General features: G+C 58.5%; 47 protein-coding genes, 1 tRNA gene and 1 pseudogene (1 of these 49 cut by a window edge). 24 read left to right on the top strand and 25 right to left on the bottom strand.

What is annotated here, in order from left to right; translation table 11 throughout:
- A protein-coding gene (locus RHM59_RS06195; protein ID WP_322286204.1) for a lipase family protein crosses the window boundary here: on the top strand, nucleotides 1-743 show its 3' portion. It extends 1438 nt beyond the left edge of the window; only the last 743 of its 2181 coding nucleotides appear in the window; its start codon lies off the left edge, out of view; it ends in the stop codon at nucleotides 741-743.
- Nucleotides 744-1037: 294 nt separating this feature from the next.
- Here the strand turns inward: RHM59_RS06195 and RHM59_RS06190 are convergent, their stop codons facing one another.
- A complete protein-coding gene (locus RHM59_RS06190; protein ID WP_322169494.1) occupies nucleotides 1038-1313 on the bottom strand; it encodes a peptidylprolyl isomerase in 276 nt (91 codons plus the stop codon).
- Between the two features lie 206 nt (nucleotides 1314-1519).
- Here RHM59_RS06190 and RHM59_RS06185 point away from each other — a divergent pair, with 206 nt between their 5' ends.
- Entirely contained in the window at nucleotides 1520-2698 is a 1179-nt protein-coding gene (locus RHM59_RS06185; protein ID WP_322169497.1) for a PilT/PilU family type 4a pilus ATPase, read from the top strand.
- Between the two features lie 12 nt (nucleotides 2699-2710).
- Here RHM59_RS06185 and RHM59_RS06180 read toward each other — a convergent pair whose 3' ends face one another.
- From RHM59_RS06180 to RHM59_RS06135, 10 genes are all read right to left on the bottom strand, one after another.
- Nucleotides 2711-4666: an acetoacetate--CoA ligase gene (locus RHM59_RS06180; protein ID WP_322286203.1), complete on the bottom strand. Its 1956-nt coding sequence runs from the start codon at nucleotides 4664-4666 to the stop codon at nucleotides 2711-2713.
- Between the two features lie 12 nt (nucleotides 4667-4678).
- Complete coding sequence (locus RHM59_RS06175; RefSeq protein ID WP_322286202.1) at nucleotides 4679-5461, bottom strand: 3-hydroxybutyrate dehydrogenase; 783 nt, start codon at nucleotides 5459-5461, stop codon at nucleotides 4679-4681.
- 10 nt (nucleotides 5462-5471) lie between these two features.
- Nucleotides 5472-6863 carry a GntP family permease gene (locus tag RHM59_RS06170; protein WP_322286201.1) on the bottom strand — a complete coding sequence of 464 codons (1392 nt, stop codon included), beginning with the start codon at nucleotides 6861-6863 and terminating at the stop codon, nucleotides 5472-5474.
- Between the two features lie 268 nt (nucleotides 6864-7131).
- The gene (locus tag RHM59_RS06165; protein WP_322286200.1) at nucleotides 7132-8547 is read right to left on the bottom strand and encodes a sigma-54 interaction domain-containing protein; all 1416 of its coding nucleotides are present in this window, start codon (nucleotides 8545-8547) and stop codon (nucleotides 7132-7134) included.
- A 128-nt stretch (nucleotides 8548-8675) separates the two neighbouring features.
- Nucleotides 8676-10259, bottom strand: a complete 1584-nt coding sequence (locus RHM59_RS06160; protein WP_322286675.1) for an ABC transporter ATP-binding protein — start codon at nucleotides 10257-10259, stop codon at nucleotides 8676-8678.
- 1 nt (nucleotide 10260) lies between these two features.
- Nucleotides 10261-11283, bottom strand: coding sequence for an ABC transporter permease (locus RHM59_RS06155; RefSeq protein WP_322169516.1), 1023 nt, complete (start codon nucleotides 11281-11283; stop codon nucleotides 10261-10263).
- The gene (locus RHM59_RS06150) at nucleotides 11283-12353 is read right to left on the bottom strand and encodes a microcin C ABC transporter permease YejB (protein ID WP_322169519.1); all 1071 of its coding nucleotides are present in this window, start codon (nucleotides 12351-12353) and stop codon (nucleotides 11283-11285) included. Before RHM59_RS06150 ends, RHM59_RS06155 begins: the two co-directional genes overlap by 1 nt.
- A complete protein-coding gene (locus tag RHM59_RS06145) occupies nucleotides 12354-14222 on the bottom strand; it encodes an extracellular solute-binding protein (protein ID WP_322286199.1) in 1869 nt (622 codons plus the stop codon).
- A 287-nt stretch (nucleotides 14223-14509) separates the two neighbouring features.
- On the bottom strand, nucleotides 14510-14791 hold the full coding sequence (locus RHM59_RS06140; RefSeq protein ID WP_322169525.1) for a peptidylprolyl isomerase: 282 nt from the start codon (nucleotides 14789-14791) through the stop codon (nucleotides 14510-14512).
- A gap of 111 nt (nucleotides 14792-14902) precedes the next feature.
- Nucleotides 14903-15991: a 3-deoxy-7-phosphoheptulonate synthase gene (locus tag RHM59_RS06135; protein ID WP_322286198.1), complete on the bottom strand. Its 1089-nt coding sequence runs from the start codon at nucleotides 15989-15991 to the stop codon at nucleotides 14903-14905.
- Nucleotides 15992-16661: 670 nt separating this feature from the next.
- Here RHM59_RS06135 and RHM59_RS06130 point away from each other — a divergent pair.
- On the top strand, nucleotides 16662-17417 hold the full coding sequence (locus tag RHM59_RS06130) for a carbon-nitrogen hydrolase family protein (protein ID WP_322286197.1): 756 nt from the start codon (nucleotides 16662-16664) through the stop codon (nucleotides 17415-17417).
- Nucleotides 17418-17439: 22 nt separating this feature from the next.
- Nucleotides 17440-17874 carry a GNAT family N-acetyltransferase gene (locus RHM59_RS06125; RefSeq protein WP_322286196.1) on the top strand — a complete coding sequence of 145 codons (435 nt, stop codon included), beginning with the start codon at nucleotides 17440-17442 and terminating at the stop codon, nucleotides 17872-17874.
- Between the two features lie 156 nt (nucleotides 17875-18030).
- Here the strand turns inward: RHM59_RS06125 and RHM59_RS06120 are convergent, their stop codons facing one another.
- A complete protein-coding gene (locus tag RHM59_RS06120; protein ID WP_322286195.1) occupies nucleotides 18031-18264 on the bottom strand; it encodes a DNA-binding protein in 234 nt (77 codons plus the stop codon).
- Between the two features lie 81 nt (nucleotides 18265-18345).
- On the opposite strand from RHM59_RS06120, the gene RHM59_RS06115 reads away from it, so the two are divergent.
- The 5 genes from RHM59_RS06115 (at nucleotide 18346) to RHM59_RS06095 (ending at nucleotide 22099) form a co-directional block, all read left to right on the top strand.
- The gene (locus RHM59_RS06115; RefSeq protein WP_322286194.1) at nucleotides 18346-18699 is read left to right on the top strand and encodes a helix-turn-helix domain-containing protein; all 354 of its coding nucleotides are present in this window, start codon (nucleotides 18346-18348) and stop codon (nucleotides 18697-18699) included.
- Nucleotides 18700-18896: 197 nt separating this feature from the next.
- Nucleotides 18897-19541, top strand: a complete 645-nt coding sequence (gene uvrY / locus RHM59_RS06110; protein WP_322183950.1) for a UvrY/SirA/GacA family response regulator transcription factor — start codon at nucleotides 18897-18899, stop codon at nucleotides 19539-19541.
- Nucleotide 19542: 1 nt separating this feature from the next.
- Nucleotides 19543-21366: an excinuclease ABC subunit UvrC gene (gene uvrC / locus RHM59_RS06105; RefSeq protein WP_322286674.1), complete on the top strand. Its 1824-nt coding sequence runs from the start codon at nucleotides 19543-19545 to the stop codon at nucleotides 21364-21366.
- A gap of 32 nt (nucleotides 21367-21398) precedes the next feature.
- Entirely contained in the window at nucleotides 21399-21959 is a 561-nt protein-coding gene (pgsA, locus tag RHM59_RS06100; protein WP_322169546.1) for a CDP-diacylglycerol--glycerol-3-phosphate 3-phosphatidyltransferase, read from the top strand.
- A 64-nt stretch (nucleotides 21960-22023) separates the two neighbouring features.
- Nucleotides 22024-22099 (top strand) — tRNA-Gly (locus RHM59_RS06095).
- A gap of 168 nt (nucleotides 22100-22267) precedes the next feature.
- Here RHM59_RS06095 and RHM59_RS06090 read toward each other — a convergent pair.
- The 3 genes from RHM59_RS06090 to RHM59_RS06080 all read right to left on the bottom strand — a co-directional run bounded on the left by RHM59_RS06090 (nucleotide 22268) and on the right by RHM59_RS06080 (nucleotide 25923).
- Nucleotides 22268-23317, bottom strand: coding sequence for an amidohydrolase family protein (locus tag RHM59_RS06090; protein ID WP_322286193.1), 1050 nt, complete (start codon nucleotides 23315-23317; stop codon nucleotides 22268-22270).
- 414 nt (nucleotides 23318-23731) lie between these two features.
- Complete coding sequence (locus RHM59_RS06085; RefSeq protein WP_322286192.1) at nucleotides 23732-24505, bottom strand: L-iditol 2-dehydrogenase; 774 nt, start codon at nucleotides 24503-24505, stop codon at nucleotides 23732-23734.
- A gap of 107 nt (nucleotides 24506-24612) precedes the next feature.
- On the bottom strand, nucleotides 24613-25923 hold the full coding sequence (locus RHM59_RS06080; protein WP_322169554.1) for a sugar ABC transporter substrate-binding protein: 1311 nt from the start codon (nucleotides 25921-25923) through the stop codon (nucleotides 24613-24615).
- 290 nt (nucleotides 25924-26213) lie between these two features.
- Between RHM59_RS06080 and RHM59_RS06075 the strand changes: the two genes are divergently transcribed.
- A complete protein-coding gene (locus RHM59_RS06075) occupies nucleotides 26214-27203 on the top strand; it encodes an AraC family transcriptional regulator (RefSeq protein ID WP_322169557.1) in 990 nt (329 codons plus the stop codon).
- A gap of 221 nt (nucleotides 27204-27424) precedes the next feature.
- On the opposite strand, the gene RHM59_RS06070 is transcribed toward RHM59_RS06075, so the two are convergent.
- The 9 genes and pseudogenes from RHM59_RS06070 to RHM59_RS06030 all read right to left on the bottom strand — a co-directional run bounded on the left by RHM59_RS06070 (nucleotide 27425) and on the right by RHM59_RS06030 (nucleotide 39759).
- Nucleotides 27425-27910 carry a hypothetical protein gene (locus tag RHM59_RS06070; RefSeq protein WP_322286191.1) on the bottom strand — a complete coding sequence of 162 codons (486 nt, stop codon included), beginning with the start codon at nucleotides 27908-27910 and terminating at the stop codon, nucleotides 27425-27427.
- 110 nt (nucleotides 27911-28020) lie between these two features.
- Entirely contained in the window at nucleotides 28021-28920 is a 900-nt protein-coding gene (locus RHM59_RS06065) for a DUF2515 family protein (RefSeq protein ID WP_322170894.1), read from the bottom strand.
- Nucleotides 28921-29181: a hypothetical protein gene (locus tag RHM59_RS06060; RefSeq protein ID WP_322183948.1), complete on the bottom strand. Its 261-nt coding sequence runs from the start codon at nucleotides 29179-29181 to the stop codon at nucleotides 28921-28923.
- Between the two features lie 242 nt (nucleotides 29182-29423).
- A pseudogene (locus RHM59_RS06055) lies at nucleotides 29424-29978 on the bottom strand (acyl-CoA dehydrogenase family protein); the annotation flags it as partial.
- A 268-nt stretch (nucleotides 29979-30246) separates the two neighbouring features.
- Nucleotides 30247-31404, bottom strand: coding sequence for an FMNH2-dependent alkanesulfonate monooxygenase (gene ssuD, locus RHM59_RS06050; RefSeq protein ID WP_322286190.1), 1158 nt, complete (start codon nucleotides 31402-31404; stop codon nucleotides 30247-30249).
- 265 nt (nucleotides 31405-31669) lie between these two features.
- Complete coding sequence (locus RHM59_RS06045) at nucleotides 31670-33097, bottom strand: bifunctional enoyl-CoA hydratase/phosphate acetyltransferase (RefSeq protein ID WP_322286189.1); 1428 nt, start codon at nucleotides 33095-33097, stop codon at nucleotides 31670-31672.
- Nucleotides 33098-33219: 122 nt separating this feature from the next.
- A complete protein-coding gene (gene nifJ / locus RHM59_RS06040; RefSeq protein WP_322286188.1) occupies nucleotides 33220-36801 on the bottom strand; it encodes a pyruvate:ferredoxin (flavodoxin) oxidoreductase in 3582 nt (1193 codons plus the stop codon).
- Nucleotides 36798-38444, bottom strand: a complete 1647-nt coding sequence (locus tag RHM59_RS06035; protein ID WP_322286187.1) for an NAD(P)-binding protein — start codon at nucleotides 38442-38444, stop codon at nucleotides 36798-36800. The genes nifJ and RHM59_RS06035 overlap by 4 nt, the downstream gene beginning before the upstream one ends.
- A gap of 46 nt (nucleotides 38445-38490) precedes the next feature.
- Nucleotides 38491-39759, bottom strand: coding sequence for an MFS transporter (locus RHM59_RS06030; RefSeq protein ID WP_322286186.1), 1269 nt, complete (start codon nucleotides 39757-39759; stop codon nucleotides 38491-38493).
- A 305-nt stretch (nucleotides 39760-40064) separates the two neighbouring features.
- Here RHM59_RS06030 and RHM59_RS06025 point away from each other — a divergent pair, with 305 nt between their 5' ends.
- The 7 genes from RHM59_RS06025 to RHM59_RS05995 all read left to right on the top strand — a co-directional run bounded on the left by RHM59_RS06025 (nucleotide 40065) and on the right by RHM59_RS05995 (nucleotide 46845).
- Entirely contained in the window at nucleotides 40065-41255 is a 1191-nt protein-coding gene (locus RHM59_RS06025) for an NnrS family protein (RefSeq protein ID WP_322286185.1), read from the top strand.
- Between the two features lie 159 nt (nucleotides 41256-41414).
- The gene (gene ubiU, locus RHM59_RS06020) at nucleotides 41415-42410 is read left to right on the top strand and encodes a ubiquinone anaerobic biosynthesis protein UbiU (protein WP_322286184.1); all 996 of its coding nucleotides are present in this window, start codon (nucleotides 41415-41417) and stop codon (nucleotides 42408-42410) included.
- Nucleotides 42411-42420: 10 nt separating this feature from the next.
- A complete protein-coding gene (locus RHM59_RS06015; protein ID WP_322286183.1) occupies nucleotides 42421-43311 on the top strand; it encodes a U32 family peptidase in 891 nt (296 codons plus the stop codon).
- Nucleotides 43305-43775: a ubiquinone anaerobic biosynthesis accessory factor UbiT gene (gene ubiT / locus RHM59_RS06010; protein WP_322286182.1), complete on the top strand. Its 471-nt coding sequence runs from the start codon at nucleotides 43305-43307 to the stop codon at nucleotides 43773-43775. The genes RHM59_RS06015 and ubiT overlap by 7 nt, the downstream gene beginning before the upstream one ends.
- A gap of 159 nt (nucleotides 43776-43934) precedes the next feature.
- Complete coding sequence (locus RHM59_RS06005) at nucleotides 43935-45953, top strand: ribonucleoside triphosphate reductase (RefSeq protein ID WP_322286181.1); 2019 nt, start codon at nucleotides 43935-43937, stop codon at nucleotides 45951-45953.
- A gap of 32 nt (nucleotides 45954-45985) precedes the next feature.
- Nucleotides 45986-46153: an anaerobic ribonucleoside-triphosphate reductase gene (nrdD, locus tag RHM59_RS06000; RefSeq protein ID WP_322169595.1), complete on the top strand. Its 168-nt coding sequence runs from the start codon at nucleotides 45986-45988 to the stop codon at nucleotides 46151-46153.
- A gap of 23 nt (nucleotides 46154-46176) precedes the next feature.
- Nucleotides 46177-46845 carry an anaerobic ribonucleoside-triphosphate reductase activating protein gene (locus RHM59_RS05995; protein ID WP_322286673.1) on the top strand — a complete coding sequence of 223 codons (669 nt, stop codon included), beginning with the start codon at nucleotides 46177-46179 and terminating at the stop codon, nucleotides 46843-46845.
- Nucleotides 46846-47060: 215 nt separating this feature from the next.
- On the opposite strand, the gene yegQ is transcribed toward RHM59_RS05995, so the two are convergent.
- On the bottom strand, nucleotides 47061-48386 hold the full coding sequence (gene yegQ / locus RHM59_RS05990; RefSeq protein WP_322286180.1) for a tRNA 5-hydroxyuridine modification protein YegQ: 1326 nt from the start codon (nucleotides 48384-48386) through the stop codon (nucleotides 47061-47063).
- A gap of 138 nt (nucleotides 48387-48524) precedes the next feature.
- Between yegQ and RHM59_RS05985 the strand changes: the two genes are divergently transcribed.
- The 7 genes from RHM59_RS05985 to RHM59_RS05955 all read left to right on the top strand — a co-directional run bounded on the left by RHM59_RS05985 (nucleotide 48525) and on the right by RHM59_RS05955 (nucleotide 57636).
- A complete protein-coding gene (locus RHM59_RS05985) occupies nucleotides 48525-49424 on the top strand; it encodes a polysaccharide deacetylase family protein (protein ID WP_322286179.1) in 900 nt (299 codons plus the stop codon).
- Nucleotides 49425-49582: 158 nt separating this feature from the next.
- Nucleotides 49583-49672, top strand: a complete 90-nt coding sequence (gene kdpF / locus RHM59_RS05980) for a K(+)-transporting ATPase subunit F (RefSeq protein ID WP_297835929.1) — start codon at nucleotides 49583-49585, stop codon at nucleotides 49670-49672.
- Nucleotides 49673-49680: 8 nt separating this feature from the next.
- Nucleotides 49681-51375: a potassium-transporting ATPase subunit KdpA gene (gene kdpA / locus RHM59_RS05975; protein WP_322169605.1), complete on the top strand. Its 1695-nt coding sequence runs from the start codon at nucleotides 49681-49683 to the stop codon at nucleotides 51373-51375.
- Nucleotides 51376-51385: 10 nt separating this feature from the next.
- The gene (gene kdpB, locus RHM59_RS05970) at nucleotides 51386-53467 is read left to right on the top strand and encodes a potassium-transporting ATPase subunit KdpB (protein ID WP_322169608.1); all 2082 of its coding nucleotides are present in this window, start codon (nucleotides 51386-51388) and stop codon (nucleotides 53465-53467) included.
- A 61-nt stretch (nucleotides 53468-53528) separates the two neighbouring features.
- Nucleotides 53529-54089 (top strand): potassium-transporting ATPase subunit KdpC, encoded by a 561-nt coding sequence (gene kdpC / locus RHM59_RS05965; RefSeq protein WP_322169611.1) that lies wholly within the window; start codon nucleotides 53529-53531, stop codon nucleotides 54087-54089.
- Between the two features lie 138 nt (nucleotides 54090-54227).
- Entirely contained in the window at nucleotides 54228-56885 is a 2658-nt protein-coding gene (locus RHM59_RS05960; protein WP_322286178.1) for a sensor histidine kinase KdpD, read from the top strand.
- A gap of 49 nt (nucleotides 56886-56934) precedes the next feature.
- A complete protein-coding gene (locus tag RHM59_RS05955) occupies nucleotides 56935-57636 on the top strand; it encodes a response regulator (protein WP_322169618.1) in 702 nt (233 codons plus the stop codon).
- Nucleotides 57637-57671: the final 35 nt, after the last annotated feature.

The raw sequence follows: 57671 nt of genomic DNA, 5'->3' as shown, positions 1-57671 counted from the left end.
CCGGCTGGGTGGGGATACCTACTGCGATGGTGCGAACCAGCGGTGACCCTTATGAGCACCATGGCAAGCAGCAGCATTTCATGCCGATAAAGCTAAATGACGGTGAGAAGTCGTCGGTGCTATGGGATCCCGGTTGTAACTCCATTGAGGGCGCAGCGATTTGCACGTATTTGCAGAGCCAGCAAACCCGTCAGTACGACGGTGGTGATATGCCAAAGCGAGACGGGCTTATCCAGCAATTACTAGAGAGTAGCGATCACCGGATGGTCGTGAGCTATATACCCTTTACCTGGGCTACTTTACGTCGCTGGCAAGAGACGCAGTTGGCCGGTCAAACGGTTGTCACCGACAGAGAATACCGCGTAATCGAAAAGGCTATAACGCAGCTGGGAGATGCGCTCAAACAAAAAGAAACTCATTCCTATGACTTGCCTCGCGGTTTGCGCTCAATGGCAGAAATTGCCAGCCTGAGGGACGAGATTTACCGTTTGAACACGACCCTTGAGCGTTTGAAAAAATTGAATGCGTCCACGCTCAAACTAGCCGATGTGTACGGAACTGCGGCGCAGTCGGAAAATATTGAAGGCAGTTTAAAGCGCTGGACTGCTCATAAAGAAAACGTCGCACGCGTGCAGTTGGCAATGATCCCTTCACGACCTGACGATGTATATATCGCCGGGGTTTATCAGGATCGTGATTTAGATTCGAGGGGGGTAGGGTCATCTGTGGAAGACAATTCATAAACAGCCTGTAGAAGCTGCCGAAGGCTGCAAAGCCGCTACGACTCTAAGATTTAATTGACAGGGGTGATAGCAAGCAGCCGTAGATGCCGTGGGAGCGGGCTTGCCTGCGAAGAGGCCGGTCATCAGCGCCGCTGATGTCGACCTGAAATGTGGGTCGCCTGCATTGGCACTTTCGTTGGCAAGCCAACTCCCACAGAGACTTCGGTAGACACGACAGGGTCGGTGCCGAAAACTTTTATCGCAGCCTTCGGCAGCTCCTACAAAACCGCGTGTTTGCTGCGCCACAGACGACGTTCAGTCCCGATAAAACACCTGCACCAAGTGATACCCAAACTTGCTCTTGATCGGCCCGTGAATCACCCGTACCGGTTTTTTGAATATCACCGAATCAATTGCGCCGACCAGTTGCCCCGGCCGAACTTCGCCCAGGTCGCCGCCGCGTTTGCCGGAGGGGCAGGTGGAGTATTTTTTGGCCAATACGTCGAATGCCTCGCCCTTGGCAATACGTTGCTTGAGCTGTTCGGCCTCTTCGGCGGTTTTCACCAGGATATGGCGGGCGAGTGCTTTCATGGGGGCGGACAGTCCTGAAAAAAACGGTGACTATTATGCCTGTCCTTGACCTGGATTGATTGTTTCCGCTGACAGGTGTGCAAGATCTGCAATATCGGTTTGCGCCCGGCCCTTTATCCATCCAAGCTACAGGCCTTCGTCGGCGACCACATCTTCATCTATTGGCCGGCCATTCGTTATTTTTCGCTTTTGTGTGGATGTTGCTCATGGATTTCCAAGCGCTGTTGAAAATTCTGGCCAGCCAGGACGGATCCGACCTTTTCTTGTCCACCGGCGCGCCGCCCTGCGCAAAGTTCAATGGGGTGCTTAAGCCGCTGAGCACCGAGGCGTTGAAGCCCGGCGACGTGGCGAGCGTTGCCGACAGCATCATGGATGCCGAACAGCGGCTGGAATTCGAACGCGAGCTGGAGATGAACCTGGCGGTGTCACTGGCAGGCATCGGTCGATTTCGGATCAATATTTTCAAGCAGCGCAACGAAGTCTCGATAGTGGCGCGCAACATCAAGCTGGAGATACCGCGTTTCGAGGATTTGAAGTTACCGCCGGTGCTGCTCGAAGTGGTCATGGAAAAGCGCGGCTTGGTGCTGGTCATTGGCGCCACCGGTTCGGGTAAGTCGACGTCGCTGGCGGCGATGATCGATTACCGAAATCGCAACAGTGGCGGCCACATCATCACCATTGAAGACCCGGTGGAGTATATCCATAGGCACAAGAAGTCGATCATCAATCAGCGTGAAGTGGGCGTAGACACCCGCAGTTTTCACGCCGCACTGAAGAACACCTTACGTCAGGCGCCGGATGTGATTTTGATCGGCGAGATTCGTGACCGCGAAACCATGGAACACGCGTTGGCGTTTGCCGACACCGGCCACTTGGCTATTTCGACCTTGCACGCCAACAACGCCAACCAGGCCCTGGACCGGATCATTAACTTTTTCCCGGAAGACCGGCGCCAGCAGTTGCTGCATGACTTGGGCAACAACTTGAAGGCATTTGTGTCCCAGCGGCTGGTCAAGACTCTGGACGGTAAACGCCGCGCGGCGGTGGAAGTCATGCTGGGCACACCAACCATTCTTGATTTTATTCAGCGCAATGAACTGACTGAACTCAAGGGCATCATGGAGAAGTCCACCAACCTTGGGATGCAGACCTTCGACGGCGCGCTGTTTGACTTAGTGGTCGAGGGCGCGATCAGTGAAGAGGAAGCCCTGAAGAACGCCGACTCCAAGAACAACGTACGTCTGCGCCTCAAGCTGTTCCGCGAGAAAGGCTTGCCGACTCAAATCACTTCCGCACCAGCCGCCCCCGAGCCCGCCGTAGAGTCGACCATGGCGAACTGGGGGCTGGTGGACGAGATGGAAGAACCATCTCGGTTCAAGCCTTGATGAGTGCAGGGCTTAGAACGCCAGTTCCTCCCGGTCACGAAATTGCTCCAACGCGGCCGGATTGGCCAGGGCATCGGTATTTTTTACCGATTCCCCATGAACCATGTTTCGGACAGCCAGCTCGACGATCTTACCGCTGATGGTGCGAGGGATGTCCGAGACCGCGACAATTTTGGCAGGCACATGCCGTGGGGTGGTACTAGCGCGGATCACGTCACGGATGTGCTGTTCCAGATCAGGGGTCAGTGTCAGCTCGTCATGCAGGCGTACGAACAGCACCACGCGCACGTCGTCTTTCCAGCGCTGGCCGATGGCGACGCTTTCCATCACCTCGGCAACCTTCTCCACTTGGCGATAAATCTCTGCCGTTCCGATCCGCACGCCACCCGGATTGAGCACTGCATCTGAGCGGCCGTGGATAATCAAGCTGCCACGGGCGGTTTCTTCGGCGTAGTCGCCTTGCGCCCAAACCCCTGGAAACTGCGTGAAATACGCAGCCTTGAGCCGCGCTTGCTGGGGGTCATTCCAGAGGCCTATGGGAATCGCCGGAAAGTGCCGGGTACAGACCAGCTCGCCTTTTTCCGCAATCACCGCTTGGCCTTGGTCGTTCCAGACTTCCACGGCCATGCCCAAGCCCTTGGACTGCATTTCGCCTCGGTACACCGGCAATACCGGATTGCCGACAGCGAAGCAGGACACGATGTCAGTGCCCCCGGAAATCGACGACAGGCACAGCTCGCTTTTGATCTCGCGGTACACGTAGTCGTAGCTGCTTTGCGCCAGCGGCGAGCCGGTGGACAGGATGGCCTTGAGGCGTGTGAAGTGATGGTTCAGCCGAGGCTTGATCGAGTGTTTTTCCAGTTCGGCGAGGTATTTGGCGCTGGTACCAAACACGCTGATGCCTTCCTCGTCGATCATGTCCATCAAGCGCTGGGAGCGTGGAAAGAACGGTGAGCCGTCGTACAGCACCACGGTCGCGCCCACCGCCAGGCCCGACACCAGCCAGTTCCACATCATCCAGCCGCAGGTGGTGTAGTAGAACAGACAGTCCTCAGGTCCCAGATCGGAATGCAGGCCCAGTTCTTTAACGTGTTGCAACAACACACCGCCGGTGCTGTGGATGATGCATTTCGGCACCCCGGTGGTGCCGCTGGAATACAGGATGTACAGCGGATGGGCGAACGGCACGGCGACAAAGGTCGGTTCGCCGCCTGCGGTATAAAAATCGTCCCACAACGTGACCTTGGCCGAGGTCTGAAAGTCTTCGGCGCGGGCTTGGGGTCGGGAAAAAGGAACGATGATCAACTGCTGCAAACCCGGCAGGCGTTCGAGGATTTCATTGACCTTGGCGGTTTGGTCGATGAGTTTTCCGGCGTAACGGTAACCGGCACAGGTCAGCAGTATTTTCGGTTCGATCTGGCCAAAACGGTCGATCACCCCTTGGGTGCCGAAGTCCGGTGACGAGCAGGACCAGATCGCTCCGAGACTGGTGGTGGCGAGCATCGCCACCAGTGTTTGCCAGGTATTGGGCATGCACGCCGCAACACGGTCACCGACGCCGATCCCCGCGTTGCGCAAGCTGTGCTGCAAACCGGCAACTTGCCGGGCCAGTTCGGCGTAGGTCAACTGGGTGCGCTGGCGGTCTTCGCTGATGGAAATAATCGCCGGGTAGTCGTCACGGCGCCGCAACAGGTGCTCGGCAAAGTTCAGCGTCGCGCCCGGAAACCACTGGGCGCTGGGCATCTGCGGGCCTTCGATGAGCACCGTGTCGGGCGGCGCATGGAAGGTGATGCCAAAGGTGTCGACGATGGCCTGCCAAAAATCCTCGCGTTGATCGATGCTCCACTGATGCAGCGCCGGGTAATCGTTTATGTGCAGGCCGTAGCGTTGATTGACCCCGCGCCGAAAAGCGTCCATGCGGGTCGCATTGATGCGTTCCGCGCTGGGGGTCCACAGTGCTTGTGTCATGAATCGCTCCGTTTATTGCGCCAACCAGCCGCCATCAATGTTCCAGGCCGCACCGCGCACTTGGCTGCCCGCTTCGCTGCACAAAAACAACACCAGCTCGCCCAGTTGCGGGGGCGTGACGAACTCCAGTGAAGGTTGTTTCTCTGCCAGCAAATCGTGCTTGGCTTTTTCAATGTCGCCATCAGCCGCGCCGCGGGTGTCAATTTGTTGCTGCACCAGCGGGGTCAGCACCCAGCCTGGGCAAATGGCATTGCACGTGACGTTGCTGGTGGCGGTTTCCAGCCCCACGACTTTGGTCAAGCCGATTACGCCGTGCTTGGCCGCAACATAGGCGGCTTTGCCCGTCGAGCCCACCAGGCCGTGAACCGACGCAATGTTGACGATTCGGCCCCAGCCCTTAGCGCGCATGCCTGGCAAGCATAGGCGGGTGCTGTGGAAGACCGAGGACAGGTTAATCGCGATGATTGAGTCCCAGCGCTCCACCGCGAAATCCTCTACCGGCGAGACATGCTGAATCCCTGCGTTGTTGACCAGAATGTCGATGCCGCCAAACTCGCGTTCGCCGTAAGCAACCATCTCGGCGATTTGCGTCGGGTTGCTGACATCGGCCGGGTGGTGGCCGATTTTGCCGCCGTTCTTGCCCGCTGCCGCAACCACCTCGGCCAAGACCGCCGAGGCGTCGCCGAAGCCATTGAGAATTACGTTGGCCCCAGACTTGGCCAAACTCAGGGCGATGCCCAGGCCGATGCCGCTGGTGGAACCGGTAACCAGTGCGGTTTTACCTTGCAGACTCATACCTAACTCCTCAAACAATGCCGGTGGCGTAGAACGTGCCGATCACAACAAAGACCGCCAGTGTTTTGATAATCGTGATGCTGAATATATCCCGGTAGGCCTCTCGGTGGGTTAAACCGGTGACGGCCAACAAAGTGATCACTGCGCCGTTGTGCGGCAGGGTGTCCATGCCGCCGCTGGCCATGGCGGCCACCCGGTGCAGGACTTCCATCGGAATATTGGCCGCATGGGCCGCCGCGATGAACCGGTCGGACATGGCTGCCAAGGCAATGCTCATACCGCCTGACGCCGAACCGGTGATGCCGGCGAGCAAGGTAACGGTGATGGATTCATTGACCAGCGGATTGGGAATGGTTTTTAGCTTATCGGCCAACACCAGAAATCCCGGCAGCGAAGCGATCACTGCACCGAAGCCGTATTCCGACGCCGTGTTCATCGCCGCGAGCAATGCGCCGTTTACCGCGCTTTTGCTGCCTTCGGCCAGCTTGCCGCGAATCGCCCCGAAGCCGAATACCAGTACCGTTAGAATGCCGATCAGCAGCGCTGCTTCCACGGCCCAAATGGCGGTCAACTTGGCGATTTCAGTTTGTATCGGGGTCGCCATGCCGGGCAGGCTCAAGGTATTAATCTTGCCGTACCACTGCGGGATCCACTGGGTGAACAGCAGGTTCATGATGCCAACCAACAGCAGCGGTGACAGGGCTATCCAGGCGTTAGGTAGGTTGACGTCTTCGGCAGTTTCAGGTTCGTTGCGCAACACGGTGCCGTAACCTTCGCCGGCTCGTTGGGCTTTATTGCGTTGGCGTTGCAGGTACAGCATGCCGGTGCAAAACACGAACAATGTGCCGATCAGCCCCAGCCACGGCGCTGCCCAGGCGGTGGTGTTGAAGAATGTCGTGGGAATGATGTTCTGGATTTGCGGGGTGCCGGGCAGCGCGTCCATGGTGAAGGAAAAAGCACCGAGGGCGATGGTGGCTGGAATCAGTCGCTTGGGAATATCGCTTTGGCGAAACATCTCGGCGGCGAAGGGGTACACCGCGAACACCACTACAAACAGCGAAACGCCGCCGTAGGTGAGCAGCGCACAGACCAGCACGATCACCAGCATGGCTTGGCGCGTGCCCAGCAAACGAATGGCTGCTGCGACGATGGCGCGGGAGAAACCGGACAGCTCGATCAGCTTGCCGAACACGGCGCCGAGCAGAAACACGGGGAAGTAGAGCTTGACGAAGCCGACCATCTTTTCCATGAACACGCCGCTAAATGCAGGGGCGACGGCTGACGGGTCGGTCAACAACACTGCACCAAGGGCAGCGATGGGGGCAAACAGAATGACGCTATAGCCACGGTACGCAGCGAGCATCAATAGCCCAAGGGCCGCTAACGCGATGATCACACTCATAGAGTGTCTCCTGAATTGTTATTATTTTTTTTTGCGGCTAGACCGCTGACGGAACACTGCGGGTTTCGTGCCATGTAGCTAACTAATTGAATTTGTTGGTTATTTATAGAATCGCCGATGTGCCTGGTGTCTCGGTTTCAAGACTCACACCATCCCTGTCGGGGCCAACGCGTTGGCGAGAGGGCGTGCAAGGCTAACCCAATAGGGCGGTTCGCCAAGACGTTGGCTCCTACAGGGGGTCTGTCTTTAAATTGAGACTCATATCTCGTTATTGAGACTCTGATATTCCCAGCGCGATCATCTTTTTGTACAGCGTGGAGCGTCCGAGCCCAAGGCACTTGGCCGTTTCGATAACGTTTCCCTTACAGCGGGCCAACGTCGACTGAATCAATTGCCGATCAAATCGCTCGCGAGCGGCACCGAAGGTTTCGGTTTCAACCGTTGTCGTCTGTGGCATCGCCGATACGCTCAGCGGAATCAACGTGCCAATGGCTGAGCGAATTTCACTGGCGTCCAGCATCAGATCGTCAGTGAGCAATGCCGCGCGTTCCAACACGTTTCTCAGTTCGCGGATATTGCCGGGCCAGGCGTGTTGGCCAAGCAAGGCGAGGGCGCCATGATCCAGTTCGTGCTGGCTGCGTAACTCTTCAAGAATCGCATCGCACAGGGCGGGCAGGTCGTCCAGCCGCTCGCGCAACGGCGGCACTTGAATCGGCAGCACGCTGAGTCGGTAATACAGGTCGGCGCGAAATTCGCCGCGCTTGATCGCCGCTTCCAGGTCGGTGGACGTAGCGGCAATAAGTCGAACATCGCTCTGAATCACCTGGTTGGAGCCGACCGGTTCGTACTCCTTTTCCTGCAGCACCCGCAGTAACTTGCTTTGCAGCGCCAGCGGCATGTCACCGATCTCATCGAGAAACAGCGTGCCGCCCTGGGCAATTTTCAGTTTGCCGGGACGGCCCTTGCGGTCGGCGCCGGTGAACGCACCGGGCGCTGTGCCGAAAAATTCGGCTTCAAGCAGGGCTTCCGGGATTGCGGCGCTGTTGATGCTGACAAACGCTTTGTGCGCCCGTGGCGATGCATTGTGGATGGCATGGGCCAGTAACTCTTTGCCGGTGCCGGTTTCGCCGAGCAATAGCACAGGCGAATCAGCACTCGCACTGCGTCGCGCTCGGCGTTTCACCTCAAGGCTAGCGACGCTGGTGCCGATAAAGTGGGCAAAACTGTACTTGGCCTGTCGAGCGCGCAACAGGGAGCGGGTCGAGGCCAGCTCTTCCTGCATGCGCAAGTAGCGTTTGAGTAACGGCGACAGCGCGTGCAGTTCATCGAACAAGGCGAAGCCAATGGCGCCGATCACTGATCCTTCGTCGTCGTTGATCGGCAAACGCATGACCACCAGCGGGTCTTTGGCGGTGTCCATCATGTCCAGCAATATCGGTCGACCGCTGTTCACCACGTCACGCAACAAACTGCCTGGAATCACACTTTCACAGGGTTGACCCACGGCCATGCTTGCGTCATGCAATCCGAAGCGGCGCGCATAGCGTTCATTGATCCACACAATGCGCGCGTCTTTGTCGACGATCACCGTACCTTCGCTGGACTGCTCGATGATTTCGAACAACGAGCGAATCGCCAGCCGCCGGACACGCTGATAATCCTTGAGGCTGTCGCTGTCTTTCATGAAGGTCTCAATGTGGCAGGGTTCTGGCGTCTGATGCGCCCCGTTCGTTGGCAAGCCACACAGGATCTATGTCAATGCTGTGGGAGCAGGCTTGCCTGCGAAAGCGGCATAAGTGAAATGACTCTAAATCAAGCAAACCCTGGATGCGCCGCCGCCAGTAGTTCTTTGGTGTACGGATGCTGGGGCGACTCAAACACATCGTGGCTGGCGCCGCGTTCAACAACCTTGCCGTCCTTGACCACGATCAGGTCATGGGCCAGGGCTTTGACCACGGCCAGGTCATGACTGATAAACAGGTAGGTCAGGCCATGTTTTTCCTGAAGCTGACGGAGCAGGGCGACCACTTGTTTTTGCACAGTGCGGTCCAGCGCCGAGGTAGGTTCGTCGAGCAGGATCAGCGCCGGCTTGAGCACCAGGGCCCGGGCGATGGCGATACGTTGGCGTTGCCCGCCGGAAAACTCATGGGGGTAGCGATGCCGACTGGACGGGTCGAGACCCACTTCCTGCAGCACGCGGATCACTTCGATTTCGCACTGTGCCGGCGTAAGGTCGCTGTGAACCTCCAGGCCCTCGCTGATGATCTGCTCCACCGACATTCGCGGGCTGAGGCTGCCATAAGGGTCTTGAAAGACCACCTGCATCTGCTTGCGCCACGGACGCATTTCTTTCTGGCTCAGGCAATCCAGCGACTGGCCTTGAAATTTGATGCTGCCGCGAGACTCCAGCAACCGCAGGATCGCCTGACCCAAGGTCGACTTGCCTGAACCGGACTCTCCGACGATACCCAGCGTCTTGCCGCGCTCGATGCTCAGGCTGATGTCATCCACCGCTTTAAGGTATTCGTGGTGCCGACGAAAAATCCCGCCGCCCATGGAAAACCATACGCGCAGGTTATCGACTTCCAACACTTTTTCGCGGCTGTCACGGGGCAGAGGTTCCCCCACCGGCTCTGCATCCAGCAGCAAGCGGCTATACGGATGCTGAGGGTTTTTGAACAGCAGGTGGCAGTTGGACTGCTCGACGATTTCACCGGCGCGCATCACGCACACCCGCTGAGCGATGCTGTGCACCAGATTCAGGTCGTGACTGATCAGCAGCAGCGACATGTTCAAACGTTCTTGCAGCTCTTTAAGCAGCAGCAGAATCTTGCGTTGGACGGTGACGTCGAGGGCAGTCGTGGGTTCATCGGCGATCAACAAATCCGGTTCGCAGGCCAAGGCCATGGCGATCATCACCCGTTGCCGTTGCCCACCAGACAGTTGGTGCGGATAGGCTTTGAGGCGCTTCTGCGGGTTCTGAATGCCCACCAGTTCCAGCAGCTCGATAATCCGCCGTTGCGCCGCTTTGCCACTCAAGCCGCGATGCACCAACAAGGTCTCGCCAATCTGCTTGGCCAAGGTGTGCAGCGGGTTGAGCGAGGTCATCGGCTCTTGAAAGATCATCGCGATACGGTTACCGCGAATCTCGCGCAGCGTCGAGCCCTTGGCGTCGACCAATTGTTGTCCCCGGTAACGAATGCTGCCGGTGGTCAGCGTGCCGGCCTTGGGCAGCAGTTGCAGAATCGAATGCGCGGTGACCGATTTGCCTGACCCGGACTCACCGACTAACGCCAGGCATTCGCCGGCCGGGATGTCCAGGCTCACTTTATTGACCACTGTGTGCCCGTTGAAGGCCACCGACAGGTCGCGAATTTCAATCAGGTTTTCGGACATATCAAGACCTCGGGTCGAAAGCATCGCGCAGCGCCTCACCAATGAATACCAGCAGCGACAGGATCAATGCCAAGGTAAAAAACGCCGTCAACCCCAGCCATGGCGCCTGTAGATTCTGCTTGCCCTGGCCGATCAGTTCGCCCAATGAGGCGCTGCCCGCGGGCATGCCGAAACCGAGGAAGTCCAACGCGGTCAGGGTCGAAATGGCGCCGGTCAAAATGAACGGCAAGTAACTCAAGGTCGCGTTCATGGCGTTGGGCAAAATGTGCCGCATGATCACCTTACGGTCACTGAGGCCCAAGGCTCGGGCGGCTTTGACGTACTCCAGGTTACGCCCACGTAAGAACTCGGCGCGCACCACGTCCACCAGCGCGAGCCATGAAAACAGCGCCATGATCCCCAGCAGCCACCAGAAATTCGGCTCGACGAAGCCCGACAGGATGATCAGCAGGTACAGCACCGGCAACCCGGACCAGACCTCCAGCAAACGCTGGCCAATCAAGTCAACCCAGCCGCCGTAATAGCCTTGCAGCGCGCCAGCCGCGATGCCGATCAGCGCACTGATGAACGTCAAGGCCAGGGCAAACAGAATCGATACCCGTGCGCCGAAAATCACCCGTGCCAGTACATCGCGGGCCTGATCGTCGGTGCCGAGCCAATTGGTCGTAGTGGGCGGGCTGGGTGAGGGTTTCGCCAAGTCGTAGTTCGGCGTGTCATCGCTGAACGGAATGGGTGGAAACAGCATCCAGCCGCCGTCGTGAGTAATCAGTTTGCGCACGTAGTCGCTGCGGTAGTCGGGTTGGAAAGGCAGTTGACCGCCAAATTCCTGCTCGGTGTAGCGCTTGAACGCTGGGAAGTACAACGAGTGCTGATAACTCAGCACCAGCGGTTTGTCGTTAGCGATCAGTTCGCCGCCCAGGCTTAACAAGAACAGGGCGCAAAACAGCCACAGCGACCACCAGCCGCGGCGGTTATCTCGGAAGCGTTCGAAGCGCCGACGACCTAACGGAGAAAGTCTGAACATCAGGCGTTCCTCGCGCTGAAATCAATTCGAGGATCGACCAGCGTGTAGCACACGTCGCCGACCAGTTTTATCAGCAGGCCAAAGAGCGTGAAAATGAACAGCGAGCCAAACACCACCGGATAGTCCCGGGAAACTGCCGCTTCGTAGCTCATGCGACCGAGGCCATCCAGGGAGAAAATCACTTCGATCAACAGCGAGCCAGCGAAGAACACGCTGATGAACGCCTGTGGAATCCCGGCCACCACCAGCAACATGGCATTGCGAAACACATGGCCGTACAGCACGCGTTTTTCGCTGACGCCTTTGGCTCTGGCCGTCACCACGTACTGGCGAGTAATTTCATTGAGGAATGAGTTTTTGGTCAGGATGGTCAGCGTCGCGAACCCGCCAATCACCAATGACAGCACCGGCAGCACCAGGTGCCAGAAGTAGTCGGCAATTTTGCCCACGGTCGACAGTTGTTCAAAGTTCTCTGACACCAGCCCGCGCACTGGGAACCAGTTCAGCGATGTGCCGCCGGCAAAAACCACCACCAGTAACATCGCGAACAGAAAGGCCGGCATGGCGTAACCAATGATGATCGCCGTGCTGCTCCAGATGTCGAAATGGCTGCCGTGTTTGACGGCTTTGCGTATCCCAAGGGGGATCGAGATCAGGTAGGTAATCAGCGTCGCCCACAGGCCAAGGGAAATTGACACCGGCATTTTTTGCAGGATCAAGTCGGTGACTTTTGCCCCGCGAAAGAAGCTATTGCCGAAATCCAGTTGCGCGTAATTTTTCAGCATCAGCCAAAGGCGCTCGTGCAGCGGTTTGTCGAAGCCGTATTGGTGTTCGATTTCCTTGAGCAGCTTTGGATCGAGACCCCGGCTGGCACGGGAAACGGTGCTGCCGCTATGGGATTCAGCCGGCGCGCCGCCCACCGTGCTGGCTGAGCCGATGCCTTGCAGGCGGGCAATCGCTTGCTCAACCGGCCCTCCCGGCGCGGCTTGGACGATGAAAAAGTTAACCAGCAGGATGCAAATCAGCGTGGGGATAATCAGCAGCAGTCTTCGCAGTAGATAACCGAGCATTCAATGCACCTCTGCGGGATTGGCCGATGCACCGCGTTTTTCAGCGAACTGCTCGTTGGTCAATGGAGTGGGGCTGATTTCCCACCAAGTTTCGATGGCTTCACCGTTGGCGGCCTGGACTTTCGGAATACCGAAGCGGTTCCACCACACCGTGGACGAGCCGGGCGGGTAGAAATTGGGAATCCAGTAGTAACCCCATTGCAGCACCCGATCCAACGCGTGGGCGTAGTTGACCATGGTCGCTTTGTCGCCGGCTTTTACCAGTCCGGTGATCAAGCTGTCGACGGCCGGATCCTGCAACACCATGTAGTTGTTCGAGCCGGGGTCTTTGGCGCTTTTGGAGCCAAAACAGTTGTACAGCTCTAGCCCTGGGGAGGTTGATACCGGGTAGCCGGTAACGATCATGTCGTAGTCCCGCGCCATCACCCGATTGAGGTACTGGGCGGCATCGATGCGGCGAATGTCGAAGGTGATGCCGATTTGCGCCAGGTTACGTTTGTAAGGCAGCAGTAGCCGTTCGATGCCCGCTTGAGCATTGAGGAACGTGAAGGTCAACGGCTCGCCTGCGGCATTCACCAAATGGTCGCCTTTAGGCATCCAGCCTGCCTCCTCAAGCAAGTGCAGGGCCTGCAATTGTTTGTTGCGAATGAAGCCGGTGCCATCGGTTTTTGGCGTATGAAACACTTGGGTAAACACTTGCGGCGCAACCTCTCCGCGCAGCGGCTCGAGGATTTTCAGCTCATCTTCAGTGGGCGGTTGGTCGGCGGCGAGCGCGCTGTTGGAGAAGTAACTGTTTTGACGCACATACACGTTGTGCATCATCTGCCGGTTGCTCCATTCAAAGTCCCAGAGCATCGCCAGCGCTTCACGAACCCGCCGATCTTTGAACATCGGGCGATCCAGGTTGAAGATGTAGCCCTGTGAACTCTGAACCGCGCCCTGGGCCAGTTGGGCTTTTTGCAAGCGTCCATCGGTTAGGGCCGGGCTTTCATAGCCGATGGAATAGCTGGTCGCCGAGAACTCCCGATTGTAGTCATACGCGCCGCCACGCAATACCTGGCGTGCGACGTCGGTGTCGCCAAAATACTCGACGCTGAAGTGATCGAAGTTATAAAACCCGCGATTTACGGGCAGGTCCTTGCCCCACCAGTTCGGATCGCGCTCAAAGGTGATGCTGCGTCCGGCATCGACCTTGCTCACTTTGTAGGGGCCGCTGCCCAGCGGGATTTCGAAGCCGCCGCCGTTGGCAAAGTCGCGAGTCTTCCACCAATGCTCGGGAAACACTGGCAGCGAGGCCAGGTCAAGCGGCAGGGTGCGGTTCTCGTTGTTTTTGAAATCGAAGCGAATTTGAGTCGGGGACTCGACCTCGACGTGGGTCACGTCTTCGAATTCCGTTCGGTATTGCAAGCTGCCTTGGGTCATCAACAGGTCGTAGGTGTAACGCACGTCCTCGGCGGTGATGGGCACGCCGTCGGCAAAGCGTGCTTTGGGGTTCAGGACAAAGCGCAGCGATAGCCCGTCTTTGCTGCGCTCCATGCTCTGTGCGACCAAGCCGTACACCGTGAAAGGCTCATCCAGCGAGCGAACCGCGAGGGGCGAATAGAGCAGGCCACTGAGTTGTGCAACACCGGTGCCTTTGTCGATGTACGGCAACATGTGGTCAAACTGACCGATCTCCAGCGCCGAGCGACGCATGCTGCCGCCTTTGGGTGCGTCGGGATTGACGTAGTCGAAATGGGTGAAGTTGGCAGGGTATTTAGGTGACTCGCCGTAAACAGTCAGGGCATGTTCTGGGGCGGCGGCCAAGGGCTGAAAGCCAGAAATCAAGGCTAGCGATGCGACGATCAACGATGAAAAAACAAAACGCATTGCTCGAATCCTGACTGACGTCCGCAAGCGAATATCAGGGTTAAGGGTGAAAAACCAAGACGGTGCAGAAACCTACTGATTCATGGCTGCTTCTTAGGGATATGACATCGTGCAAGCAGCGGGGCTAACCATGCATCGACACATGAAGTTGCACAATCGGTTTTTACGTTCGGAGGCACGAATGGCCCGAATGACGCAGTTTTCGAAGGGTTTTACAGCGACGAGCGGGTGGTACACATGAAAACGGCCCGTCTGACAGACGGGCCGTTGAGCCAAACGCGGGACTGTTAGTCCTGGCGGCTGGTCACTTCCAGCAGGTGATAACCGAACTGGGTTTTTACTGGGCCTTGGACGACGTTGACTGGCGCGCTGAAGACCACGGTGTCAAATTCCTTGACCATCTGGCCTGGACCGAATGAACCCAGGTCACCACCTTGACGGCTGGATGGGCAGCTCGAGTTCGCTTTGGCGACTTCGGCGAAATCAGCGCCGCCCTCAATTTGGCTTTTCAGTTCGATGCACTTTTCTTCGCTGGCAACGAGGATGTGGCGGGCAGTGGCTTTAGCCATGGTAATTACTCCTATTAAAAAAAGGGAAAGCCTACCGGATTAAGGACGGCAATTCCCGCGAAAGTTCCGCCTGACTCCTAGGTGGTCATGCAAGGTTAGACGCTCGACGGTTCAACGTTGCTGGCGCAAAGCATTGGCTGCATCGCGCAACAGCTGTGCGCTGGCGTCCCAGCCCAGGCAGCCATCAGTGACTGAAACGCCGTATTTCAGCGCGTCGCTCAGCGGCTGGCAACCATCGAACAAGTGGCTCTCGAGCATCATGCCGACCAGCGAGCGATCGCCCTGCAAGCGTTGCTCAAGCACCTCGTTGAACACGGCGGGCTGGCGTAGCGGGTTTTTGCCACTGTTGGCATGGCTGCAATCGACCATGATCCGCGCGGCGATGCCGACTTTCTCCAGACTGGCGCGTACCGTGGCCACGCTTTGGCTGTCGTAGTTCGGACCGCTATGGCCACCGCGCAGCACCACGTGGGTGTCCTGGTTGCCTTGAGTTTCGATGATCGCCGGGTGACCCTGCCGGTCCATACCGAAGTGCCGGTGAGGGTGGGCTGCCGAACGCATGGCATCGGTGGCAACGGTGACGCCACCGTCGGTGCCGTTCTTGAATCCAACGGGCATGGGCAAGCCGCTGGCCATTTCCCGGTGAATTTGCGACTCAGTGGTGCGGGCACCAATGGCCACCCAACTCAACACGTCATCGAAATAGCCCGCCGCCATGGGTTGCAGGATTTCGGTGGCGATGGGCAGTCCCAGCCGGAGCATTTCACGCATCAGTTCGCGGGACAGAGTCAGGCCAGCGGCCATGTCATCGCTGCCATCGAGCCGTGGGTCGTACGCCAGGCCCTTCCAGCCGACCGTTGTGCGGGGCTTTTCGACGTAAGCGCGCATCACCAGCAACAATTGGTCACTGACGTCTGCGGCCAGTGCCGCCAATCGTTCGGCGTATTCGAGGGCGGAGCGCGGGTCGTGGATCGAACACGGACCGACGACGACCAGCAAACGAGAGTCTTCGCCGTTGAGAATGGCGCGTATTGCGTGGCGGTGGGCGGTAACTTGATTGCTAAGCGCTGTATCGAGTGGTACCTGCTGCTTGAGTTGCAGGGTGCTGGGCAAGCGTTGTGGGGCTGGGGCGCTGTCGATCAACGTCATTGGCTGTGACATCAGCTCGGACAGGATGTTTACCGCGACGGATGAGTTCATGTGCTGGCTTCCTGGGCGGGCGCGGGTTTATCGCGCTCGACGCCCTATTGGGGTGTTCGACAATTGGCCGTGCTGGCCTTCAGTGTTGGCTTGCCACCCGAAAGTGACCGGTCGGAGGCGGCAGGCTGTCCCGAGCGGAGGCTGCTAAATCGCCAGGCGAAGTCGGTGTCGTTGCGGTAACCAGTGGCGTAATTCATGTCGATTCCTCGATTCGATTCAATTCAATACAGTTCGGATGTTCAGGGCCTGAAAAAACAAAACCCCCGATCAGGTTGCCGACCGGGGGTAGAGAATTCTCTGGTTGGCGTCCCCGTTAATGTGGGCGCCGTGTGGGTATCAGGCGCGCTAGTGGCTAAACCAATACCCAAAATAAAAATAAGACGGTGCAGCGTGCGCGTTCGCTTCATTCACCGCAGACACGACCTCTACCGAGCGCTGAACGCTGGCAGTGTGAGGTGACTGAGATGAGTGGGAGTGCAACATGGTCTTTCTCCGTTTGATGGGGCCGAGCTTACTGCAGGCGCACGCTGCTGTTCAATTAGAAAATCGCATCGGTGCGATTGAGTGTGTCGGTCGCCAGGCGCACATCCGAATTGCACTCGAGGGTTCAGCGTGATGTCATCCAATGCACGCTAAACAGGCCGGAAGATTTTAATCAGGGAGCATCATCGTGGGTACAAGTGTCGTTGCAGCCGCTCAATCGGTTTCTGTCGCAGGGGATATCGACGCCAACATCCTGCGTCATTTGGTTTTTATGCGGGCAGCGATAGCGCAGGGAGTGGAATTTCTGTTGTTTCCCGAACTGTCGCTGACCGGTTACGAGCGAGGCTTGGCCCATGAACTGGCCATCGATCCAGCCGATGCGCGCCTGCGGCCTCTGCACGAACTGGCGCGGGACAGTGGAATGGTGACGGTGGTCGGTGCGCCGATTCGTCGTTCGGGCAGCCCTGACGTACTGATCGCGGCGCTGGTGCTGGGCGTTGCCGCTGAGGTAGGTGTCTACAGCAAACAGCATCTGCATGCGGGTGAAGAGCTGGTGTTTAGCCCGGGCGAGGGCGGTGAAAGCGTGCAAATTGGCACCGACCACATCGTCCTGGCGGTGTGTGCAGACTTCACCCATGCCAGCCACGCGAGCGCAGCTGCGCAATCGGGTGCCACGGTGTATGCCGCCAGCGTGCTAATCACCGACGGCGGCTACGTTGCGGATACTCAATTGTTGGCGGGTTACGCTGCTGAACACGGGATGGCGGTGCTAATGGCCAACCACGGTGGCGCGACCGGAGGCTGGGAGTCGGCGGGCCGCAGCGCCTTTTGGTCAGAGGACGGCATGTGGGTAGGGGCCGCCGACGGTCCGGGCGATTTGCTGGTGGTCGCGCGCCACAATGGAAATAAATGGGCAACCAGCGTTGTTCCGGTAATGGCTTGATCGCCCACGGAGGTAAGGAGACATGGACCTGAGACTGCGTTCGGCAACCCTTGCCGACATGGATTTCGCCCGTGAATTGACCCGCGTAAATATGCGCCGCTATTACACCGAATATGAACGCGTCTGGCAGGGGCAATTATTCGATGCTGAATGGGTGTTTAGAAACAGCTCCGTCATCGTCAAGGCTGACAAACAGATTGGTTATTTTAGCGTCAGTCCAGAGACGGGTTATCTGTATTTGCGGGATGTGCAGCTGTGCGAACCCTATCGCGGCGAGGGGGTTGGCGCTTGGGTCATGGATCAAATTGCGATGATCGCCAGGGAGCAAGGTTTCAGAAACATCCGATTGAAGGTGTTTAAAAGTAATCCTGCGACTCAGTTATACCAACGGCAAGGCTACGCAGTGATCCGTGAAGACGATGAATTGTTCTGGATGGAGTGCATTCTCAAGGATTGAGGCTGTGTTCGTGAACGCCAACGAAGCGGATCGGTGGCAATGGCCGCACAGATTCACTCTGGCTGACCGGCATGTGCCTCAATGTGCACCCGACGTGATTCGGTGAAATCATTCGGTAAGCGCACCCGTTGCATTCCCGCAGAGACACAAACACCTTCATTCCGCCAACGGCGCAACGTCCAATTCTTTATCGGCCGGAATACTTCCAATCTTCATCCCCAGCAAAACGGCGACTTTGTGCGATTCACCACGCTTGCCTTTTTTTCGTCCAGCCAAGACTTGATAGGTCGTTGCCGGGTCGATGCTGTGCTCCCGGGCAAACTCCTGGACTGATTTTCCTTGTTGTTCTAACCAAGCCTTAGCTTGTGCAGCGGTACGTATTCCGGGCATAGTTCAAAACCGTTCAAATCAGTTTAATTTTCATGGATTCTACCCCTCGTACAGATAGGGTCAACAGGATTATGCATTCAAATGAATGGAATTGGTTCAAGATTGCGAAAAGAACGAGAGCGCCTAGGTCTCTCGCAGCGAGCATTTGGTGAAATTGGTGGTGTAGAAGCTAATGCTCAGGGGAAATACGAAAGCGGCGACCGTGCCCCGAAAGCCGATTATCTTGCAGCTGTTGCAGCCAGAGGCGTGGACGTTCTGTTTGTGCTTACAGGTACTGCTGCGCCGATTCCTGTCGATAATCTCAGTCTGGCCGAGGAAAAAGTACTCGGCAGCTTCCGGACATTGCATAAAGAGGACCAAGACGCGATCAGACGCTTGACGACGACCATGGCTGAATTATCGGCCTCGTATTTGACTAATAACAAACCGACGTGAACGGCGCGTTTAGGTAGAAATCCTGTTTCTGGACTTTCAAAAAACAATTCCCAAATATATGAAGACGTTAGTGGTAGCGTGTCACTAACGCCGTTTTACATCGGCATTGCACCAATATCGTGCTTGTAGCTAGGTCTGGCTCACTGTTTTTGCTAAGGTGGACGGTATTCGTAATGACCGTTTTGTGAGGTGTCTGCTTGATTAGGGTGCTAGTAGTTGATGACCATGATCTTGTTCGAACAGGCATTACACGGATGTTGGCCGATATCGATGGTCTCCAGGTCGTAGGACAGGCTGAATCAGGTGAAGAGTCCCTGAAGAAGGCCCGTGAGCTTAAACCCGACGTGGTATTGATGGACGTCAAGATGCCCGGCATCGGCGGTCTGGAAGCAACTCGAAAATTGATACGTAGCCATCCCGACATCAAGGTCGTGGCGGTGACGGTGTGTGAAGAAGACCCGTTTCCGACGCGTCTTCTGCAAGCGGGTGCGGCGGGTTATTTGACCAAGGGTGCTGGCCTGCCTGAGATGGTACAAGCCATTCGTCTGGTATTCGCCGGGCAACGTTACATCAGTCCGCAGATCGCCCAGCAATTGGCGCTAAAGTCGTTCCAGCCGCAGAGCAGTAACTCGCCGTTTGATCTGCTGTCGGAGCGTGAGATCCAGATTGCCCTGATGATCGTCGGCTGCCAGAAAGTCCAGACCATCTCTGACAAACTGTGCTTGTCGCCCAAAACCGTGAACACCTATCGTTATCGCATTTTTGAAAAGCTCTCGATCGGCAGTGATGTCGAGTTAGCCCTATTGGCCGTTCGCCACGGCATGGTTGATGCCAGTCTCTGAAATGACCCAAACGTTCGATCCAAGCGCCTTCCTCTCTACGTGCAGTGGCCGTCCCGGTGTGTATCGGATGTTCGATGCCGAGTCGCGGTTGTTGTACGTCGGCAAGGCGAAAAACCTCAAGAGCCGACTGGCCAGTTATTTTCGCAAGACGGGGCATGCGCCGAAGACCAGTGCATTGGTCGCCCGTATTGCGCACATTGAAACCACCATCACCGCTAACGAGACCGAAGCCCTGTTACTGGAGCAGACGCTCATCAAAGAGTGGCGGCCGCCTTATAACATTCTGCTGCGCGACGATAAGTCCTACCCCTACGTTTACCTTTCGGACGGTGATTACCCGCGTCTGAGTATTCACCGTGGCGCGAAAAAAGGAAAAGGCCGTTATTTCGGGCCTTACCCGAGCGCTGGCGCGATTCGTGAGAGCTTGAGCCTGCTGCAGAAAGCTTTTCTGGTGCGGCAATGCGAAGACAGCTATTTCAAAAACCGTGCTCGGCCGTGTCTGCAATACCAAATCAAACGCTGCAAGGGGCCCTGCGTCGGTTTGGTCGAGCCCGAGGTTTATGCACAAGACGTCCGGCACTCCGTGATGTTCCTCGAAGGCCGCAGCAATGCGTTGTCGAACGAGTTAAATGCGGCGATGGAAGAGGTGTCCGTGAACCTGGAGTTTGAGCGCGCGGCAGAGCTGCGTGATCAGATATCCCTGCTGCGACGGGTTCAGGATCAGCAAAGCATGGATGGCGGGACCGGCGATGTGGATGTGGTGGCGGCGTTCATCAATCCGGGTGGCGCCTGTGTTCACTTGATCAGCGTGCGTGGCGGACGGGTGTTGGGCAGCAAGAGTTTCTTCCCGCAAGTGGGCATCGAGGAGGAGGTGGGTGAGGTGATGTCGGCCTTCCTGTCGCAGTATTTCCTCAGCGATCACGACCGCGAACTGCCCAGTGAGGTGATCGTCAACGTTGTTCACGAAGACTTCCCAACGCTGATTGATGCGATCGAAGAAATCCGTGGCCATGAAATGACCATCAGCCATCGGGTGCGTGGCACCCGGGCGCGCTGGCAGCAATTGGCGGTGACCAACGCCGAGCAGGCGCTTTCTGCGCGCCTGGCCAACCGTCAGCACGTTACGGCGCGTTTTGAAGCGTTGGCCAAAGTGTTGAATCTTGATGAGCCGCCGCAGCGGCTGGAGTGTTACGACATCAGCCATTCCAGCGGCGAAGCCACCGTGGCGTCCTGCGTGGTGTTTGGTCCTGAGGGGCCTATCAAGTCGGATTATCGGCGTTACAACATCGAAGGTATTACTGGCGGCGATGATTACGCTGCCATGCACCAAGCCTTGATGCGACGCTTCAGCAAAATCAAGGACGGCGAAGGCAAACTGCCTGATATCTTGCTGGTCGACGGCGGTAAGGGGCAGCTGTCCATGGCCCGAGACGTGATGAACGAGCTGGCGATACCGGACATTATTTTGTTGGGTGTGGCGAAAGGCGCAACGCGGAAGGCGGGTTTTGAAACGCTGTACCTGAATGATGCTGCCCATGAATTTACTTTAAAAGGCGATGATCCAGCGTTGCACCTGATCCAGCAAATCCGCGACGAAGCCCACCGTTTCGCCATCACCGGACACCGCGCGCGACGGGGCAAAACGCGTCGTACATCGACCTTGGAGGGCGTGGCAGGGGTCGGGCCGACCCGTCGTCGAGACCTGCTAAAACACTTTGGTGGATTGCAGGAATTGTCCCGCGCCAGCATCGAAGAAATAGCGAAAGCGCCAGGAATTAGCAAAAAGCTCGCAGAGTCGATTTATGCCAGCCTGCACAGCGAGTAGAATGCCCGCTCACCTCGTAGCCAGTTGTGCCGATGAATATCCCTAATCTGATCACCGTAATACGTGTCCTGCTGATACCGATCTTCATTTTGCTGTTTTATTTGCCTTATCAATGGAGCTACATGGCAGCCAGTACGGTGTTCGCCATTGCGGCGGCAACCGATTGGCTTGACGGCTATCTGGCGCGTCGGCTTGAGCAAAGCACACCCTTTGGTGCGTTTCTCGATCCGGTGGCCGACAAGCTGATGGTCGCTGTGGCCTTGGTGTTGCTGGTTCAGGTACACGCCAGTCTTTGGCTGACATTACCCGCCGCGGTCATCATCGGTCGCGAGATTGTCATTTCCGCGTTGCGCGAATGGATGGCTGAAATCGGTGCGCGGGCACACGTTGCCGTGTCCAGCCTGGGCAAATGGAAAACCGCTGCGCAGATGATCGCACTGGTTATCCTGCTGGCGAACCCGCCCGGATTCACCTTCTGGGTCGTGCTTGGTTATGTGCTGTTGTTGATTGCTGCGGGCCTGACATTGTGGTCAATGGTTCAATACTTGCGTGCGGCATGGCCGCATCTCAGAACCGACACAGAAAAAAAATAAGTTTTTGAATCAAGGGCTTGACTCGGCTATTTGAATCTATAGAATAGCGCCTCGTTACCAAGATGCGGGAATAGCTCAGTTGGTAGAGCACGACCTTGCCAAGGTCGGGGTCGCGAGTTCGAGTCTCGTTTCCCGCTCCAAACATAGCTCAATGGATTTCAGCTGAATTCCATTGAGCAAGAAAAAAGGACCTTCGGGTCCTTTTTTCATTTGGGTTGAACTCGCCGACCCTGTGCCCAATAAACCCCGCCTGACTAACGCCACTTTGTTTTTCGTGAGTACCCTAGTTCAGCCGGTTAACGAGGTGCTTAATCGGACAGGCCCAGGCGGAATACTTTGTTGCTGGTCTTCCAGAACACCCGTTCGCGCTCCTCCGGGTTCGCAATCACGTCCTCGACAATCTTGACATGCTCTTTGATCCCGTATGGCACCGGACCGAAGTCGGAGCCGAATACCACTCGGTCCACACCGCACATTTCAACCGCAGCTCGCACCCCAATGGGGTTGAATCCCATGCAGTCGACAAGAATGTTGGTCTTGAAATATTCGGAGGGTGGTCGCTTATTTGTGTAAGGCCTGCCGGCCGGAGGGTTGGGGATCCCGTTGTAATTGAGGTGCCAATTGAATTCGAGCCGTCCGAGGATCGACGCGAGTTCACCGCCCATGTGGACGATCAGTACCTGCAACTTCGGGTGGCGATCGAACACGCCAGAGGCGATCATCCGGGCACCGTTGACGGTAGAATCGAAGGGGCGACCGACCGCCTCGTTGAGGCGGTATTGCATGAGCGACTCGTGCCCAATCGATAGCATAGGTGGATGGATATGCACCACGATGTCATTGGCTGCCGCAAACTCCCAAAGCCACTCCGCCTTGGGGCTGTCAAGGAAAGTGCGTTCGGACCCGTCGCCGTAGCTTGACGAAACCGCAATCGCTTTCGCGCCACCCTTGCTGATCATTTCCTCAACGATTGATCGACAGCTCTCTTCCAGCGCGTGTGCGTTGGCCGTGAGTGCGAATTCACCGGGAAAGCGATCCCTGATCTCAAAGTATTCGTCGTTCAGGAACTTCAAAGCCTCGCCGGTGCTGACTTGAAGCAAATCCCGCGCAATCCAAGGCACCTCGCCGCCATTGGTGATAAGGCTGAGGGTAACGCCGGCCTCGCGCTGGATGGGCATGGCGAAATTCAGATCGAAACACTCGCGATAGCACATCAAGTCCTGAGCGTTAGTCTGCGGGAATCCTAGTTTCGGGTCATAGAGGCCTAGCTCCGCCATCTTGGCTTGCATCTTGGGTCCCATCGGATGCCGATGGGTATCGACGATGTTCCTGCGTTCAGCGTTGTTTGACAGTGTCATGCCAGCCTCCTTAACAGCGAAATAAAAACGCGCATGGTTGTAATGGGATTGAGCAAGTCGTCGCTCAAAAAGTGAGCTTTTTGGGTGACACGGCCGAGTGGCTTCTTTCCTGCTGGAATGGGTGTATATCGAAGCCTGTGCTTCTCTGCATCGTGGCGAAGCGACCAGCATGAAGCGTTGTTCGCCGTGGCCAATAGTGCTTCCAACCGGGTTCGTCTATTTGATCTGTATCAATGGCGGTTGGGATCGATAACGGTGTCGGACGCGTGGTTGTTCCCAAGCCTTTACGAGCGTGCCAACGAATCCACCTGGTTATCAGGAATAGGCGCTGAAATAGCCGGCGGCCGGTGGAACTCCAAAGGCAAAAAACCGTGTATTGATCAGCCGATCCCTCGACTTCTGAAAACTGTCGCGTCAACTCATCCAGTTACCGCCGTCAACGTTGTACGTCTGGGCGACGATGTAATCGCTCTCTGAAGAGGCCAGGAAAATCGCCATGCCTTTCAAGTCATCGGCGGTGGCCATTCTACCGAAGGGCACTTGCTCGCCAACGCGCTTCTTTTTCTCGCCTACTGGAAGGTTTTCATAGTGGGCAAACAGCGCATCAACGCCGTCCCAGTGTTCGCCATCGACCACACCAGGGGCGATGGCATTGACGTTTATTCCGTGCTTGATGAGGTTCAATCCCGCAGATTGAGTCAGGCTGATCACCGCGGCTTTACTCGCGCAATAGACCGCGACCAGAGCCTCGCCACGGCGTCCGGCCTGGCTCGCCATGTTGATGATTTTTCCGCCATGCCCTTGGCTGATCATCTGTCTGGCGGCTGCCTGCAGGGTAAATAAAGTGCCAGCCACGTTGATCGAAAATAGCCGTTCGAAACTGGTTCGGGTGATTTCCGTAATGGGTGCCAAGTCGAAAAGCGCAGCGTTATTGACCAGAATATCGAGCTTGCCCGTGTGGGTAATGACAGCGGCAATGGCTGCATCAATGGAGGCTTGATCGGTGACGTCCATCTTCACTGCATACGCATGGGGGCCAAGCGCTACTGCGGTAGCTTGCGCGCGTTGAAAATCGATGTCGGCGATGGCCACCGTGGCGCCTTCATGGAGGTACGCCTGAGCGAATACTTGACCGATGCCCCGGGCAGCCCCGGTTATCAGTGCGCTTTTTCCTTCCAGTCGTTTCATGTGATGTTTCTCCTGCTTTCAGAAATCGTGGCCATGGATGGCGATCATTGAGCGCGGTAAAACCCCGTGGTCGGTGTGTTTTTCAGCCGCACAGCGGGGCAGTTTTATTATTTTGGATAGCCCGCACGCTTCATTTCTCGTTCAGTCAGCGATTGCGCCGAACTCAGGGCTTGCTCGACCGACATCTGTCCCGTCAGCGCTGCAGAGAAAATTTTGCCCACCGACGTACCGATGGCTTGAAACTCGGGGATGGTCACGTACTGAATGCCGACGTAGGGCACCGGCTTGGACGAAGGGTGCGCGGGATCGGCGTTCTGCATCATTTGCAGTGTCACTTTGGCGAACGGTGCTGCCTTCAAATAAGCATCGTTGTAAGTAGACGTGCGTGTGCCTGGCGGCACATTGGTAATGCCGTCTTTCTCAGTGACCAGTTGAATGTAGTCTTTGGAGGTTGCCCAGGTGATGAAGGCCTTGGCCGCGTCTTTGTGCTTGGACGTGGCGGGAATTGCCAATGACCAGGCGTACAGCCAAGAGGCGCCTTTTGGGGTCACTTCAATCGGTGCAGGGGCGAAGCCAACACTGTCGGCGACCCGGCTTTGCTCCTTGTCAGTGGTGAAGGAGCCGGCAACGCTGGCGTCGACCCAAATCGCACATTTCCCGCTATTGAACAACGCCAAGGTTTCATTAAACCCATTACTCGACACCCCTGGCGGACCATATTTGGTCAGGGTGTTGATATAAAAATTCGCCGCAGCTGTCCACTCTGGACTGGTGAATTGCGGTTGCCACTGCTCATCGAACCAACGCGCGCCAAAGGTGTTGGCCATGGTGGTCAGCAGCGCCATGTTTTCACCCCAGCCGGCTTTACCACGCAAGCACATGCCGTACTGGCCTTGATCGGGGTGATGAAGTTTGGCTGCAAACTCACCGAGCTGAGTCCAGCTGGGCTGTTCCGGCATGGTAAGTCCGGCCTGTTTAAACAGGTCAGTACGGTAGTAGGTGACGGTGCTTTCGCCGTAAAAGGGCAGGGCGTACAGGGTGCCGTTGACCGACAGTCCTTGGCGCACAGAGGGGAAAATATCGTCGAGATCGTAATTGGCAGGCAAGTCCTGCATGGGCTCAAGCCAATGCTTAGCGCCCCACAACGGGGTTTCATAGGTGCCGATGGTTAATACGTCGAACTGCCCACCTTGGGTCGCAATATCCGTGGTGAGGCGTTGGCGCAGGACGTTCTCTTCGAGCACCACCCAGTTGAGTTTGATGTCCGGGTGCTGCGCTTCAAATACTTTGGAAAGCCGCTGCATGCGGATCATGTCGCTGTTGTTGACGGTCGCGATGGTGATTGATTCTGCAGCGTGGCTGGTGACTAAAAAGGACAAGCCGGCGGACAGAAGAAGTGCCTGGAGCGAAATCTTCATGGTGTTCTCCACTCTACGCCTTGGGCGCAGATTTATTATTGTTGTTGTAAACCACTGCTGATCAAATTGGTGTTTGTCGGCAGCGGAGTGACGAGTCGATTACATCAGCTTGCAGCGGGCAGAACAAACGAACGGCGGACGCTAAGCTGATACTTTTTTGACCGTTATCCCACTCCATCACCGGGTTAAAAAAGTATCGGGTGTGGGTCAAATCGCATCCTAGTAGGCGGTGATCCAAACGGCGTATTGTTTAGCCAATGTAGCCCACACAACTATAAAAGGGGCCGTCCATGCCTACTGTTCACAACGCCTTAATCGAACACCGCCCAGCGGCGTTGGAAGTCATTCTGTCCGGGCCAGAGCACAGCTTTCGCTGGTACGAACACGACTACCCTTATCCGCTGGCCCGCTGGAATCATCACCCCGAATTCGAAATTCATCTCATTCGCCAAGGCAGTGGCAAGCTGGTTGCGGGGGATTACATTGGTGCGTTTGAGGCGGGTCATGTCGCGATGATCGGCCCAGATCTACCCCACGACTGGATCGGCGATCTTGCCCCAGGCGAAAACCTGCGGGGACGCGATGTTGTGCTGCAATTCGACGGCGTGGCGTTGTTGGCTCTTCGCCAGACGATGCCTGAGTTGGGTGACTTGCAGTCGCTATTTGAGCGGGCCCGGCGCGGGTTGGAGTTTACCGGCGGGACGGCCGTCAAAGCCGCACGCCTTCTTGAAGCGATAGGCTCAGCCCAAGGCTTGCATCGTTTGGTGGTGTTTCTGGAACTGCTGAGTACGTTGTTGGCCGCTCCCAAACCTGAGACGCACTTTCTGGCGAGCGCCTATTACGCGCCGAACCTAGACGTCAGAAATTACGAACGCGTCCATAAAGCGTTCGATTACTTGCTTAAAGAGTTGACCGGAGAGGTTCGGCTGTCGGTCATCGCTGAGCAGTTAAATATGAGCGAGCCAGGTTTTTCGCGTTTCTTCAGGCGCGCCACTGGCCATGGTTTTATCGACTTGATGGGCAAGCTGCGAATACAGCGTGCGTGCCGGCTGTTGTTGCAAACGAAAATGTCAGTGGCTGATATCTGCTTCGAAGTCGGCTACTGCAACCTGTCCAACTTCAACCGGCACTTCCGAGCTGAAATGAACCAGACACCGAGTGAGTACCGGCACGCGGCGTCTGCCTCATTGAGCAACAAGGGCTCGGTCTGTGGAGGCATATCAGGTGCTGAACAATATTGTCCTGGAATACAACTAAAAGGTCGGCGCTCTTTGGCGTGATAAATCCATACTGCGGGTCGGTGAATCGTAATTGCACGTCGGATTTTGGCCAGCCTGGCCATGTTCCCCCACCGGGATAAGGTGAACTAAAGCGGGCTGACGAAGCCTTGATCATCTCCTCGTAGGTTCCGCCGATCACTAGGGCAATCTCTCGCTCGTACCACGACCGCGCGACGAATGCTGCCCATACCATTAGAACGATAAGGCAAGCCCACCGACGCCTAGTCATCGAAAGGTATCCAGGGCTCGGCGATATTGAGGATGATCTTGTAGCGCTCTTCGTCGGGGCGTTTGTAGTCCTTAAAGCGGTGCACTATGAGCATGACCTGATACTTGTCGCCAGCATACCAATCAGTTATGCCTCCCTTGTCGACATCCCTCAACTGAGTACGCCACTGGGGCGTATCGGCAAAGGGTGGATATATTTTGTTCTTTCTATCGATCCATCCGCCGCGACGCCATTGGTCCTGGAGATCCAAGACAACCTTCAATGCATCATCGAGCAACAAGGGTTCGGTCTGCGGAGATATAACCAAACTCTGAATAATGTTGCCCTTGAATACGACAAATACGTCAGCGCTTTTTGGCGTGATAAATCCATACTGCGGATCGGTGAATCGTAACTGCACGTCGGACTTTGCCTCGCCCCCCCATATTCCCCCACCGGGATAAGGTGAACTAAAGCGGGCTGACGAACCCTTGATCATCTCCTCGTAGGTTCCGCCTATCACTAGGGCGATCTCTCGCTCGTACCACGACCGTGCGACGAATGCTGCCCATACTGTCAGCAGTGCTAGACAAAACCAGTATCGCCGCTTCATCGGACGCCCGATCCTTCGGCGATATCCTTGATCGACTGCTCCAGCAAGGGTCGATTCCCGTCGCCCAGCATCTCATCAAAACGCGCCGCTGCTTGCATTACGAAGGCTATGCGCTGCTTGTAATCTGACAAGTCTGCAAACGGGTTGCTGCTGAATTCAAGGGTGCGCCCATCCTCGACCGGCTGGCATTGGCTCGCCAGGGTCAGCTCAATGGCTTGAGCCACCCCCGAAGGAAATCCGGTGACATAGGACGCATGGTTGCCGCGCAAAAGCAGTTTAAGCTGTGGATCTTCGTAAATGGTCGGTTGCAGAATATTGCGCTGCTCATGCTCCGCCAATTGCCGCACGCTCTCGGCAATATCTCCCTTTTCTATTGCCTTGAAGGCATCGAGAATTTGGTAATACCGAACACCAAACTCAAGCTTTTTCTGCCCCACCGGCCACAATACCGGAAACTTCGGATGACCAAAAATGCCCTTCCGTTCATCAAGACAGGTCCTTAACTCTTCTAGCCCACGCTTTTTGTAAAACGCATGCAGCGGGAAGATATCGAGAAACAACGTGGTATTACCCAGCGCCATCATGTCGTAGACATGCTGGAACTGTTGCTGCATCAAGGATGAGGGTTCCCCGCCCAGGCCAAGGTCGCTCAGGGGAACGGGATTATTGCTGCGGGCGGCTCGGTAATCGTCCAGCGCCTGCTGATCCGTATCTTTGAAGATATGAGCCCCGAGGAAGCCGGGATTCGATGCCGCATTGGAGTCGATCAAGCGCTGCCTGGCGTCGCGCTCAGCCTGGATAACCTCAGTCATACTCGCGGCATGCAACAACCCGCAACCGACTTGCTTGGAGGCAAAGGCTGCCAGCCCGGCCCACTGAAAGCGGTTGTCGTGCAGTCACAACCGGGCATAGGCGGCGTTGATCACGCGATTGCGTTCGATGGGGTCGGCGATCAGGACGCCGCCGGGGGCGACGATTTCTTCGGCTTCGCGCTGGAAGACTCGCCAGATTCCCGAGCAAGTCAAAAACGGCACGTCAACAACGTCCTGCATGACCCCGTACAACTCGATCCTGTGCGTCTCGCACTCTTCGATCGGTTTGGTGGGGTGGTTCAACAGCTGCGTGTCGCATTCGTGGTCTTTGAAACACTGGGTCATGGGGCTGGCTCCTGGCTAGAATTTCGCCACCGTACCAGCCGAAGAACCGAAGTAAAATATCGCGGAAAAAATGGGGAGACGACCTACAAGCCCTGCTGAAAGACCGTACAAACACAGCAGAAAAAGCCTACAACTCTCCTGCCCGCGGACACCGAAAATCCCACGCCCAACCCATTCCAACCGGCCCTTGCGCGAAAGTGCCTAGCGCAAGCACGAGGTTTCTGAACTCGATAATTCTGAATTCAGGAATAAAAACTCGGCGTCGGCGGCTTCTGCTTCAAGGCCCACTCACCCCGTTCACGGATGCGGTAATCCACCGGGTCGTGGAGGGTCTGGGTTCTCAGGTTGCGCCAGTAGCGGTCGAAGCGTCGCGAGGCATTGGTGGCGCGGGCGCCGGTCACTTCAAACAGCCGGGAGCACAGGTCCAGGCCGACCCGCGTGGCATGAACCTTGGCGCTGCCGATGGCCAGCGCCAGGTTCGCTCGCTGTTCGGCGCCCAGTTGATCGCCGGTGATCCACGCTTTATCGAACAACCCGTTGGCCCGTTCGGTCAGGGCACGTACCGCTTCCAGCCCGACCCAGAACTCGCCGTAATGGGCCAGCAGATAAGGGTCATCGACCGCGCGGTCGACCTCGGATTTGAACCAGGGCCGCGCCTCGTGGGTGGTGTAGTGCCGCGCCTGTTCAAAGGCGCCTTCGGCAATGCCGAGGAACAGATTAACGAACGTCAGTTGCGCTAACAGCGGCCGCAAGCTGGAAAACACCGTACTCAGGGGGCCGGGTTCCAGCAGCAGTTCATGCGCGGGTCCAGCGGGCTAAGGGCATTGCCCCAGAACCAGCGCATCGCGCTCGGCGGCAGTGGTGGCCCAGTCGGGGGCTAGAAGACGGCCGATCTCTATAGGATCGCTGGGGATGGTCACAGAAAACTCCTTTTCAAACAGCGCATAAGGTGTTGAATTAAAAAGATAACGCTGTAGGAGCGGGCTTGCTCGCGATGGAGCGCGAAGCGGTCCCAACTGCTTCGCAGCCGATTCGCAGCCTTCGGCAGCGCCTACAGGTCCTGCGTTACAGGGCAAACAACCGGGCGGCCTCGTCGTTGGCCGGTTTCTTACCGGCCCGAACGTCAAACGCGCCCCCGGTCAACACCTGATCACGGACCGTGACCGGCGTTTTGCCCAGCAGCGGGAACACCAGTTCGGCAAAGCGGAACGCTTCTTCCAAGTGCGGGTAGCCGGACAATACAAAACGATCAACCCCAAGCTCGACGTATTCCTTCAGGCGAGCGGCCACGGTTTCAGGGTCGCCGACCAACGCCGTGCCCGCGCCGCCGCGTACCAGACCCGGGCCGGCCCACAGGTTAGGCGAGACTTCCAACTTGTCGCGTCGTCCGCCGTGCAAAGCGGTCATCCGGCGTTGACCTTCGGAATCCATCTTGGCGTAGTTCTGCTGGGCATCGGCAATCGTGTCGTCGTCAAGGTGGCTGATCAGCTCCTCGGCGGCGGCCCAAGCCTGCTCATTGGTTTCCCGCACAATCACGTGCAAGCGCACGCCAAAATGCACGGTGCGGCCATGTTTTTTGGCGCGTGCCCGTACATCTGTGATCTTCTCGGCCACGGCCGCTGGCGGCTCACCCCAGGTCAAGTAGGCTTCCACGTGCTTGGCTGCCAGCTCATGGGCAGCCGGCGAAGACCCGCCAAAATACAGGGGCGGGTGCGGTTGTTGAACCGGTTTAAAGAAGTTCTGCGCACCTTCGACCCGCACGTGCTTACCGGCGTAATCCACGGTCTCGCCGCTGAGCAACTGACGCCACACCGTGAGGAACTCATCGGCAGCTTCGTAGCGCTGATCGTGGTCGAGAAAAATACCGTCGGCGGCCAATTCGGTCGCGTCGCCACCGGGCACCACATTCAGCAGCAGCCGTCCGTTACTGGCTTGGTCTAGGGTGGCCGCCTGACGGGCCGACGCTGTTGGGTTGCCCAACGACGTGCGCAATGCCACCAACAGTTTGATGCGATGGGTCACCGGCACCCGGCTGGCAGCGGTGATCCACGGGTCCAGGCAACTCGCGCCGGTGGGAATCAATACGCCGTCATAACCGAGGCTCTCGGCAGCCACCGTGATTTGGCGCATGTACTCATTGGTGGCTGGCCGGCCGCTGTCGGAACGGCCCAGATAACGGGTGTCACCGGAGGTGGGAAGAAACCAAAAAATATCGACACTCATCAACACGGTCCTCGCTGCAAAAATCAAGACGTCCACCCTCGGGTTTGATAGCGGGGCGACGTGTACTGCAACGCAGGGCCGGCAGGGCTCTATGGGGTGCTTGCTTGAGCAAGTCTGAGGCGGTGCCGATGCTTCAGGTTTGCAAGCACCGTACCAGACTCGCAGGTCGTTGATTTATAACGATAAGCCCAATGTTCATCGAGCGCGTTAGTGTTGCTGAAAGGGCTAATTGTTGAAACGCTGTTGGCAGGGCAACAGTTGTTGCCTACGGCGGCGTCACCCGATAGTGATGGGCCACCAGCACCGCGATGGCACAGGACGCAATGCGGGCTTCCCCCGAGTCAGCGCGGCTGGTCAATATAATCGGGATTTTTGCGCCGAGCACGATACCGGCGCTGGCGGCGCCGCCCAGGTATTCCAGCTGCTTGACGAGCATATTGCCGCTTTCCAGATCAGGCACGACCAGGATGTCGGCTTTACCAGAAACGGGTGAATGGATGCCCTTGATCCGCGCTGCCGCCACGGAAATCGCGTTGTCGAACGCCAGGGGGCCGTCGAGAACCGCCCCGGTGATCTGGCCGCGATCGGCCATTTTGCACAGCGCGGCGGCATCAAGGGTGGCGGGCATGTTGGCGTTGACCATTTCCACCGCAGCCAGGATTGCCACATGTGGATCGCTAACGCCGAGGATATGCGCCAGATCGATGGCATTGCGCACGATGTCCACTTTGTCGACTAGGGTCGGCAAGATGTTGATTGCGGCGTCGGTGATGATAAAAGGGCGCGGGTAAAACGGGGTTTGCATGACGAAGCAATGGGTGATCCGTCGCTTGGTACGCAGTTGCGCCGCAGAGGGCACCACGGCGGACATGAGTTCGTCGGTGTGCAAGCTGCCTTTCATCAGGGCTTCGACCTGACCGTCCCGGGCCATTTCCGCACCACGTACAGCAGCGGCGTGGCTGTGGGGTACGTCTTCAATGCTAAGGCCGGAAAGGTCGTGATTGCCCTTGGCCGCCAGCGCTTCCAGTTTTGCCCTTGGGCCAATCAAAATCGGATGGATCAACCCTGCATCACGGGCATTTAGAGCGGCTTCAAAACTCACGTCGTCGCACGGATGCACGACGCCGACGCGGATCGGTTCCAGTGCATGGCAGGCGTGCAGCAAACGGTGCAGGCCGTCGGCGCTGTGGCGCAACTCGACACCTGGCAGGCTGACCCGTTGCACATCGATATGCTCACTGGCGGCGTGGACCAGGGATTCACCTTCCAATACCACCATGCCTTCTTGGTTGATGCCGCTGCAGGCCAACGTTAGTAACTGCCGCGCTGGATCACGGGCGGTAACGGTGACCGAGACGGTCAGCGTGTCGCCGATGCGTACCGGGGCAAGGAACTTGAGGGTTTGTCCCAGGGATACAGAGCCGGGCCCCGGCAATCGAGTACCGATCAACGCCGAAATCAACGCGCCACCCCACATGCCATGGGCGAAAACCGTGTTGAAGTGGGTAGTGGCGGCGAATTCAGGATCGACGTAAAGCGGATTCACATCGCCGGAGACCAGCGCGAACAACTGGATATCCTGCGCGGTCAGGGTCCGCTCCAGAGAGGCCGATTCGCCGACGACGATGTCCTCGAAAGACCGATTATGCAGGCGTTCCAGGTCGTCGGGTTTGATCGGTAAAGAAGTGGTCATGGTGTTGATCCTGGATACGAATGTGAAGGGCATCGTGATTCTGTAGGCGCGTGTTAGCGAGGCGGCGTGACGGATACACCGCATTCAGCGTTTCGCCAACACGTTGTCTCCTACAGAAAACCTCAACTCTCAACCTGCGTGTGCGACCAGAACCGGCTGCCGTCGCGGGCGGCGAGGTCTTCGTATTGGCGGTACTTTTCATCGACCCAACGCTGCGCGGCATCGAGCAAGTCGACGGCGGTTTTAGCGTCGGTTTTGGCCAGTGAACTGTAGCGGGTTTCGTTGTAGGCGTAGTCCTTGAGGGTAATGGTCGGGCGTGGCGAGTCAAGCTGGAACGGGTTGGCGCCGACCTTGCGCATTTCCGGGTTGTAGCGAAACAGCGGCCAGTATCCGCTGGCGGTGGCCAACTCCTGCTGGTGCATGCCTTGGCGCATGTCGATGCCGTGGGCGATGCAGTGACTGTAGGCGAGAATCAGCGAAGGCCCGTCGTAAGCCTCGGCTTCACGGAACGCCTGTAACGCATGCTGGGGATTGGCGCCCATGGCAATTTGCGCGACGTAGACGTTGCCATAGGCAATTGCCAGCATGGCCAAGTCTTTGCGTGGCACCCGTTTACCGGCCGTGGCGAATTTTGCTACGGCAGCCAATGGCGTGGCTTTGGATGACTGGCCGCCGGTATTGGAATACACCTCCGTGTCGAGCACCAACACATTCACATCGCGACCTTGGGCCAGCACATGGTCAAGCCCGCCGTAGCCGATGTCGTAGGCCCAGCCATCGCCGCCTACCAACCAGATGCTGCGGCGCACGAGGTGATCGACTACCGACAGCAGATCCGCTGCGCGCTCGTCCTTGGCTTCAAGCTGCAGCAGCTTGACCTTCAGTTCAGCGACACGCTCGCGCTGGGTGCGGATTTCCGATTCCTGAATCTGCGGCGCATGAATGATCGCCGTTGCCAGGTCTTCGCCCACCAATGGTGCCAGTTCGGCAACCCGCCGCAGGGCCAGCGCCACATGTTGGTCCGCCGCGAGCCGGTAACCCAGGCCGAATTCGGCGTTGTCTTCGAACAGCGAGTTGGACCACGCCGGACCACGGCCCTCGTGGTTTTTGGTCCAAGGCGTAACCGGCAGGTTGCCGCCGTAGATGGAGGAGCAGCCGGTGGCGTTGGCGATTTGCAGCCGATCGCCGAACAGCTGGCTGAGCAACCGCAGGTAAGGCGTTTCGCCACACCCGGCGCAGGCACCTGGAAATTCGAACAGCGGTTGCAGGAATTGCACGCCGCGAATATGGGAGAAGTCCACCAGTGAACGATCATTAACCGGCAGGCTTTCGAAGAAATGAATATTGGCGCGTTCGCGTTCCAGAATCGGCAGTTTGTCGACGATGTTCAGCGCCTTGACCGCAGGATCAGTCAGGCTGATCGCCGGGCAGGCTTCGACGCACAGGCCACAGCCGGTGCAGTCTTCCAGATAGATTTGCAACGAAAAACGTGCTTCCGGGTAGCCACGGGCGTTGATCGGGGCCGAAGGGAAACCCTCGGGGGCGCGGGTCAGTAGGTCTTCATGGTAATAGCGGGCGCGAATCACCGCATGCGGGCAAACGAAGCTGCATTGTCCGCACTGGATGCACAGGCCTTCGTCCCACTCCGGCACGGTGTCGGCGATGTTGCGTTTTTCGTAGGCGCTGGTCCCGGACGGGAAGGTGCCGTCCACCGGCAACTGGCTGACCGGGATGTAGTCGCCACGGCTGGCGAACATTTTTGCGGTGAAGGTTTGGACAAAAGCCGGCGCAGCCTCGGGCACCAGCGCCGGCAGTTCGGTCACGCTGCTGATGCTGGCCGGGACCTTGACGTGATGCAGGCGTTCCAACGCGCCGTCCACGGCGGTGAAGTTCATCTGCACCACGTCTTCGCCTTTGCGGCCGTAGCTTTTGCGGATGGCTTTCTTGATTTGGGCGATGGCATCTTCCCGGGGCAACACGCCGGACAGGGCGAAGAAACAGGTCTGCAACAGGGTATTGGTGCGGGTGCCGAGGCCCAGTTCACGGGCGGCCGCCGACGCATCGATGACGTAGAAGTCGAGTTTCTTTTCAATAATCGTGGCCTGCACCGGCCGGGGCAGATGGGCCCACACCGTGTCGGCGTCGTACGGCGCATTGAGCAGAAAGGTCGCCCCAGGCGCGGCCAGTCCGAGCAAGTCCTGACGTTCCAGAAAGTCGAACTTGTGGCAGGCGACAAACCCAGCCTGGGCGATCAGATACGGCGCGTGGATCGGCTCCGGGCCGAAACGCAGGTGGGAAATGGTTTGCGCGCCGGACTTGTGCGAGTCGTAGACAAAATAACCCTGGGCATACAGGTCGGTGTCTTCACCGATGATCTTCACGCTGTTCTTGTTCGCACCCACCGTGCCGTCGGCCCCCAAGCCATAGAACACTGCGCGGGTGACGTTGGGTTTTTCGATGCTGAACGCCGGGTCCCACGGCAGGCTTAAGTGGCTGACGTCATCGTAGATACCAATGGTGAAACTGTGCAGCGGCTGCGGATTAAGCAAGGCGTCGTAGACAGCCTTGGCCATCGCCGGGGTGAAGTCCTTGTTGGAAATGCCGTAGCGACCGCCGACCACCAACGGCAGGCTTTTCCGTTCGCCTCGGGAAAACGCGTTGGCGAGACTCGCGATCACGTCCAGATACAGCGGCTCACCGGTGGCACCGGGTTCTTTGGTTTGCTCCAGCACCGCGATGCGTTGCACCGAAGTCGGCAGCGCCGCCAGCAAATGCTCGGCGGAGAATGGGCGGTAGAGACGAACCTGCACCACACCGACTTTCTCACCCGAGGCATTTAGCACCTTGAGGGTTTCACGCACGGTTTCAGCCCCGGCGCCCATCAGGATGATCACCCGGGTGGCGTCTTCGGCGCCGTAGTATTCGAACAACTGATAGTGGCGCCCGGTGAGTTTTTCGAAGCGCTGCATGAGTGTTTCGACGATGCCGGGAACCGCTTGGTAATACGGATTGCTGGCTTCCCGTGCCTGGAAATAGGTGTCGGTGTTGTGCGCGGTACCCCGGATGAACGGGTGTTCCGGGTTCAAGGCGCGGTTACGGTGGGCGCGAATCAGTGACTCGTCGATCAAGTCGCGCAACACGCTTTCGTCCAGCAGCTCCACGGTGTTGAGTTCGTGAGAGGTGCGAAAGCCGTCGAAGAAATTCAGGAACGGCACCCGCGCTTGCAAGGTCGCAGCGTGAGCAATCAGCGCGCAGTCATGGGCTTCTTGAACTGATGCGGCGCTAAGCAGGGCGAAGCCGGTCATGCGTGCGGCCATGACGTCCGAGTGGTCGCCAAAAATCGACAAGGCCGAGGTCGCCAGGGAGCGAGCCGCGACGTGAAACACAGTAGAGGTCAGTTCGCCGGCGATCTTGTACATGTTGGGCAGCATCAACAACAGGCCCTGGGACGCGGTGAAGGTGGTCGTCAGTGCCCCGGATTGCAATGCCCCGTGGACCGCGCCGGCCGCGCCGCCTTCGGCTTGCATCTCCTGCACCAGCGGCAGGTTGCCCCAGAGGTTGAGCTTGCCGGCGGCCATCCATTCATCGGCCAACTCGGCCATGGTCGAAGACGGGGTGATCGGGTAGATCGCACACACTTCGCTGAGTTGATAGGCGACCAGCGCCACCGCCGTATTGGCGTCCATCGTGCTGCGCTTGTTCATCGTGCACTCTCCACAGCGGCGGCGGCATCGAGGGTCATATCGATGGCGTGGCAGGGGCATTGATCGAAACACACGGCGCAACCGGTGCAGAGGCCCATATTCACCTCGTAGCCAGCGTCTGGCCCGAGCTTGATGATGGCGTCCTCGGGACAGGCAGCGAAGCAGTTGTCGCATTCGTAGCAATTGCCGCAGGACAGGCAGCGCCGGGCTTCATGCTGTGCCTGAGCGGCGCTGAGTCCGCCGACCACTTCGGCAAAACCGACTCGGTCGTCCAGGTCCAGGGATTTTTGCTGCGAGGGCAGGGCGTCGCTGTAGATCGGCAAGTGCAGGTCGTTGAAATGCACCAGCGGATGACGTTCGGGGGCGGTCCAGATTTGGCCGTTGAGCCAGGCATCGATATGCCGAGCCGCGTGTTTGCCATGGCCGGTGGCGGTAGTCACGGTACGGTTGCCGGGAGTGACGTCGCCACCGGCAAACAATCCAGCGTGGCCGGTCTGCATGCCTGCGCCGACGATCAGCGTACCGTCGGCGGCGAACACCAGGTCCGGGACCAGGCGCAGGAAATCGGTGTCGCTGGTCTGGCCCAAGGCGAGGATCAGCGCATCGGCGGGCAACGTTTCAAACTCGCCCGTGGGATGGGCTTTGCCCTCGGCGTCCAGCGACATTTTTTCAACGTTGATGCCTTGGCCGTCGATGCCCTTGATGCTCGACAGCCAACGGATCTTGATCCCTTCTTCCAGCGCTTCTTCGGTTTCGAAGGGCAGGGCTGACATGTGCTCCCGGTCGCGGTGATAAATGATCATCGCGTCTTCGGCACCCAGACGGCGGGCAGTACGCGCTGCATCGATGGCGGTATTGCCGCCGCCGTAAACCATCACCCGACGGCCCAACAGCGGTTTTTCCCCGGTGCCGGCGGCGCGCAATAGACTCACTGCGTCATACACCTTGACGGCGTCACGGGCCGGGATGTCGATGTGGCGCCCGACTTGCGCGCCAATCGACAGCAGCACCGCATCGAAACCGCCATTGGTTTGCTCAAGCAACACATCATCGACCTTGCGGTTAAGCACGATGCGGATGCCGAGGGTTTCCAGACGCGCAATCTCTTGATGTAACACGTCACGGGGCAGACGGTAGGCCGGTATCCCGAAATGCAACATGCCACCAGCGACCGGGCCGGCCTCGTAAATCTCTACCGCATGACCGCGCATCGCCAAGTGCCAGGCGGCGGATAATCCGCACGGCCCAGCGCCGACGATCAGGACGCGCTTGCCGGTAGCGGGCGCGGCCTTGGCGGTCCAGCCGTGTTCCAGGGCTTGGTCGCCGAGGAAACGCTCGACAGCGTGGATGCTAACGCCGCTGTCCAGTTCAGTACGATTGCAGGCCGTTTCGCAAGGGTGGTAGCACACCCGGCCGTGGATGGCGGGGAAGGGGTTGTCAGCAATCAGGCTGTGCCACGCCGCCTGATAGTCACCCGCCTGGGCCAAGGCCAACCACGCCTGAATGTTTTCCCCCGCCGGACAGCCATCGTTACAGGGCGGGAGCAGGTCGTGATAGACCGGATGGCTGATGCGCACGGCACCGGTGACCTGACGCTTGGTCAGGTCAATGCCAGGACTCATGTCATGGTTCAAGGATTTCACGGTGGGCCTCTCATCGGCTAAACGGACTGGCCAGGTGTTTCTAGTTTTAGGGGGTGGCGATTACGGCAACCGGGCGTGCTTTTGCGTGGCCTTTTGGGCCGGTTTCGAGCAGGAATATGGCCAGGACGATGGCAATCACAATGCCGCCCAGCAGCCAGGCGCCTGCTTGCTGAAACACCGGCAGGCTCAAGGGATGACCGTCGGCGATGCCGGCCAGCAGATGGCCGAATACCGGGGTGAGCAATGCGCTGAAGGTGAACACCAGGAAGTTGATCGCGCCGGTGGCGCTGCCCTTTACGTTGTCCGGGTTAACTTCCTTGATGATCGAGTAAGGGATCATCGCAGCGCCCGAGCCAATGCCCAGCAGCAGGCCGAACACGTACGGCGGCGCGATGCCCGCCGGCAGGTAAAGAATCGCGGCACTGGCGACCAGCATCAGCAGCGCGCCGCCGATCAATACCGGCTTGCGCCGCCCAAGATGGTCGGAGATATAACCCAGCAGCGGGCAACCGATGACCCAACCCAAGGGGATCATGCTGCTGCGGTTCACTGCTTCGGCGTAGCCCACCGACAGCCCGTCACGCAGAAACGGCAGGCCCCAGATCATGTCGCCAATGGTGGTCGGCAGGAACAACAGGCCCGCAGTGAATCCACACAGGTATGACTGCGGGTGGCTCAAGACTTTTTTATACGGGGCGAACACCGAACCCAAGGAATTGCTGCTGCCGACCGGTCGGGTGTCGTGGCCTTTGGGGGTCACGAACATGACCAATACAGCGATAACGAACAGGCATCCAGCGGCGATGAACCAGAACTGCTGCCAAGGGATGGTGCCGTGGATGATCGGCCCCACTGCGAACTGACCGGCAAAGCCACCCATCATGCCGAAGCACTGAGTAAAACCGACAGCGGTGGCCAGATAGCGGGGCGGGAAACCGTGGGTTGCCAAATAGACCGCGCCGGTGAACGCGCAAGCCGAACCGGCCCCTTGCAGCAAACGACCCAATTGCGCGACCTGCAACTCGCCCAGGCCAAACATCGCCGCGCCGAGGGCAACCATGATAATCCCGGCCGGTATGACGTACTTGGCGCCCAGCCGATCCAGCGCGGCACCGGCAATGATCGAGAACACCGAGTAGGTGTAGTAATAAAGCCCCACCAGCGCACTGACCGCCACCACATCCCGGCCAAACGCCGACGTCAGCTCCGGCATCATCACGCCGGGAGCCGAGCGCAGGGCGTATTGCACAAAGTAGAAAAGGGCGCAAAACAGCCACGCGACGACAAAACCCATGTGCAGTCGCTCGGACCGCACGGGGATAGTTCCTGAGAAGGCAGGGGGCATGGCGGTGGCCTTGGTTGGCGGTAATAGCGAAACCTAATCCTGCCCCATGATGAATAACCTGCTCTGGATCAATAGATGTGCAGATGGTCATGGAACACCGGTATTTCTGTGGCGCCAACTCGTTGGCGCAGCAGTATGGCTGGCACCTCTCGGTGAACATCTCGACCACCTGTGGGTGACTGGGCTTAGCTTGATCTGTGACAAATACACGTCACCGGTAATACCCGATCATTGCACTCGGACTTTCCTCCAGTAGCCATTGAGGGCGTGACTTTATGAACGTGCTTGACCACCGCAAACCAATGGAGAGCGCGCCGCTGTTCCGTCTGGCCTTCAGGCCACTGTTTCTGGCGGGCTGTGTGTTGGCGTTTCTGGTCATGCCGCTTTGGCTGGCCGCTTTCAGTGGCCTGTTCTCGGGTTGGCAACCCGCAGGCGGCTGGCTGGCGTGGCACCGGCATGAATTACTGTTCGGCTTCGCCCTGGCGATTATCGCGGGCTTTTTGCTGACGGCCGTGCAGGCGTGGACCGGTCGTGTGGGCCTCAGCGGCAGGCCGTTGGTGGCATTGGCGCTGTTGTGGGTGTTGGCACGAGTGGCCTGGCTGGCAAATGTGCCATGGGCATTGCTCGTGGTTCTGGAGTTGGCGTTTCCATTGGCCGTCGCAGCACTGATGGGGTTGACCCTGTGGAAGGTGCGGCAGAAACGTAATTACCCGATCGTGTTGATGCTGCTGTTGCTGGCCTCGGCTGACGGGTTGTCCTTGTACGGCTTAGTAGAAGGCCGCGAAGACTGGCAGCGTCAGGGTGTATTGACCGGTATCTGGCTGGTGGCGGCGATGATGGGGTTGATCGGTGGACGGATCATTCCGTTTTTCACCCAGCGGGGCCTCGGACGGGAGGAGGGCGTTACGGCATGGCCGTGGCTGGACCGGCTGCTGTTGATCGGCTCGCCGTTGGTGGCGGTGCTGTATGCCGCAGGACCTGCGCTGACCCCCAACGTCTGGGTTGGATTGTTATTTGCGGTGCTGGCGGCCGGGCATGGGTTGCGTTTGGTGCGTTGGCATGACCGGGCGCTATGGCGCGTGCCGTTGCTATGGTCGCTGCACCTGGCCTATGGCTGGTTGGCGGTGGCTTGTTTGGGCATGGCGCTGTGGCATTTTGGGGTGTCGGTGCGGCCAAGCCTGGTGCTGCATTGCCTGACGGTAGGCGCCATGGGCGGCCTGGTTTTGGCCATGATCGCGCGGATCAGTCTCGGGCATACGGGCCGTGCGCTCGAGCCGCCAGCAGGAATGACGGTGGCGTTCATTGCGCTGAACTTGGCGTGCCTCAGCCGGGTTGGGTTGGTGCTGTTCTTTCCGTTGGGGGCCTTGTGGCTGGCGGGGTTGTGCTGGGCGTTGGCCTTCGTCGTATACGTCTGGCGCTATGGGCCGATGCTGCTACGGGCGCGCGTTGACGGCCGTCCAGGATGATCTGAAGGCGAGCCCCGCTATTGGCGCCGTCAAGCGCCTGCAACCGAAAACCATTTGCCGTGAATTCCCACGGTTATTGTTGATTCCCGTCAAGGCCGTGCGTGTCGGTATCACTAGACTTGCAGCGCATTTTCGCTCCTGAGCTGATGAGGAATAACCATGCAATTGGTCTGCCCGGCAGGGAATCTGCCTGCGCTTAAAGCCGCAGTACGCCAAGGCGCCGATGCCGTTTACGTCGGTTTTCGTGATGACACCAATGCTCGGCATTTCGCCGGGTTGAATATGGATGACAAGCAGTTCGACGCCGCTGTCGCCTTTATCCGTCAACACAAACGCAAACTCTATGTCGCGGTCAATACCTACCCTCAGCCCAAGGGATGGCAGCGCTGGCAGCGGGCAGTGGATCGCGCCGCTGACTTGGGCGTAGACGCACTGATCGCCGCCGACCCCGGGGTCCTGCAGTACGCCAGTCAGCGTCACCCGCAACTGGCGTTACACCTATCAGTCCAGGGTTCGGCCACCCATGCCACCGCGTTGGCGTTCTACGCGCAGCGCTACGGAATTCGCCGCGCTGTGTTGCCGCGCGTACTGTCATTGGCCCAAGTGCGTCAGGTCGTGACCACCAGCCCGGTGCCGATCGAAGCCTTCGGCTTTGGCAGTCTGTGCATCATGGCCGAGGGGCGCTGTCACCTATCTTCCTATATCACCGGCGAATCACCGAATCTCTGTGGGGTCTGCTCACCGGCCAAGGCCGTCCGTTGGAGCGAAGACGCCCACGGCTTGAGCGCGCGCTTGAGTGAAGTCTTGATTGACCGCTACACCCCCGACGAACCCGCCGGCTATCCGACCTTGTGCAAAGGCCGTTTTCTGGTGGACGGCAAGCGCTTTCATGCGCTGGAGGAACCGACCAGCCTCAACACCCTCGACCTGTTGCCGGAGCTGACGGCCATCGGCGTCGCAGCGGTAAAAATCGAAGGCCGCCAGCGCAGTCCGGCCTACGTCGAACAAGTGACCCGCGTCTGGCGCGCCGCGCTGGACGCCCATCGCGGCTCGCCGAGCAACTTTCGGGTCAAGGATGAATGGCGTCAGGTGCTGGCCGGATTATCCGAAGGTAACCAGACCACCTTGGGTGCCTACCATCGATCATGGCAATAAGGGACTGAACATGAAGCTCAGCTTGGGACCGGTCCTGTTTTATTGGGACAAAGCGCAACTCAGTGACTTTTACGCAGAAATGTCCACCTTGCCCCTGGACGTGATTTATCTGGGAGAAACCGTGTGCTCGAAACGTCGGGCGTTTTCCTTGGACCAATGGCTGGGTCTGGGCCGTGAGTTGCAAGAATGCAGCCACGCGCAGTTGGTGCTTTCCAGCCTGACCCTGATCGAAGCCGCGTCCGAGCTTTCGACCCTGCGCCGTCTGTGCGACAACGGCCAGTTACTGGTGGAAGCCAATGACATGGGCGCCGTGCAGCTTCTCGCCGAGCGCAACTTACCCTTCGTTGGCGGCCCGGCGCTCAATCTGTACAACGGCCATGCGCTGGCGCAACTGCTGGACTGCGGCATGACCCGCTGGGTGCCACCGGTGGAATGTTCGGCGGCACTGATACGTGACGTGATCGAGCAAGTGGGTGAGCTGGGCCGTGAAGTGCCGGAAATCGAAATCTTCGCTTATGGGCAGTTGCCGTTGGCCTATTCCGCTCGCTGCTTCACTGCCAGGGCGCAAAACCGACCCAAAGACGATTGCCAGTTCTGCTGCATCAACTACCCCGACGGTTTGGCCCTGACCAGTCAGGAAGGCCAGCCGTTGTTCACCCTCAACGGTATCCAAACGATGTCAGCGCAGGTGACTAATCTGCTGGCTGATTATTCCGGTTTGGTGGCCTGCGGTGCCGATCTGCTGCGTCTGAGTCCACGTGCCCAGGGCATGGCCGAGGTGATCGAAGCCTATCAACGTGTTCGGACAGGAGAAATGCCGCCGTTGTTCGTCGAAGGCTGCAACGGTTACTGGCATGGCCAGGCCGGCATGTTGCGCGTCGAGGAGGCCGGGCTATGTTGAACCGAAAAAAATGGCTGTTGAAAGCCGCCGACCGGCTATTACCGCTGGTGCGCCGGGTGCCGTTTGCCGTGCAGCGCCTGGCGTTGCAACAGTCGCTGAATCGCTGTCTCGCCGAGCCATTGCGCGAGGGTGAATTTGAGCTGCTGCGCGGTCGTTGGTTATGCCTGCGAATACCGGACTTGGGTTTGATCTGGAACTTGACCTTGGGCGATGAGGGCTTGCAGATTGCCGAGCACGCTACGGCACAGGTAACCATCAGCGGTAACTGGCGTGAGTTCTTACTCCTAGCCAGCCGTCAGGAAGACCCCGACACGCTGTTTTTCCGCCGAAGGTTAGTCATTGAGGGCGATACCGAGCTGGGATTGGCAATGAAAAACCTGATCGACAGCCTCGACCCCGATGTCTTGCCGGTGTGGTTATGGCGCAATCTCGTGCGGGCAGGGAAGGGGTTGTCGGCGGGATAACGCCTCCCTCAATTCACCGCATTTTCAAGATCGCCAGCGCGGTTTTTTACTGGCGATTATTGACCTCGGTCAAGTTCAGCCCCCCACTTTGGTCGTAGTCTTTACTGCATGTTGTGTTTTTGAAACTAAGAATATCTATATGTAGTGTATGGAGGCCGAATGCAGAGCACGTTGATTTCAGTCGGGTATAACCGTTTACACAAACGCGATGGCAGTCTGGTCGCCTTCAATGCGGACAAGATTCGTCAGGCGATCATCGCTGCCGGTCGTGCCAGCGATGACTTCGTCGATGCGGCCATGGCGGAGGAATTACTTGAAGCGGTGCTGATGCATGTGGAGGAGGTGGCTGAGCTGCATGTCGAGCATATCCAGGACCGGGTCGAGCAGGCCTTGATGGATGCCGGTTTTTTCCAGGCCCTGCGTGCCTACATCGTCTACCGCGAACAGCACGGACGCTTGCGACGTGACCGCAAGGCGATTGTGGAGGTGGCGGCGTCGATGAACGAGTACCTGTCCCGCGAAGATTGGCGGGTACAGGCCAACGCCAATCAGGGCTATTCCCTCGGTGGACTGGTGCTCAATGTCTCCGGCAAAGTCACGGCCAATTACTGGCTGGATGAGGTGTACAGCGAGGCCATTGGCCGGGCGCACCGCGAGGCAGATCTGCATATCCACGACCTCGACATGCTCGCCGGCTATTGTGCCGGTTGGTCGTTGCGTACTTTGCTCCATGAAGGGCTGAACGGTGTGCCGGGCCGTGTCGAAGCCGGGCCGCCGCAGCACCTGAGCAGTGCCTTGGGGCAAATGGTCAACTTCCTCGGCACCCTGCAAAACGAATGGGCCGGCGCTCAAGCGTTCAGCTCGTTTGACACCTACCTTGCGCCCTATGTGCGCAACGACCAATTGAGCTACGAAGCGGTCCGCCAAGCGTTGCAAGAGTTCATCTACAACCTCAATGTGCCTTCCCGTTGGGGCACGCAAACACCCTTCACCAATCTGACCTTTGACTGGGTATGCCCAGAGGACCTGCGCGAGCAAATTCCTGTGGTTGCCGGCGTCGAAATGCCCTACGCCTATGGCGATTTGCAGGTTGAAATGGACCTGCTTAACCGTGCCTACATCGAAGTCATGCAGGCGGGGGATGCCAAGGGCCGGGTGTTCACTTTTCCGATCCCGACTTACAACATCACCCATGACTTCCCGTGGGACAGTGAAAACGCCGATCGCTTGTTCGAGATGACCGCGCGCTACGGGCTGCCGTATTTTCAGAACTTTTTGAACTCGGACATGCTGCCCAACCAGGTGCGCTCAATGTGCTGCCGTTTGCAGCTGGATGTCCGCGAGTTGCTCAAACGCGGCGGTGGCTTGTTCGGCTCGGCGGAACAGACCGGATCATTGGGCGTGGTGACCTTGAACTGCGCGCGATTGGGCCATGTGTTCAGGGGCGATACCCAAGGCTTGTTACGGCGCCTGGACACCTTGATGGAACTGGCGATGGAGAGCCTGGAGGTCAAGCGCAAAGTCATTCAACACCACATGGATGCCGGTTTGTACCCGTACACCAAGCGTTATCTGGGCACGTTGCGTAACCATTTTTCAACCATCGGCCTTAACGGTCTGCATGAAATGCTCCGCAACTTCACGGGCGACGAGGACGGCTTGCACACCGAAGACGGTCGGCGATTCGCCTTGAATGTGCTGGATCATGTGCGCGCCACCTTGCTGCGTTTTCAAGAAGAAACCGGCCATATGTATAACCTCGAAGCGACCCCTGCGGAAGGCACGACTTACCGGTTTGCCAAGGAAGACCGCAAGCGTTACCCCGAGATTCTTCAGGCGGGCAGCGTTGACGCACCGTATTACACCAACTCTTCGCAACTGCCGGTGGGTTTCACCGATGACCCCTTTGAGGCGTTGGAACTTCAGGACGAACTGCAATGCAAATACACCGGCGGCACGGTGCTGCACCTGTACATGGCCGAGCGGATTTCGTCGGCCCAAGCCTGCAAGCAACTGGTGCGCAAGGCTCTTGGGCGCTTCCGTTTGCCGTACCTTACTGTGACCCCGACATTCTCCATTTGCCCGGTTCACGGCTACCTCGACGGTGAACACGAGTTCTGCCCCAAGTGCGACGAAGTCCTGCTGCTGAGCGAGCAAACACTCAGCGCTGTTCATTGATTTGAATCCACTCAATCGTAAGGAGTTTCGCCATGAGTACCTTGCAAACACCGGCCCAGGCTCAACGTCAACGCTGTGAAGTCTGGACCCGGGTGATGGGTTATCACCGCCCGGTATCAGCGTTCAATCCGGGCAAGCAGTCCGAGCACCGCGAGCGGGTCCATTTCACCGAAAGCGCGGCGCTGGCCGCGAAGCAGTGAGTCGAACGCTCCGGGTCGGGGGCATGGTGCCCCTGACCACGCTCGACTACCCGGGGCAGTTGTCCTGCGTGTTGTTTTGTCAGGGGTGCGCCTGGCGTTGTCGTTATTGCCACAACCCGCAGTTGATTCCGCCTCGTGGCAGCGATGAAGTGGATTGGCCTCAGGTGTTAGCGTTTCTGCAACGCCGTCAGGGCCTGCTCGACGCGGTGGTGTTCAGCGGCGGCGAGCCCACCTTGCAAGACGCCTTGCGCGGCGCCATGGACGAAGTGCGCGGGATGGGATTTCTCGTTGGTTTACACAGCGCCGGAATCAAACCGGCGGCTTTTTTAAAAGCGGTTGCCGGGGCCGATTGGGTCGGTTTCGATATCAAATCCTTGCCCGAGGATTGCCGCGCCATTACCCAGGTCGAGGGCAGCGGCGAGGCCAACTGGCTTAGCCTTGAGCACCTGTTGGCCAGCGGTGTCGACTATGAATGCCGAACCACCGTGCATTGGCACTTATTCAACCCTGTGCGATTACTAACCCTGGCCCAACGTTTGAATGCTCGGGGGGTAAAGCGCTTCGCCGTGCAACGGGTCAGGACCGCCCGAATGCTGGACCCGCAACTGCCCAGCGTTTCCGCGCAGGCTGAAGAGGCTGAGCTGTGGGCCGCCATGGGCGAGATGTTTCCGGCGTTTGAGTTACGCGGCTAGTCTGTAGCCAACGTGGTGGCGAGGCGGTCAACTGGGTGTGTCAGATGCAACGCTTCCCGAATAAATTCTGTCCCACAGGGGGATCGCAAAACTGTGCAGCGCCGGAATCCGTGGGACCGAATTTATTCGGGAATGGGTTTCAAAGCCAACCTGTCAGTGCCTGACACGGCGCCTTCCCGAATAAATTCGTTCCCACAAGGCTCGCGCAAACCCGCTTAACCCCCCGTCACATCCCGCATCAATAACCCAAACCGCAAATCCACCTCGTCCGGTATCGGTAAATACACGGTGTGTCCGTCCCCCGGTGCGACGCTGGTGTGTTCGCCTTTGACGTTTTGCAACTGGTCCAGGTCGAAGTGGAAGTTGCCTTGGGGGGTCATCAACTCCAGGTGGTCGCCCCGGCTAAAACGGTTCTTGACCTTGACTTCGGCCAACCCGTCGCGCCGTTCGCCCGTCAGTTCACCCACGAACTGCTGACGCTCCGACACCGAGCTGCCGTTTTGGTAGTTCTGGTATTCGTCGTGTACATGCCGACGCAGGAAGCCTTCGGTGTAGCCGCGTTGGGCCAAGGATTCCAGATTGGTCATCAGGCTCCGGTCAAACGCGCGACCGGCGACCGCATCGTCGATGGCTTGGCGGTAAACCTGGGTGGTTCGCGCGCAATAGAAGTGGGATTTGGTCCGGCCTTCGATTTTCAACGAGTGCACGCCCATGCTGGTCAGACGCTCGACATGCTGCACAGCGCGCAGGTCCTTGGCGTTCATGATGTAGGTGCCGTGCTCGTCCTCAAAGGCGGGCATCAGCTCGTTCGGTCGATTGGCTTCCTGCAACAGGAACACCTGATCGGTCGGTGCACCGATGCCCAAAGTAGGCTCGGGCTGGACGGTCTGCACGATCTCGCCGAGTTGGTTTTCAGTGGCTTCCTGGGCCGAGTATTTCCAGCGACAGGCATTGGTGCAACTGCCTTGGTTGGCATCGCGCTTGTTCATGTAGCCCGACAGTAAGCAGCGGCCGGAGTAGGCCATGCACAGTGCACCGTGGACGAACACCTCCAGCTCCATGTCGGGCACGTGCTGGCGGATTTCGGCGATTTCCTCCAGGGACAGTTCCCGGGACAGAATGATCCGGCTAACGCCCTGTTGCTGCCAGAACTCGACGCTGGCCCAGTTCACCGTGTTGGCCTGCACCGACAGGTGGATCGGCATCTCTGGGAAATGCCTACGCACCAGCATGATCAGGCCAGGGTCGGACATGATCAACGCATCTGGCCCCATGGCGATCACCGGCTCCAGGTCTTTCAAAAAGGTCTTGAGCTTGGCGTTGTGCGGCGCGATGTTCACCACCACATAGAAAAGCTTGCCCTGTGCATGGGCCTCGGCAATCCCGACAGCCAGGTTAGCGTGATCGAATTCGTTGTTGCGCACCCGCAAGCTATAGCGCGGCTGGCCGGCATACACCGCATCGGCGCCGTAGGCGAAGGCATACCGCATGTTTTTCAGGGTGCCGGCGGGGGCGAGCAGTTCCGGGGTAAAGAGGGTCATGGCAGGGTCAGTCGCAAAAACCGCCGAGGGTAAACGGCTTGCGGATGGGAATTATTGATCCAGGTCTACGTCGTATGGATGAGCGGCCGTTGAATCAAACCTTTATGATGCCGAGCACCTTTAGACTCAGGCGTCGACATGAAGCTGGCGGTAACCGTTTTATCCTCACTCGTTATGGCCGTTGGGCTCTGCGGCTGTATTGGCCCGCCAATCGAACTGACCCCGCAAACGGCGCAACGTCTGCAGGCGCAAGCCCCGATTCGTTTTCTACTGACGTTTGACGACGGCCCAAGTGCCTCCAGCTTTTTCAACCCGACGCTCATGGTGATGGACAGCCTTGCCCACAATCCGTTGGAACCGGGGATCAAAGCCGTGTTTTTTGTGCAGACCCGGGCGCCCCGCGCCGGTGGCAGCGAGATCGGCCACACGGTCATGCAGCGTGAACATGCGCAAGGTCACGTGTTGGGCTTTCATACCGCCACGCCGTGGCACACCAATCACCGTTCTTTGAATCCCGAAGAACTGGAGCAGTCGCTAACCAACGGCAGCGCGGACATCGCGGCGATCACTGGCACGCCGCCGAACTTGGTCCGACCACCGTTCTGGAATTACGATAAACGCACCTTCGCCGCGTACCAGCAGCACGGCATGCACATTGTGCTGACAGACCTGAGCGCCAACGACGGCAAGATCTGGGGCTACAACTTCAGCCTGCGCCGACGCTCGCACATGCTCAGGGCTTTATCCGAACTGCGGGAGAAAATCGCCGCTGGAGAGCTGCCGACGGTCGATGGTGCGATTCCAGTGGTGGTCACTTTTCATGACCTCAATCGCTACACCGCCAGGCATACCGAGGAATACCTGCAAATCCTCATCGACAGCGCCCGCGAGACCGGCATAAAAACCGCCGCCAAACCTTTTTATGATGATCAGGCCGAGTTGCAGCGCGCGGTCATGGCCCGCACCATCAGCTCCAATGCAGAGCCGGTCAGCTTGCCCGGTTTCTGGAACTGGTGGTGGGACAGTAACTCGCATTGATCGGGTCTCTCCTACACACCCCACGCCTGTAAATCCCCGCTTTACAGCTCTTTTTACGCTTTCTTTATGCGCAGACGCGGTCGTCGCTCTCGTTCCTTTACGCCCTCAGTACCGACAATTACTCACACGCGGCAATTGCCGTACGACGGAGAATTTTCATGAGTGTTCTGGACGGGGTGTCACTGCTACTGGCCGCAGGGTTGTTCATTTACTTGATGGTCGCGCTGTTACGCGCAGACCAGCACTAGGAGCCGCCATGCACAGTTATGACTATCTACTCATCGTCGCTTTCTTCGCGCTGGTGCTGCTGCCGGCGCCGTGGTTGGGACGTTTCTACTACCGGATCATGGAAGGTGAGCGAACCTTCTTGACCCCGGTGTTGGGACCGCTGGAGCGCGTTTGCTATCGCCTGTCCGGGGTTGATCCGAAAACCGAACAAAACTGGAAAACCTACACCCTGGCCTTGCTGGCGTTTAACCTCGTCGGCTTTGTCGTGTTGTTCGCGATCCTGGTGTTTCAGGGCAGCTTGCCGCTCAACCCGCAGCAATTGCCGGGTATGGAATGGTCGCTGGCGTTCAACACCGCCATGAGCTTTGTGACCAACACCAACTGGCAGAGCTACAGCGGTGAAGCCTCGCTCAGTTATTTGAGCCAGATGGTTGGCCTGACCGTGCAGAACTTTGTCAGCGCGGCGACCGGTATCGCGGTGATGGTGGTGTTCTGCCGGGGCATTAGCCGTCGCTCGACACAAAACCTGGGTAACTTCTGGGCCGACATGACCCGCGCCACGCTGTACGGGCTGCTGCCGATGTGCGTGATCCTCGCGCTGTTTCTGGTCTGGCAGGGCGTGCCACAAACCTTCGCGCATTACATCGATGCCGTCACGCTTCAGGGTGCTGATCAAAGCCTGCCGATGGGGCCTGCGGCGAGTCAGATTGCGATCAAGCAACTGGGCACCAACGGCGGCGGTTTTTTCGGGGTCAACTCGGCGCATCCGTTCGAGAACCCGACCGCTTGGAGCAACTTGATTGAGCTGGTGTCGATCATCCTGATCCCGGTTGCGCTGGTATTTACCTTCGGCCATTACGTGAAAGACATGCGCCAAAGCAAAGCGATCATGGCCTGCATGCTGACGCTGTTCCTGATCGGTGGAGCGACGGCGATGTGGGCTGAGTACCAGCCTAACCCAGCGTTGAACATCGCGTCGGTTGAACAGACCGCGCCCCTTGAAGGCAAGGAAAGCCGCTTTGGCACAACCGCTACCGTGCTCTGGGCCACGGCCACTACCGCCGCGTCAAACGGTTCGGTCAACGCCATGCACGACAGCCTCAATCCGCTGACGGGCATGGTTGCGCTGGCCAACATGATGGTCGGCGAAGTGATCTTCGGCGGCGTCGGCGCCGGGATGTACAGCATGCTGCTCAACGTCCTGATCGCCGTGTTCCTCGCAGGGCTGATGATCGGTCGCACCCCGGAATACCTGGGTAAAAAGCTCCAGGCCAAGGAAGTCAAACTGCTGGTCGCAACCTTGATGGTGATGCCTATCGGCGTGCTGGTGTTCGGTGCCTTGGCGGCGAGCCTGCCAGGTCCTGCGAGTGCAATCAGCAATCCCGGCCCTCACGGCTTCAGCCAGTTGCTTTACAGCTACACCTCGGCCACCGCGAACAACGGTTCGGCGTTCGGTGGGTTTAGCGCCAACACGCTGTTTCACAACCTGATGCTGAGCCTGTCGATGTTCCTCGGGCGCTTCGGCTACATCCTTCCGGTGCTGGCATTGGCGGGTAGCTTGGCGGCGAAGAAAACCGCACCGCTGGGCTTGAACAGTTTCCCGACTCACGGCGCGTTGTTCGTCACGTTGTTGACGATGACCATTTTTCTGGTCGGTGGCCTGACGTTCCTGCCGACCCTGGCGCTGGGACCGATTGCCGAACACTTGAGCATGGGCTTCTGAGGATTCGATGATGTCTATTTATAAAGATCATGTGCAGACCCCTACCGTAACCCCCGCTGCGCCGCACACTGCAGCGCAACCGGTCAAGACCGAGTTCTCGGCCCTCTGGCGCCCGGCCCTGATACAAGCGTTCGTCAAACTCGACCCCCGTCAGTTGCAACGAGCGCCGGTGATGTTGGTGGTTGAACTGACCGCCATCTTGACCAGCATTTTATGCATGGTTCCTGACCCGGCGGTGCCGACTTCGGTCGCGGTGCAGATTGCCCTCTGGCTGTGGTTTACCGTGTTGTTCGCCAATTTCGCCGAAGCGTTGGCCGAAGGGCGTGGCAAGGCCCGCGCTGACAGCCTTAAAGCCGGCAGCGAGGGGCTCAAGGCTCGGCGTCGCAACGACAGCGGCAGCTTTCAGGTCGTCAACGCCAGCAGCTTGCGTCGGGGCGATGTGGTCCGCGTTGAAGCCGGGGAAATGATTCCGGGCGATGGCGAGGTCGTCGAGGGTATTGCCGCCGTCAACGAAGCCGCGATTACCGGCGAATCGGCTCCGGTGATCCGTGAGTCAGGCGGCGACCGTTCAGCGGTCACCGGCAACACCCGTCTGGTCTCCGATTGGCTACTGGTTCGAATCACCGCCAACCCCGGTGAATCGACGCTGGACCGCATGATCGCGCTGGTGGAAGGCGCCAAACGGCAGAAAACCCCCAACGAAATCGCGCTGGATATTCTGCTGATTGGCTTGACTCTGATCTTCCTGTTGGTAGTCGTGACCCTGCAACCCTTCGCTCACTTCTCCGGTGGCAGCCTGCCATTGGTGTTTCTGGTGGCGCTATTGGTGACCTTGATCCCGACCACCATCGGTGGGCTGTTGTCGGCCATCGGTATCGCGGGTATGGACCGTTTGGTGCGACTCAACGTCATCGCTAAATCCGGCCGTGCTGTTGAGGCGGCGGGCGACGTGCACGTGTTGCTGCTGGACAAAACCGGCACCATCACCTTCGGCAACCGTCGTTGCACAGCCCTGTATGCCGCGCCGGGTGTCACAGCGCTGGAACTGGGCGAGGGTGCGCTACTGGCATCCTTGGCCGATGACACCGCGGAAGGTAAATCGATTGTTGAGTACCTGCGTGAACTGCACCCGATCACCGAGCCACCTGCGTCGGCCTTAACGCCGGTCGCTTTCAGTGCAGAGACTCGTTTATCCGGGGTCGATTACCAAGGCCGGGTGTACCGCAAGGGCGCTGTCGATTCGGTGCTGGCGTTCGTCGACATGACCCGCAGCGACTTGATGCCGGCATTGGCCCGGGAAGTCGACAAGATCGCCAAGACCGGTGGCACTCCGCTGCTGGTCTGCATGAACGGCAAGCTGTTGGGCGCTATCCACCTCAAAGATGTGGTTAAGCCTGGCATCCGTGAGCGGTTTGCCGAGCTGCGCAAGCTGGGGATTCGTACGGTGATGGTCACCGGTGATAACCCACTGACCGCCGCGGCCATTGCGGCGGAAGCGGGGGTCGATGATGTCTTGGCCGAAGCCACCCCAGAGAAAAAACTGGAACGGATTCGTCTGGAACAGAACGACGGTCGTTTGGTGGCAATGTGTGGCGACGGCGCCAACGATGCCCCGGCATTGGCTCAGGCCGACGTCGGGATGGCGATGAACGATGGTACTCAAGCGGCACGTGAAGCGGCGAACATGGTCGACCTCGACAGCGATCCGACCAAACTGTTGGACGTGGTGCAAATCGGCAAGGAATTGCTGGTGACCCGGGGCGCGTTGACCACCTTCTCCATCGCCAACGACGTGGCCAAGTATTTCGCGATCCTGCCCGCACTGTTTGCCACGATCTACCCGCAACTGGGGGTGCTGAACGTCATGCACCTGGCCAGCCCGCAGAGTGCGATTCTCTCGGCGATTGTCTTTAACGCCTTGATCATCGTGGTGTTGATTCCCTTGGCCCTGCGCGGGGTGCGGGTTCAGGCCGCCAGTGCCGCCGCGCTGCTGCGCCGTAATTTGTTGATCTACGGCCTGGGCGGGATTGTTGCGCCGTTCGTGGGCATCAAGTTGATCGACATGCTGTTGACCGGCCTGCACTTGGTCTAAGCGTGCCACTTTCGTCACGCTCCTTGGGGGCGTGACGTTTACCCTGATTGAGGATTCGATGATGTCGACTGTATTGCGTCCGGCCCTGAGCCTGATTGTGTTAATGACTCTGATCACTGGCGTGGCGTATCCGCTGGTCGTGACCGGTATCGCCCAAGTAGCATTCCCTGCCCAGGCCAATGGCAGCCTGGTGTATGACAAAGCTGGCAAAGTGCGCGGCTCTGAGTTGATCTCGCAAAGCTTTACCGGCGACGGCTGGTTCCACTCGCGGCCCTCGGCCGGGGCGTTTGCAACGGTATCGAGCAGCGCCAGCAACTTCTCACCGAGCAACCCGGCACTGGTTGCGCGGGTTACCGCAGATGTCGCCAAAGAAGCGGTACCCGGTCAAGGCGCGGTGCCGTTGTCGCTGTTGACCACCTCCGGCAGCGGCCTGGACCCGCACTTGCCGCCCGAAGCCGTGGCCTACCAAGTGGCCCGCGTCGCCAGCGCCCGCAACCTGCCGGTGACCACCGTGCAACGGCTGGTGAACGAAAACACCTACCGTCCGTTGATCGGTCCACCGGTGGTCAACGTGTTGACCTTGAATCAAACGCTGAATGAGTTACCGTCAGCGCAGCTTTGAGCAGATGCCGAAATCCTGTGGGACCGAATTCATTCGGGAATTGGCCGGCGCGGTTTATCTGAAGGACCGTGTTGATCCCTTCGCGAATGAATTCGCTCCGGCAGAGACCGAGTTTGCAGCACACATTGAGTACGAACCATGAGTGACACCCGCCGCGCCGATGCACTGTTAGCCGATCTGCCACGGGACGGCCGTGGGCGGCTCAAGGTGTTTTTGGGCGCCGCGCCGGGGGTCGGCAAGACCTACGCCATGCTCCAGGCAGCCCATGCCCAATTGCGTCAAGGCTCCCATGTACTGGCCGGCGTGGTAGAAACCCACGGCCGCGCTGAAACTGAAGCCCTGCTCAGCGGTGTGCCTCAGCAACCGTTATTACGCTCGGATTACCGTGGCGTGACGCTGGAGGAAATGGACCTCGACGGCCTGCTCATGGCCGCGCCGAACTTGGTGCTGGTCGATGAAATGGCTCACAGCAACGCGCCGGGCAGCCGACACACAAAACGCTGGCAGGACATTCAAGAATTGCTGGCGGCCGGAATCAACGTTTACACGACGGTCAATGTTCAACACCTGGAAAGCCTCAACGACCAAGTGCGTGGAATCACCGGGGTGCAGGTTCGAGAAACCTTGCCCGACTGGGTACTGCAAGAAGCCTATGAACTGGTGCTGATCGACCTGCCACCGCGTGAGCTGTTGGAGCGTTTGCGTGACGGCAAAGTTTATGTGCCCGAACAAGCCCGAGCGGCCATCGACGCATTCTTCACCCAAACCAACCTGACGGCGTTGCGTGAGTTGGCGATGCAAACGGCAGCGGCGCAGGTTGATGACGACCTCGCCCAAGGTTACCGCCAACTAGGCCAGGCGGCGCCCGCTGTTCGAGGTCGTTTATTGGTGGGGATCGATGGTGATGTTCAGGCCGAGCGACTGGTGCGACACGCCAGCCGGGTGGCTCAGCGTCGTCATCTGCCGTGGAGTCTGGTGCACGTCGATAACGGTCGGGCGGTGGATGAAGAGGCGCGGATGCGCCTGCAAAGTGCACAACAACTGGCCGAACGCTTAGGTGGCGAAGTGGTGCTGTTGCGGGCGGGAGAGGTGGCTAAAACCCTGATTCAACACGCCGCAGAGCGACGCGCCAGCTTGGTGCTGGTGGGGCAATCGCGTCCGCGTTTACGCAGGCGTCTGTTTGGTGGTGGGCTGGCAGCGCGGCTGCTGCGGGATGCCCACGGCCTGGAAATCAATGTCCTCGACAGCGAGGCGCAGCATCATCAGCCGCGTGCACGTTCGGCACGGGCTGTGGTCTGGTTTGACTACGGACTGGCGTTGATCGCGACGATTCTGGCCACCGCCTTGGCGTGGGCAGTGTCGAGTGTCTTGGCGCTGCCGAATATTTCTTTGGTGTTCCTCGCCGCTGTGTTGTTGGTGGCGGTGCGTAGCAGCCTTGGGCCTGCGCTGGCCTGTGCGGCGTTGTCTTTTCTGACTTACGATTTTCTGTTCATTCCACCTAAATTCTCCTTCAGCATCCAGCGCGAAGAAGACGTGCTGACGCTGCTGTTCTTTTTATTGATGGCTGCCTTGACCGGTAACCTTGCCGCCCGGCAACGCCAGCAACTCCGGGCCCTGCGCGATACTCAGGAGGAAACCAGCGAGTTGCTCGACCTGTCGCGCAAACTCACGGCGGCGACTGATCGGCAGGCGATGCTAAGCGCCGCTGAACAGCATTTCAGTGGCTGGAAAGAATTGAACATCTGCTTGCTGGATCGCGACGACCAAGGTGTCTGGAAAGTCGAAGTCGGCGGCGCGTTGCAGTTGTCCGAAGCCGAACGCGCGGCGGCCGATTGGGCGTGGCAACACGATCAGGCCGCAGGTTTGGGTACGGGCACTTTGCCGCTGGGGCATTGGTGGTGGTGGCCGTTGTCGATGGAAGAGGGCCCGTTGGCGTTGCTCGGCGTGTGTCCGCATGAAGGGCAGCCCTTTACCGATCAGCGTCGTCGGCTATTAACCGCACTCAGTCAACCCTTGGCCCAAGCATTGGCCCGAGCCCAGTTGGCCGAAGAGCTGGAAGCCGCCCGATTGCACGGTGAAACCGAGCAACTGCGCAGTGCGTTGTTGGCCTCGGTGTCCCACGATTTACGCACGCCGCTGACGGCCATGCGCGGCAGTATCGACAGCCTGTTGGCGTTGGGTGAAGCCATCCCATTGGAGGATCGTCGTGAACTGCTCGAAGGCACCCGTGACGAGGCGGAGCGTTTGGACCGTTATATTCAAAACCTGCTGGACATGACTCGGTTGGGTCACGGCGCCCTGAAGCTCGCGCGGGACTGGGTGTCGCCGGGGGATGTCGTCGGCAGCGCACTTAACCGCCTGCGTGCGGTGTTGGCGCCGTTACAGGTCAGCACTCAGGTGCCGTTGGAGTTGCCATTGCTGTACGTACACGCCGCGTTGATCGAGCAGGCTTTAGTCAATGTGCTTGAAAATGCTGCGCGGTTTTCTCCAGCGCAGGGACGCTTGCAGGTGGCTGCGGGGGTGACCGACAGCGAGCTATTCTTCTCGGTCAGTGACGAAGGCCCCGGTATCCCCGAAGCCGAGCGCGCGAAAATTTTTGATATGTTCTACACCGCCGCCCGTGGCGATCGCGGCGGGCAGGGCACAGGGTTGGGATTGGCTATTTGTCTGGGAATGGTCGGCGCCCATGGCGGGCACATCACCGTGGCCGACGGCATTGAAGGGCGCGGCACCTGTATCACCCTGTTCCTCCCGCTGCAAACCCAACCCGAAGCTGAATTGGAGCACACGCTCTGATCATGCAGTGCGTTACGCTCGCGGCTTCATTTGAGATGGCAAGACAACCATGAGTCAGACCTCGACCATTCTAGTGATCGATGACGAGCCGCAGATTCGAAAATTTCTGCGCATCAGCCTGGCCTCCCAAGGTTACAAGGTGCTGGAAGCGGGCACCGGCAGCGAAGGTTTGAGCCAAGCGGCGTTGAACAAACCTGACTTGCTGGTGCTCGACCTTGGTTTGCCTGACATGGACGGCCAACAGGTGCTGCGCGAATTTCGCGAGTGGTCGGCAGTCCCGGTGCTGGTGCTCTCGGTGCGCGCCAGTGAGGGCCAGAAAGTTCAGGCGCTGGACGGCGGCGCCAATGACTACGTGACCAAACCCTTCGGCATACAGGAGTTTCTCGCACGGGTCCGGGCGTTATTACGTCAAGCGCCTGCGGGCGAACAGCAAGAAGCCGCGTTGGTCTTCGGCCCGTTGACGGTGGATCTGGCATATCGGCGGGTGTTGTTAGACGGCGTTGAAGTCGGGCTGACGCGCAAGGAATACGCGGTGCTGGCGCAATTGGCGCGGCATCCGGGACGGGTGATTACCCAACAGCAGTTGCTCAAAGACATCTGGGGCCCGACCCACACTGAAGACAGCCATTACCTGCGGATTGTCGTCGGGCACCTGCGGCAGAAATTGGCCGATGACCCAACCAACCCACGGTTTATCGTGACCGAAGCCGGGGTGGGGTATCGGTTGTTGGAACGCGCCGTCGGTCTGTAGAGCCAACTTGCTGGCAAAGCGGCCTGCTTGACACA

The organism is Pseudomonas sp. MH10 (assembly GCF_034353045.1).
In the GTDB taxonomy this organism is placed as follows: Bacteria; Pseudomonadota; Gammaproteobacteria; order Pseudomonadales; family Pseudomonadaceae; genus Aquipseudomonas.
The sequence above is the reverse complement of the archived record's forward strand: the minus strand, read 5'-3'. Positions and strand labels throughout refer to the sequence as shown.

Excerpts from the sequence above, each read along its gene's own strand:
- RHM59_RS06015 (WP_322286183.1), top strand. The coding sequence starts at position 42,421 with ATGAAGCTCAGCTTGGGACCGGTCCTGTTTTATTGGGACAAAGCGCAA.
- RHM59_RS06115 (WP_322286194.1), top strand. The coding sequence starts at position 18,346 with ATGAATGGAATTGGTTCAAGATTGCGAAAAGAACGAGAGCGCCTAGGT.
- RHM59_RS06180 (WP_322286203.1), bottom strand. The coding sequence starts at position 4,666 with ATGACACAAGCACTGTGGACCCCCAGCGCGGAACGCATCAATGCGACC.
- RHM59_RS06060 (WP_322183948.1), bottom strand. The coding sequence starts at position 29,181 with ATGACCCAGTGTTTCAAAGACCACGAATGCGACACGCAGCTGTTGAAC.
- RHM59_RS06175 (WP_322286202.1), bottom strand. The coding sequence starts at position 5,461 with ATGAGTCTGCAAGGTAAAACCGCACTGGTTACCGGTTCCACCAGCGGC.
- RHM59_RS05985 (WP_322286179.1), top strand. The coding sequence starts at position 48,525 with ATGAAGCTGGCGGTAACCGTTTTATCCTCACTCGTTATGGCCGTTGGG.
- RHM59_RS06005 (WP_322286181.1), top strand. The coding sequence starts at position 43,935 with ATGCAGAGCACGTTGATTTCAGTCGGGTATAACCGTTTACACAAACGC.
- RHM59_RS06185 (WP_322169497.1), top strand. The coding sequence starts at position 1,520 with ATGGATTTCCAAGCGCTGTTGAAAATTCTGGCCAGCCAGGACGGATCC.
- pgsA (WP_322169546.1), top strand. The coding sequence starts at position 21,399 with ATGAATATCCCTAATCTGATCACCGTAATACGTGTCCTGCTGATACCG.
- kdpF (WP_297835929.1), top strand. The coding sequence starts at position 49,583 with ATGAGTGTTCTGGACGGGGTGTCACTGCTACTGGCCGCAGGGTTGTTC.
- RHM59_RS06140 (WP_322169525.1), bottom strand. The coding sequence starts at position 14,791 with ATGGCTAAAGCCACTGCCCGCCACATCCTCGTTGCCAGCGAAGAAAAG.
- RHM59_RS05955 (WP_322169618.1), top strand. The coding sequence starts at position 56,935 with ATGAGTCAGACCTCGACCATTCTAGTGATCGATGACGAGCCGCAGATT.
- RHM59_RS06090 (WP_322286193.1), bottom strand. The coding sequence starts at position 23,317 with ATGACACTGTCAAACAACGCTGAACGCAGGAACATCGTCGATACCCAT.
- ubiT (WP_322286182.1), top strand. The coding sequence starts at position 43,305 with ATGTTGAACCGAAAAAAATGGCTGTTGAAAGCCGCCGACCGGCTATTA.
- RHM59_RS06165 (WP_322286200.1), bottom strand. The coding sequence starts at position 8,547 with ATGAAAGACAGCGACAGCCTCAAGGATTATCAGCGTGTCCGGCGGCTG.
- RHM59_RS06145 (WP_322286199.1), bottom strand. The coding sequence starts at position 14,222 with ATGCGTTTTGTTTTTTCATCGTTGATCGTCGCATCGCTAGCCTTGATT.
- nifJ (WP_322286188.1), bottom strand. The coding sequence starts at position 36,801 with ATGAACAAGCGCAGCACGATGGACGCCAATACGGCGGTGGCGCTGGTC.
- RHM59_RS06155 (WP_322169516.1), bottom strand. The coding sequence starts at position 11,283 with ATGTTCAGACTTTCTCCGTTAGGTCGTCGGCGCTTCGAACGCTTCCGA.
- RHM59_RS06170 (WP_322286201.1), bottom strand. The coding sequence starts at position 6,863 with ATGAGTGTGATCATCGCGTTAGCGGCCCTTGGGCTATTGATGCTCGCT.
- RHM59_RS06120 (WP_322286195.1), bottom strand. The coding sequence starts at position 18,264 with ATGCCCGGAATACGTACCGCTGCACAAGCTAAGGCTTGGTTAGAACAA.
- RHM59_RS06135 (WP_322286198.1), bottom strand. The coding sequence starts at position 15,991 with ATGAACTCATCCGTCGCGGTAAACATCCTGTCCGAGCTGATGTCACAG.
- RHM59_RS06190 (WP_322169494.1), bottom strand. The coding sequence starts at position 1,313 with ATGAAAGCACTCGCCCGCCATATCCTGGTGAAAACCGCCGAAGAGGCC.
- kdpA (WP_322169605.1), top strand. The coding sequence starts at position 49,681 with ATGCACAGTTATGACTATCTACTCATCGTCGCTTTCTTCGCGCTGGTG.
- ubiU (WP_322286184.1), top strand. The coding sequence starts at position 41,415 with ATGCAATTGGTCTGCCCGGCAGGGAATCTGCCTGCGCTTAAAGCCGCA.
- RHM59_RS05960 (WP_322286178.1), top strand. The coding sequence starts at position 54,228 with ATGAGTGACACCCGCCGCGCCGATGCACTGTTAGCCGATCTGCCACGG.
- RHM59_RS06080 (WP_322169554.1), bottom strand. The coding sequence starts at position 25,923 with ATGAAGATTTCGCTCCAGGCACTTCTTCTGTCCGCCGGCTTGTCCTTT.
- RHM59_RS06150 (WP_322169519.1), bottom strand. The coding sequence starts at position 12,353 with ATGCTCGGTTATCTACTGCGAAGACTGCTGCTGATTATCCCCACGCTG.
- RHM59_RS06025 (WP_322286185.1), top strand. The coding sequence starts at position 40,065 with ATGAACGTGCTTGACCACCGCAAACCAATGGAGAGCGCGCCGCTGTTC.
- yegQ (WP_322286180.1), bottom strand. The coding sequence starts at position 48,386 with ATGACCCTCTTTACCCCGGAACTGCTCGCCCCCGCCGGCACCCTGAAA.
- RHM59_RS06085 (WP_322286192.1), bottom strand. The coding sequence starts at position 24,505 with ATGAAACGACTGGAAGGAAAAAGCGCACTGATAACCGGGGCTGCCCGG.
- RHM59_RS06070 (WP_322286191.1), bottom strand. The coding sequence starts at position 27,910 with ATGATCAAGGGTTCGTCAGCCCGCTTTAGTTCACCTTATCCCGGTGGG.
- RHM59_RS06125 (WP_322286196.1), top strand. The coding sequence starts at position 17,440 with ATGGACCTGAGACTGCGTTCGGCAACCCTTGCCGACATGGATTTCGCC.
- RHM59_RS06045 (WP_322286189.1), bottom strand. The coding sequence starts at position 33,097 with ATGACCACTTCTTTACCGATCAAACCCGACGACCTGGAACGCCTGCAT.
- uvrC (WP_322286674.1), top strand. The coding sequence starts at position 19,543 with ATGACCCAAACGTTCGATCCAAGCGCCTTCCTCTCTACGTGCAGTGGC.
- kdpC (WP_322169611.1), top strand. The coding sequence starts at position 53,529 with ATGTCGACTGTATTGCGTCCGGCCCTGAGCCTGATTGTGTTAATGACT.
- nrdD (WP_322169595.1), top strand. The coding sequence starts at position 45,986 with ATGAGTACCTTGCAAACACCGGCCCAGGCTCAACGTCAACGCTGTGAA.
- kdpB (WP_322169608.1), top strand. The coding sequence starts at position 51,386 with ATGTCTATTTATAAAGATCATGTGCAGACCCCTACCGTAACCCCCGCT.
- RHM59_RS06160 (WP_322286675.1), bottom strand. The coding sequence starts at position 10,259 with ATGTCCGAAAACCTGATTGAAATTCGCGACCTGTCGGTGGCCTTCAAC.
- RHM59_RS05995 (WP_322286673.1), top strand. The coding sequence starts at position 46,177 with ATGGTGCCCCTGACCACGCTCGACTACCCGGGGCAGTTGTCCTGCGTG.
- ssuD (WP_322286190.1), bottom strand. The coding sequence starts at position 31,404 with ATGAGTGTCGATATTTTTTGGTTTCTTCCCACCTCCGGTGACACCCGT.
- RHM59_RS06075 (WP_322169557.1), top strand. The coding sequence starts at position 26,214 with ATGCCTACTGTTCACAACGCCTTAATCGAACACCGCCCAGCGGCGTTG.